General features: G+C 48.7%; 57 protein-coding genes and 1 riboswitch (2 of these 58 cut by a window edge). Of the genes, 36 read left to right on the top strand and 21 right to left on the bottom strand.

What is annotated here, in order from left to right; genetic code table 11:
- A protein-coding gene (gene thiS, locus JHJ32_RS14925; RefSeq protein ID WP_200121485.1) for a sulfur carrier protein ThiS crosses the window boundary here: on the bottom strand, positions 1-51 show its start. Its footprint begins 153 nt before the window's first position; 51 of the gene's 204 nt are visible here — the first part of the coding sequence; the start codon lies at positions 49-51; the stop codon falls past the left edge of the window.
- Positions 52-94: 43 nt separating this feature from the next.
- A riboswitch (TPP riboswitch) is annotated at positions 95-199 on the bottom strand.
- A 412-nt stretch (positions 200-611) separates the two neighbouring features.
- Positions 612-1,673 carry an Mrp/NBP35 family ATP-binding protein gene (locus JHJ32_RS14930; protein WP_079718078.1) on the bottom strand — a complete coding sequence of 354 codons (1,062 nt, stop codon included), beginning with the start codon at positions 1,671-1,673 and terminating at the stop codon, positions 612-614.
- 205 nt (positions 1,674-1,878) lie between these two features.
- Between JHJ32_RS14930 and JHJ32_RS14935 the strand changes: the two genes are divergently transcribed.
- A complete protein-coding gene (locus JHJ32_RS14935; protein ID WP_200121486.1) occupies positions 1,879-3,960 on the top strand; it encodes a biosynthetic peptidoglycan transglycosylase in 2,082 nt (693 codons plus the stop codon).
- Positions 3,957-4,496, top strand: a complete 540-nt coding sequence (gene hpt / locus JHJ32_RS14940) for a hypoxanthine phosphoribosyltransferase (RefSeq protein ID WP_200121487.1) — start codon at positions 3,957-3,959, stop codon at positions 4,494-4,496. Before JHJ32_RS14935 ends, hpt begins: the two co-directional genes overlap by 4 nt.
- On the opposite strand, the gene JHJ32_RS14945 is transcribed toward hpt, so the two are convergent.
- Positions 4,475-4,819 carry an MGMT family protein gene (locus JHJ32_RS14945; RefSeq protein WP_200121488.1) on the bottom strand — a complete coding sequence of 115 codons (345 nt, stop codon included), beginning with the start codon at positions 4,817-4,819 and terminating at the stop codon, positions 4,475-4,477. The genes hpt and JHJ32_RS14945 overlap by 22 nt on opposite strands.
- Before the next feature lie 145 nt (positions 4,820-4,964).
- Here JHJ32_RS14945 and JHJ32_RS14950 point away from each other — a divergent pair, with 145 nt between their 5' ends.
- The 12 genes from JHJ32_RS14950 to recG all read left to right on the top strand — a co-directional run bounded on the left by JHJ32_RS14950 (position 4,965) and on the right by recG (position 17,970).
- Entirely contained in the window at positions 4,965-6,356 is a 1,392-nt protein-coding gene (locus tag JHJ32_RS14950; RefSeq protein ID WP_200121489.1) for a DUF1080 domain-containing protein, read from the top strand.
- Positions 6,357-6,404: 48 nt separating this feature from the next.
- Positions 6,405-7,382 (top strand): DUF4271 domain-containing protein, encoded by a 978-nt coding sequence (locus tag JHJ32_RS14955; protein ID WP_200121490.1) that lies wholly within the window; start codon positions 6,405-6,407, stop codon positions 7,380-7,382.
- A gap of 10 nt (positions 7,383-7,392) precedes the next feature.
- Complete coding sequence (locus tag JHJ32_RS14960; RefSeq protein ID WP_079718072.1) at positions 7,393-8,166, top strand: uroporphyrinogen-III synthase; 774 nt, start codon at positions 7,393-7,395, stop codon at positions 8,164-8,166.
- Between the two features lie 341 nt (positions 8,167-8,507).
- Positions 8,508-9,812, top strand: coding sequence for an SUMF1/EgtB/PvdO family nonheme iron enzyme (locus JHJ32_RS14965; protein ID WP_079718071.1), 1,305 nt, complete (start codon positions 8,508-8,510; stop codon positions 9,810-9,812).
- A 49-nt stretch (positions 9,813-9,861) separates the two neighbouring features.
- Positions 9,862-10,665, top strand: coding sequence for a gliding motility protein GldL (gldL, locus tag JHJ32_RS14970; protein WP_079718070.1), 804 nt, complete (start codon positions 9,862-9,864; stop codon positions 10,663-10,665).
- Between the two features lie 51 nt (positions 10,666-10,716).
- Positions 10,717-12,243 carry a gliding motility protein GldM gene (gene gldM, locus JHJ32_RS14975; RefSeq protein WP_079718069.1) on the top strand — a complete coding sequence of 509 codons (1,527 nt, stop codon included), beginning with the start codon at positions 10,717-10,719 and terminating at the stop codon, positions 12,241-12,243.
- 53 nt (positions 12,244-12,296) lie between these two features.
- Positions 12,297-13,226: a gliding motility protein GldN gene (locus JHJ32_RS14980; protein ID WP_233632681.1), complete on the top strand. Its 930-nt coding sequence runs from the start codon at positions 12,297-12,299 to the stop codon at positions 13,224-13,226.
- Between the two features lie 187 nt (positions 13,227-13,413).
- Positions 13,414-14,280 carry a cupin-like domain-containing protein gene (locus JHJ32_RS14985; protein WP_079718067.1) on the top strand — a complete coding sequence of 289 codons (867 nt, stop codon included), beginning with the start codon at positions 13,414-13,416 and terminating at the stop codon, positions 14,278-14,280.
- Between the two features lie 88 nt (positions 14,281-14,368).
- Positions 14,369-14,509 (top strand): DUF6728 family protein, encoded by a 141-nt coding sequence (locus JHJ32_RS23225; protein WP_317043121.1) that lies wholly within the window; start codon positions 14,369-14,371, stop codon positions 14,507-14,509.
- 46 nt (positions 14,510-14,555) lie between these two features.
- Positions 14,556-14,939: a RidA family protein gene (locus JHJ32_RS14990; RefSeq protein ID WP_079718066.1), complete on the top strand. Its 384-nt coding sequence runs from the start codon at positions 14,556-14,558 to the stop codon at positions 14,937-14,939.
- Positions 14,940-15,839, top strand: coding sequence for an EamA family transporter (locus JHJ32_RS14995; protein WP_079718065.1), 900 nt, complete (start codon positions 14,940-14,942; stop codon positions 15,837-15,839).
- Positions 15,840-15,864: 25 nt separating this feature from the next.
- Positions 15,865-17,970, top strand: a complete 2,106-nt coding sequence (gene recG / locus JHJ32_RS15000) for an ATP-dependent DNA helicase RecG (RefSeq protein ID WP_200121491.1) — start codon at positions 15,865-15,867, stop codon at positions 17,968-17,970.
- A gap of 2 nt (positions 17,971-17,972) precedes the next feature.
- Here recG and JHJ32_RS15005 read toward each other — a convergent pair whose 3' ends face one another.
- Positions 17,973-18,386, bottom strand: a complete 414-nt coding sequence (locus tag JHJ32_RS15005; RefSeq protein ID WP_200121492.1) for a hypothetical protein — start codon at positions 18,384-18,386, stop codon at positions 17,973-17,975.
- 231 nt (positions 18,387-18,617) lie between these two features.
- Between JHJ32_RS15005 and JHJ32_RS15010 the strand changes: the two genes are divergently transcribed.
- Both JHJ32_RS15010 and JHJ32_RS15015 read left to right on the top strand, forming a co-directional pair.
- The gene (locus JHJ32_RS15010; RefSeq protein WP_200121493.1) at positions 18,618-19,199 is read left to right on the top strand and encodes a hypothetical protein; all 582 of its coding nucleotides are present in this window, start codon (positions 18,618-18,620) and stop codon (positions 19,197-19,199) included.
- A gap of 97 nt (positions 19,200-19,296) precedes the next feature.
- Positions 19,297-19,878 (top strand): tRNA-(ms[2]io[6]A)-hydroxylase, encoded by a 582-nt coding sequence (locus tag JHJ32_RS15015; protein WP_200121494.1) that lies wholly within the window; start codon positions 19,297-19,299, stop codon positions 19,876-19,878.
- A gap of 8 nt (positions 19,879-19,886) precedes the next feature.
- Here the strand turns inward: JHJ32_RS15015 and adhP are convergent, their stop codons facing one another.
- The 10 genes from adhP to JHJ32_RS15065 form a co-directional block, all read right to left on the bottom strand.
- Complete coding sequence (gene adhP / locus JHJ32_RS15020; protein ID WP_200121495.1) at positions 19,887-20,930, bottom strand: alcohol dehydrogenase AdhP; 1,044 nt, start codon at positions 20,928-20,930, stop codon at positions 19,887-19,889.
- A gap of 131 nt (positions 20,931-21,061) precedes the next feature.
- Positions 21,062-22,543, bottom strand: coding sequence for a SusD/RagB family nutrient-binding outer membrane lipoprotein (locus tag JHJ32_RS15025; protein WP_200121496.1), 1,482 nt, complete (start codon positions 22,541-22,543; stop codon positions 21,062-21,064).
- A gap of 27 nt (positions 22,544-22,570) precedes the next feature.
- On the bottom strand, positions 22,571-26,050 hold the full coding sequence (locus tag JHJ32_RS15030; RefSeq protein ID WP_233632683.1) for a SusC/RagA family TonB-linked outer membrane protein: 3,480 nt from the start codon (positions 26,048-26,050) through the stop codon (positions 22,571-22,573).
- 32 nt (positions 26,051-26,082) lie between these two features.
- Entirely contained in the window at positions 26,083-27,042 is a 960-nt protein-coding gene (locus JHJ32_RS15035) for a FecR family protein (protein WP_079718057.1), read from the bottom strand.
- Between the two features lie 67 nt (positions 27,043-27,109).
- Positions 27,110-27,739 (bottom strand): RNA polymerase sigma factor, encoded by a 630-nt coding sequence (locus tag JHJ32_RS15040; protein ID WP_200121497.1) that lies wholly within the window; start codon positions 27,737-27,739, stop codon positions 27,110-27,112.
- A 61-nt stretch (positions 27,740-27,800) separates the two neighbouring features.
- The gene (locus JHJ32_RS22890; RefSeq protein ID WP_079718055.1) at positions 27,801-28,277 is read right to left on the bottom strand and encodes a hypothetical protein; all 477 of its coding nucleotides are present in this window, start codon (positions 28,275-28,277) and stop codon (positions 27,801-27,803) included.
- 27 nt (positions 28,278-28,304) lie between these two features.
- Positions 28,305-29,192, bottom strand: a complete 888-nt coding sequence (locus tag JHJ32_RS15050; protein ID WP_176146252.1) for a lysophospholipid acyltransferase family protein — start codon at positions 29,190-29,192, stop codon at positions 28,305-28,307.
- A 100-nt stretch (positions 29,193-29,292) separates the two neighbouring features.
- Positions 29,293-30,933 (bottom strand): carboxypeptidase-like regulatory domain-containing protein, encoded by a 1,641-nt coding sequence (locus JHJ32_RS15055; RefSeq protein ID WP_200121498.1) that lies wholly within the window; start codon positions 30,931-30,933, stop codon positions 29,293-29,295.
- A gap of 19 nt (positions 30,934-30,952) precedes the next feature.
- A complete protein-coding gene (locus JHJ32_RS15060; protein WP_200121499.1) occupies positions 30,953-31,888 on the bottom strand; it encodes a FecR family protein in 936 nt (311 codons plus the stop codon).
- Positions 31,889-31,892: 4 nt separating this feature from the next.
- Positions 31,893-32,459: an RNA polymerase sigma-70 factor gene (locus JHJ32_RS15065; RefSeq protein ID WP_079718051.1), complete on the bottom strand. Its 567-nt coding sequence runs from the start codon at positions 32,457-32,459 to the stop codon at positions 31,893-31,895.
- 240 nt (positions 32,460-32,699) lie between these two features.
- Between JHJ32_RS15065 and JHJ32_RS15070 the strand changes: the two genes are divergently transcribed.
- Positions 32,700-32,909 carry a hypothetical protein gene (locus tag JHJ32_RS15070; RefSeq protein WP_200121500.1) on the top strand — a complete coding sequence of 70 codons (210 nt, stop codon included), beginning with the start codon at positions 32,700-32,702 and terminating at the stop codon, positions 32,907-32,909.
- Between the two features lie 48 nt (positions 32,910-32,957).
- Complete coding sequence (locus JHJ32_RS15075; RefSeq protein WP_200121501.1) at positions 32,958-33,812, top strand: transglutaminase-like domain-containing protein; 855 nt, start codon at positions 32,958-32,960, stop codon at positions 33,810-33,812.
- A gap of 41 nt (positions 33,813-33,853) precedes the next feature.
- On the opposite strand, the gene JHJ32_RS15080 is transcribed toward JHJ32_RS15075, so the two are convergent.
- Together JHJ32_RS15080 and JHJ32_RS15085 are read right to left on the bottom strand one after the other, a co-directional pair.
- A complete protein-coding gene (locus JHJ32_RS15080) occupies positions 33,854-34,930 on the bottom strand; it encodes a hypothetical protein (protein ID WP_200121502.1) in 1,077 nt (358 codons plus the stop codon).
- Between the two features lie 47 nt (positions 34,931-34,977).
- Entirely contained in the window at positions 34,978-35,883 is a 906-nt protein-coding gene (locus JHJ32_RS15085) for a pirin family protein (protein ID WP_200121503.1), read from the bottom strand.
- A 150-nt stretch (positions 35,884-36,033) separates the two neighbouring features.
- Here JHJ32_RS15085 and JHJ32_RS15090 point away from each other — a divergent pair, with 150 nt between their 5' ends.
- Positions 36,034-36,711: an epoxyqueuosine reductase QueH gene (locus tag JHJ32_RS15090; RefSeq protein ID WP_200121504.1), complete on the top strand. Its 678-nt coding sequence runs from the start codon at positions 36,034-36,036 to the stop codon at positions 36,709-36,711.
- Here JHJ32_RS15090 and JHJ32_RS15095 read toward each other — a convergent pair.
- Entirely contained in the window at positions 36,692-37,543 is an 852-nt protein-coding gene (locus tag JHJ32_RS15095) for a dienelactone hydrolase family protein (RefSeq protein ID WP_200121505.1), read from the bottom strand. The genes JHJ32_RS15090 and JHJ32_RS15095 overlap by 20 nt on opposite strands.
- A gap of 14 nt (positions 37,544-37,557) precedes the next feature.
- Positions 37,558-38,154 (bottom strand): thiol peroxidase, encoded by a 597-nt coding sequence (gene tpx, locus JHJ32_RS15100; protein WP_233632684.1) that lies wholly within the window; start codon positions 38,152-38,154, stop codon positions 37,558-37,560.
- A 241-nt stretch (positions 38,155-38,395) separates the two neighbouring features.
- Here tpx and JHJ32_RS15105 point away from each other — a divergent pair, with 241 nt between their 5' ends.
- The 9 genes from JHJ32_RS15105 to JHJ32_RS15145 all read left to right on the top strand — a co-directional run bounded on the left by JHJ32_RS15105 (position 38,396) and on the right by JHJ32_RS15145 (position 46,235).
- The gene (locus JHJ32_RS15105) at positions 38,396-38,926 is read left to right on the top strand and encodes a DUF177 domain-containing protein (RefSeq protein WP_200121506.1); all 531 of its coding nucleotides are present in this window, start codon (positions 38,396-38,398) and stop codon (positions 38,924-38,926) included.
- A 14-nt stretch (positions 38,927-38,940) separates the two neighbouring features.
- Positions 38,941-39,132 carry a 50S ribosomal protein L32 gene (gene rpmF / locus JHJ32_RS15110; protein ID WP_079718042.1) on the top strand — a complete coding sequence of 64 codons (192 nt, stop codon included), beginning with the start codon at positions 38,941-38,943 and terminating at the stop codon, positions 39,130-39,132.
- Between the two features lie 177 nt (positions 39,133-39,309).
- Positions 39,310-40,248, top strand: coding sequence for a phosphate acyltransferase PlsX (plsX, locus tag JHJ32_RS15115; RefSeq protein ID WP_200121507.1), 939 nt, complete (start codon positions 39,310-39,312; stop codon positions 40,246-40,248).
- Positions 40,249-40,254: 6 nt separating this feature from the next.
- Positions 40,255-41,250 (top strand): beta-ketoacyl-ACP synthase III, encoded by a 996-nt coding sequence (locus tag JHJ32_RS15120; protein WP_079718040.1) that lies wholly within the window; start codon positions 40,255-40,257, stop codon positions 41,248-41,250.
- Positions 41,251-41,320: 70 nt separating this feature from the next.
- Complete coding sequence (accB, locus tag JHJ32_RS15125) at positions 41,321-41,797, top strand: acetyl-CoA carboxylase biotin carboxyl carrier protein (protein ID WP_200121508.1); 477 nt, start codon at positions 41,321-41,323, stop codon at positions 41,795-41,797.
- Positions 41,798-41,872: 75 nt separating this feature from the next.
- Positions 41,873-43,213, top strand: a complete 1,341-nt coding sequence (gene accC, locus JHJ32_RS15130) for an acetyl-CoA carboxylase biotin carboxylase subunit (protein WP_079718038.1) — start codon at positions 41,873-41,875, stop codon at positions 43,211-43,213.
- Between the two features lie 67 nt (positions 43,214-43,280).
- On the top strand, positions 43,281-44,162 hold the full coding sequence (gene tatC, locus JHJ32_RS15135) for a twin-arginine translocase subunit TatC (protein WP_079718037.1): 882 nt from the start codon (positions 43,281-43,283) through the stop codon (positions 44,160-44,162).
- Positions 44,163-44,178: 16 nt separating this feature from the next.
- Positions 44,179-44,619, top strand: a complete 441-nt coding sequence (rpiB, locus tag JHJ32_RS15140) for a ribose 5-phosphate isomerase B (protein ID WP_200121509.1) — start codon at positions 44,179-44,181, stop codon at positions 44,617-44,619.
- A 44-nt stretch (positions 44,620-44,663) separates the two neighbouring features.
- Positions 44,664-46,235: a M28 family peptidase gene (locus JHJ32_RS15145; protein WP_200121510.1), complete on the top strand. Its 1,572-nt coding sequence runs from the start codon at positions 44,664-44,666 to the stop codon at positions 46,233-46,235.
- A gap of 24 nt (positions 46,236-46,259) precedes the next feature.
- Here the strand turns inward: JHJ32_RS15145 and JHJ32_RS15150 are convergent, their stop codons facing one another.
- The 3 genes from JHJ32_RS15150 to JHJ32_RS15160 form a co-directional block, all read right to left on the bottom strand.
- The gene (locus tag JHJ32_RS15150) at positions 46,260-47,507 is read right to left on the bottom strand and encodes a DUF819 domain-containing protein (protein WP_200121511.1); all 1,248 of its coding nucleotides are present in this window, start codon (positions 47,505-47,507) and stop codon (positions 46,260-46,262) included.
- A gap of 99 nt (positions 47,508-47,606) precedes the next feature.
- Entirely contained in the window at positions 47,607-49,322 is a 1,716-nt protein-coding gene (locus JHJ32_RS15155; RefSeq protein WP_200121512.1) for a TonB family protein, read from the bottom strand.
- Positions 49,319-49,705 (bottom strand): BlaI/MecI/CopY family transcriptional regulator, encoded by a 387-nt coding sequence (locus tag JHJ32_RS15160; RefSeq protein ID WP_079718032.1) that lies wholly within the window; start codon positions 49,703-49,705, stop codon positions 49,319-49,321. Before JHJ32_RS15160 ends, JHJ32_RS15155 begins: the two co-directional genes overlap by 4 nt.
- A gap of 253 nt (positions 49,706-49,958) precedes the next feature.
- Between JHJ32_RS15160 and bshA the strand changes: the two genes are divergently transcribed.
- The 8 genes from bshA to JHJ32_RS15200 form a co-directional block, all read left to right on the top strand.
- Positions 49,959-51,098, top strand: a complete 1,140-nt coding sequence (bshA, locus tag JHJ32_RS15165; RefSeq protein ID WP_200121513.1) for an N-acetyl-alpha-D-glucosaminyl L-malate synthase BshA — start codon at positions 49,959-49,961, stop codon at positions 51,096-51,098.
- 82 nt (positions 51,099-51,180) lie between these two features.
- Entirely contained in the window at positions 51,181-51,888 is a 708-nt protein-coding gene (gene pyrH, locus JHJ32_RS15170; protein ID WP_079718030.1) for a UMP kinase, read from the top strand.
- 33 nt (positions 51,889-51,921) lie between these two features.
- Positions 51,922-52,485 (top strand): ribosome recycling factor, encoded by a 564-nt coding sequence (frr, locus tag JHJ32_RS15175; RefSeq protein ID WP_079718029.1) that lies wholly within the window; start codon positions 51,922-51,924, stop codon positions 52,483-52,485.
- Positions 52,486-53,711: 1,226 nt separating this feature from the next.
- Positions 53,712-54,398 carry a zinc metallopeptidase gene (locus JHJ32_RS15180; RefSeq protein ID WP_079718138.1) on the top strand — a complete coding sequence of 229 codons (687 nt, stop codon included), beginning with the start codon at positions 53,712-53,714 and terminating at the stop codon, positions 54,396-54,398.
- 106 nt (positions 54,399-54,504) lie between these two features.
- Positions 54,505-55,845: a signal recognition particle protein gene (ffh, locus tag JHJ32_RS15185; RefSeq protein ID WP_200121514.1), complete on the top strand. Its 1,341-nt coding sequence runs from the start codon at positions 54,505-54,507 to the stop codon at positions 55,843-55,845.
- Positions 55,846-55,883: 38 nt separating this feature from the next.
- Complete coding sequence (locus JHJ32_RS15190; protein WP_079718026.1) at positions 55,884-56,486, top strand: NADH-quinone oxidoreductase subunit A; 603 nt, start codon at positions 55,884-55,886, stop codon at positions 56,484-56,486.
- The gene (locus tag JHJ32_RS15195; protein ID WP_079718025.1) at positions 56,483-56,986 is read left to right on the top strand and encodes an NADH-quinone oxidoreductase subunit B; all 504 of its coding nucleotides are present in this window, start codon (positions 56,483-56,485) and stop codon (positions 56,984-56,986) included. Before JHJ32_RS15190 ends, JHJ32_RS15195 begins: the two co-directional genes overlap by 4 nt.
- Positions 56,987-57,016: 30 nt before the next feature.
- Positions 57,017-57,671 carry the 5' portion of a 5-(carboxyamino)imidazole ribonucleotide synthase gene (locus JHJ32_RS15200; protein WP_200121515.1) on the top strand. Its footprint extends 488 nt past the window's final position, so the window shows 655 of its 1,143 coding nt (coding positions 1-655); it begins with the start codon at positions 57,017-57,019; its stop codon lies beyond the right edge, outside the window.

Raw genomic sequence — 57,671 nt, forward strand, 5'->3', positions numbered from 1 at the left:
TGGCGCCTCGGGTTTTGTAACAACTGTTTGGTGGTTAATAATGACTTCCATAGTGAGCATGTGTTAACATGCTTTAGGAAGCCACCAAAGGTGTGAGGAATCCGTTACTTTTCCCTTCGCAGGCATTATCCTGAGCAGGTTATGAGGGTTATTCTCAGCCTCCCGCGTATTACCGCGGGAAACACCCCTAAAGCATTGGTGCCAAAGATAAGTTTTTTTTGGATAATGGCAACTGTTTTTCGGTCCAGGTATATCGTCCCTCATGGTCAGCGCGACAGCATGCTGGGCACTGCTTGGGTTCGGTAGCCGCGCCTGCATAGGTTACCCCTGCTGTACTTCTTCGCTACTTCTTATTTACACATACCTTACCTTTTATTCGATATTTATTCGGTGTTTATTCGGATCATGTTCGGAGTTTACTCGGTTGTTAACCGAATAAACTAAAAAGAAAATGCAACTGATGTTCATACCATTATCCTGTTTCATGTAAATTTGGGGTAAGGTTGGTTTAAGTCATTAGTATGGAGAATCTGCCTGAAGTCAGGCCGCAAACGGGACATCGCATCGGGGCCTTACACCATTTACACTATTAAGCGTACCGAAGGAGAGCGTTACCGGGCAGCTTGTACAATCGCCAGCCGCTGTGCTACTTTGCCGGCAATTTCAAGAAAAGCGGCACGTGCTGAACTGTTTTCGTCCAACATCACTGGCAAGCCATTGTCTCCGGAGTCACTGATGCTCTTCACCAACGGGATTTCGCCCAGAAACGGCGCTTCAAATCGTTCAGCCAAGCGTTTACCGCCGTCTTTTCCAAAGATGTAGTATTTATGATTAGGCAATTCTGCCGGCGTGAAGTAAGCCATGTTTTCGACAACGCCCAGCAGCGGAATATTGATGGCATCCATCAAGAACATGCCGATGCCACGAACGGCGTCTGCCAAAGCAACATGCTGCGGCGTAGTGACTATCACCGCTCCGGCGATGGGGAAACCCTGGGCTACGGTAATATGTACGTCGCCCGTGCCCGGAGGAAGATCAACTATCAGATAATCCAACTCGCCCCAGTCCGCATCATTAAACAATTGCTTGACGGCCGTACTGACCATTGGGCCGCGCCAAGGAACGGGCTGATTCGGATCGGTAAAGAACCCGATAGACAGTAATTTCAAGCCGTATTTTTCAATGGGCTCAATCTTCGTCTTGCCATCGGCTGTTTTGGAAGCCTTGGGATGCGCACCCTCCAGCCCAAACATGATGGGCAGCGATGGCCCGTATATATCTGCATCCAGGAGTCCCGTGCTGGCGCCGGTAGCTTGCAGGGCCAGCGCCAGATTAGCAGCGACGGTAGATTTACCTACCCCCCCCTTGCCAGATGCGACCAAAATAATATTTTTGATGTTGGCCAACTGGCTGTGCCTGGAGCCAACCACATTGGACGTCATATTGATGTCTACGGCAATATCTTTATCCACGAAGAGCGCGATGGCATTGCGGCAAGCATGTTCGATATGCCCTTTCAATGGGCATGCCGGGGTGGTAAGCACCACATCGAACCGAATTTTCGACGGCGTGATTTCCACATTCCGAATCATATTCAGCGTGACCAGATCCTTCTTCAGATCCGGATCATCTACATGGCTCAACGCATGCAACACTTGTTCTTTCGTAATCATCTCGTTTCTATCGCTGTTTGCAAGTACAAACCGAGCAAAAATAGTCATTTAAAACTAAATTTGGGCGTTCCCGCCGGCCTTAAAAGGAAAATTATCATACGAGGAAACTGCCAAACGCCAAACACAAACTTGCCATATCTTTGTTTTTAATGATATTTATCCCGTATTTAGGCACACAGAATAGACCGGTATTGTTACGAATTGTATGTTTAGGGAACTGTTAAATAAAATAACCAAACGGCAGCTTGTCATTGGAGGTATCATATTGGGCGTCGTCGTCGTGAGTGGCATCGTCGCTTTTGCGGTTGCATACCATAAGCGGGAGGCACTACTGGCATCTACCATTGCTCGGATACAATCTACATTAACCGACGAACATCAAATCGACCTCACGATAGGAAGGGCCTATTTTTCTGGGCTGACCACCGTCACACTTGAAGATGTAAAAGCTATCCCGCAAGGCAAGGACCAGCTGGCTGGCGTGAAATCAATTGCCGTAAGCGTAAAATTATTTCCCTTGATCACAGGTGACGTCAGGTTCGGCCGTCTACGTGTACACGACGCCCGCATCCAACTCGTCAAAAGAGACAGCATCGGGAATTACGATTTCCTTTTTAGGGAAGCGGATACCACGGCAACCTATACCTCCGAACTTACGGGGGATACGGAGGAGGGCAATCTTAATATGGCTAACACAGCCAACCGGATGCTCAACAACATACTTTATAAAATTCCTGAAGACATGGAGTTGCGTAACTTACTGCTGACCTATCGCGACGACAGTATTCAGCAACGAATCAGCATTCCAAAGGCCGACATTGACAATGGTAGTCTCACCTCTGCCGTCTTCCTCAATGACAACGAAGCGGCGTGGCAGGTTTCGGGGAAACTTAATCCGGGCAGACGACAGCTTTATGTAAAGGTACACGCCAACGGCCAGCAAATCGCACTGCCTTTGCTCGAGCAGAAGCTCGGCTTAAAATTGAGTTTTGACACGATCGAGACCCGCCTGCGGGAAGTGTACTGGACCAACAACGAATTCTTGCATATTAAAGGTGAGTGGGCGGTTAAAAACCTAACGGTCAACCATTGGCGTATCGCCCAAGAAGATGTTATCCTGCCCGATGCCCACGTCGATGCCGAGATCATCGTTGGTGATAGCGAAGTGGAGCTTTCCAAGGAATCAACCATAACCGTCAAGAAATTGCAAATCCACCCGTTTATCCGCTATACGGCGTTCCCAGACACCACTTACGCCATTGCGCTGGAAACTCCCGAGATGGACGCACAGGATCTATTTGATGCATTTCCGGATGGGCTTTTTGAATCATTAGAAGGCATACGCGTATCCGGCAAAATCCAATACAAGCTGGAAACGTTTCTTGACACCAGCAATCCAGATAGTGTCCAGTTTAGTTCAAAAATGGAGCAGGAAGGATTTAACGTCAATGCATGGGGCAAGGCTAATATTCCGAAAATCAACACAACGTTTGTGTATACGCCCTATGAAGAGGGAAAGCCCGTGCGCGAGATTATTGTTGGCCCCGAAAATCCGAATTTTATTCCGCTTGCGGAGATTTCGCCAAACCTCAAGAACGCCATCCTGACTACGGAAGATCCTTCATTCTTTAGCCACAACGGCTTTGTTGAGGAGGCCATCCGGTCTTCCATTGCTATAAACTACAAGGAAAAAGCGTTTAGACGTGGCGGCAGCACCATCTCCATGCAACTGGTCAAAAATGTATTCCTCAACCGCAATAAAACGATAGTACGCAAACTGGAAGAGATACTCATCGTATGGCTGATGGAAAGCACCCATGCAGTAAGCAAAGAACGGATGTACGAAGTCTACCTCAATATTATTGAATGGGGGCGCAATGTCTATGGCATCAGCGAAGCGTCGCGGTATTACTTCGGCAAACATCCCTCCCAGCTCTCCCTTGGGGAGAGTATTTATTTGGCGAGCATCGTCCCCAGACCTAAGACGGGCTTATATTCCTTCGCTTATGATGGCAGTCTTAAGTCATATATTTCTCCGTATTTCAGTTATATCGGCAATATTATGGCAAGGCGCGGTTTGGCACCTGCCGATTCCTCGACGAGCTATGGCTTTTATACCGTGCGCTTACGCGAAGCCCTGCGTCCGGAAAGACCGGCGGTAGACACCTTGCAGCTTCAGATGCCTGCTACCGACTTTGACGCTGAGTTGGAGGAAGTACGTGGCCTGTTGGATCGCATATTTAGCAAGGATAAAAAACAGGAAGAAAATCCGGAGGACCCGCAATGAAAGTAACCATCAATCAAAAAGAGTTCGAGCGCATCATTGACTACAACCAAATCAAGAAGCGGATCCGGCTTATCGGCATACAGCTCAATGTGGCATACGAGCATCAACACCCGATTTTTGTCGGCGTGCTCAACGGCTGTTTTATGTTCATGGCCGACCTGATGAAACAAATCCATATCGCCTGCGAGGTGTCATTCGTCAAACTTTCATCCTATGACGGTTCGGCCCGGCGGGATCAAGTAACGGAACTGATCGGCTTGGACGTCGACCTGGAGGGCCGGGATATCGTTATCGTTGAGGACATTGTCGATACAGGCAACTCCCTCAAGCATACCCTTGATTTGGTAAACAAACAAAACCCTGCCTCAGTAGCGGTGTGTACGCTGCTGCTAAAACCCAGTGCGGTGACCCATACTTTTGACAATATCGCTTATGTAGGATTTGAGATCGACAACGATTTTGTGGTCGGATATGGGCTAGACTACCGAGGCCTCGGGCGGACGCTGCCCGATATTTACAAGGAAATCACTTCCTGAGGATCCCAGAAAACCGCACGGAAATTCACTATTCGGTCATCCACCACCTCTACCCCTTCGTTCTCGAGCAACTGTTGCATTAACGATGAGCTTCCAAACGCCATTTTGCCACTCAGGACACCTATGCGATTGACCACGCGGTGAGCGGGCACGGGTGGATTGGCCCGGTGAGCAGCGCGCATTGCGTACCCCACCATCCGTGAAGACCCAGCAGCGCCCAATGAACGCGCAATGGCCCCATAGGAGGTCACCCGCCCTTCCGGAATTTGCCGGACAATTTCATACACCCGTTCAAAAAAGTTTGCCGTGCCTTTTATCTCCATACCTTGCCTACGACATCGTTTTCGTAAAAAAATCAACGTCATCCGTGCTGCAGCTCAAAAATTTGAGCTATAATTGAAAAAAAATCAATTATAATCAGCAGCAACAAAGCTAAACTATTTATTTGATTAACTTATCAATAGCATTATGAACACTTCATCATATGGCAAAAGCCGGCGGTTAAATGGTTTGTTTGCCGTCGTTTTGGCGAGCGCCGTGTCCGCCTCATGTACCACCTCAGCAACAAGTGATGGCTGGCAATCCTTGTTTAACGGTGAAACGTTGGAGGGATGGCGATCAGTGGGAGGCGAGGCCCCTTACGCGGTTGAAGACGGTGCTATCGTCGGAACAATGACTGCGGGCACACCCAATTCGTTCCTGATTACAGAACAGGAGTATGGCGATTTTATCCTTGAGTTGGACGTAAAACTGGAAGGGGAAACAACCAATTCCGGCGTTCAGACGCGCAGCCATATCAGCGAAAGCGGCAACGGACGCGTTTATGGCAGGCAGGTTGAAATAGACCCTACGCCTCGGGCATGGACAGGCGGCATTTATGACGAAGCACGCCGCGGTTGGCTTTATCCGCTTGACTTGAATGAAGAAGCCAAAACCGCTTATAAAAAGGACGCCTACAATCATATTCGTATCGAGGCTATTGGCAATGAAACAAAAACATGGATAAACGACATCCCGGTAGCCCATGTGGTCGACACCATCGATGCCACCGGCTTCATTGGGTTACAGGTGCATAGCATTAACGACTCCTCGTTGGCTGGGAAAAAGGTCTATTTCAAAAATATCCGGATTCAAACTGAAAACCTGCAACCGAAGGATTTTCCGTCCGGCATCTACACCGTAAATTTGACACCAAATAGCCTCACAGCCTATGAAGAACAAAGTGGATACAAGCTGCTCTTCGACGGAACCAGCAATGCCGGCTGGGTAGGTGCATATAAAGATACGTTCCCCGCCAAGGGATGGGATATCAAGGATGGCAGCATTACGGTATTGCCCGCTGATGGCGGAGAGTCTACCAATGGGGGTGATATCGTGACCACCGAGCAGTTTAGTGCTTTTGACCTGTCGTTTGAGTTTAAGCTCACCGAAGGTGCCAATAGCGGCGTAAAATATTTCGTCACACTCGCCGAAAAGAATACAGGGTCGGCTATTGGGCTGGAGTACCAAGTACTGGATGACGAGCGGCATCCGGATGCTAAAATGGGTAAAGACGGAAACCGTACACTGGCCTCGCTATATGACTTGATCAAGGCTAACAAAAGCAGCCGTTCGACACGTAATATCGGCGAATGGAACAAAGGCCGGATTGTGGTAGCACCGGACAACACCGTCACCCACTATCTCAACGGCGAAAAGGTCGTGCAATATGTACGCGGTTCGGACGAATATAAAAGATTGGTCAGCGAAAGCAAGTACAAAAACTGGGAGAATTTCGGCCAGGCAGACAAGGGGCATATTTTGCTACAGGATCACGGCGACCGGGTAAGTTTCCGCAGCATAAAAATCAAGAGCCTTTAAAACCATTGATTTTTGCCTAACTTTACTGCCTTTAATTTGATTATGGCAATGAAGTGGTTTGTATTGGTAGTCAGTTTTTGGTTTGTCCATGCCTATGCTGTTTTTGCCCATGCGCCAAATGCCTTACCGCAAGAGCCGCTAATCTTATCCGCACGTGATTCGATAAAGCAAGCGCAAATCGCTGAAAAAAAACGACTGGCTGATTCCATTGCACGTATGCAGGACTCATTGCGTATGCAGTACATCGGTATGCCAGATCCTGAACGGCCCAACCAATTCGCTGATAGTTTGCGGGAGCTTTTGGTCGTGGAAAAAGGCGACTTCATAAGCTGGCTGGCATTTGCCCGTTCATTGGAAGAAGACATCAAGATAGACGACGAGAAGCCCCGTCGCGAGCCGTGGATTATCATGGCCATCGGCATACTCTTGCTTTTCCTCGGAATTGTGCGGGCTGCGTTTCCCAATGAAGTGGCATCCATCGTCCAAGCATTTTACAGCGATCGCATGTTATTACAAATCAACAAGGAAGACACCTTGTACAGTTCCTGGCCTTTTGTCTTTTTATATGTATTGTTTGGTTTTGCGCTGGGGCTGTTCCTCTACTTATGCAGTTTGTATTATAGCACGCATACCGGTTCCAACGGCATTGAGACCTTTTTCGGGATTTCCGTTTTTGTCATGGTATTGTTTATACTCAAAATTATCGCCACGCGATTTTTGGGATTTGTTTTTGATATGCAACGCCTCGTGCGTGAATATGTATCGATATTATATTTAAGTTATTTTAATGCTGCGCTGGTATTTCTGCCCGTTATATTAGTATTAAGTTTAGCTCCACAGAACCAAATGGTTTGGGTCATTCCCATGACGTTGATTGTCGTATCCTGTTTGTTCATTTTCCGGTTTGCAAAGACGGCTACCAACTTGCTAACCAATCACCGATTTTCAAAGTTTTATTTATTTATGTATCTTTGCTGCCTCGAAATCGCTCCAGTACTTATTTTGATAAAAGTACTCAGTAATTAAGGAAAAAAACATGCAAGTGTCAGAAGCAGATAGAGCAAAGAAAGTAAAAAGCATTTTAGTGACGTTGCCTAAGCCCGAGAACGAGAAATCACCATATTTCGCTTTGGCACAAAAGTATAACCTAAAGCTTGATTTCAGAGCCTTTATTCATGTGGAAGGTGTCCCCGCACGCGATGTCCGTAAAGAGCAGCGGATTAATCCCGCGGATTTCACTGCAGTCATCTTCACCAGTCGCAACGCTGCTGACCATTTCTTCCGCATTTGCGAAGAAATGCGCTACGACGTACCTGCAGACCTGAAATACTTCTGTCTTTCGGAAACCATCGCTTTGTACCTGCAAAAGTACATCCAGTACCGCAAACGCAAGATTTTCTTTGGCAAGCAAACAGCTAAGGATTTGGCCGATGTATTAAAGAAACATGCCAAAGAAAAGTTTTTATATCCATGCTCTGACGTAGCCAATGAAGAAACCTATAATTGGCTGCAGGAAAACGGTTATCAGGTCACACCCGCCGTGCTTTTCCGTACGGTGGTAAGCGATTTGTCCGATTTAAAAGACGTATTTTACGATATTATCGTCTTTTTCAGCCCGTCCAGCGTGCAATCCCTATTTGAAAACTTCCCCGACTTCAAGCAAAACAACACACGTCTCGCCGCCTTCGGATCCAGCACTCATCAAGCCATATTAGACAGGGGTTTGATCCTGGATATAGCAGCCCCAACACCCGAAGCGCCCAGCATGACCATGGCGGTTGAACAATACATCAAAATGGCAAACAAATAGGCCGTTTCTCACGTGCTGCATTGCGCTGGGACGGCTTTTTTTAAAAATATCTTTCTCTTCGGTCGGGAAATATCATTTCTTTTAATAAATTTATGCCGTCGTTCTGATAGCGATTAGCGCAGAATTCCATCTACATAGAAAACGTTATTTTGAGCATGTTAGAAAAGATAATTACATTTGCGCCAATGAAGCAAACAAACGATTTGAAGATATTTTTGGTTTGAAATTTGCTATCATACGGGTTATTAATCATGGACTTTATGGATAAATCACGAAAATTGTTTGTAAAGTTAAAAACCATTAGTGACCATGGCATTCTGCTTATAATCAATAGAATCTAAATGAACAAAAGATATTTACTACTAGTTCCCATCTTCATATTCGTTATTTTCTCAGTTGGTTGTAGTCGTTCGGGCGGAGGTGAGTTGGTTGGCGTAAAACGTGAGCGTTTAAAAACCAACCGCGTTCCTCATGGGATGGTGCTCGTTCCAGGCGGCACATTTATCATGGGCCAATCGGATCAGGATATCACCTTTGCACAGGTTGCTCAAAACAGACAGGTTACCATATCGTCGTTTTACATGGACGATACCGAAATCTCCAACAGCGAATACCGGCAATTCGTCAATTGGGTTCGTGACTCCATTTTGATATACAATTTTTTACAGGATGACAATTACTTTGTACAGGTGGAGGGCACTAATGAACGATACATCGATTGGTCCAAAGTAAACAACGGCAAGCGCTCGTTATGGAATTCGAAGGACCAGGCCGTCCGTGAGCGCACGCGGCAAATGTACTATCAAGGTGAAGACCGCATTTTTGGGAAGGACGAACTTGATGTGCGTTTACTGCGCTATCATTATGAGTGGTATGACTTACGCGCTGCTACCGCTGCAAAAAACGATCCTACGAAAACACGTTCTGACTTTATCCGGCGTGACACCATTCTGGTGTATCCGGACACGACTGTCTGGCTTAATGATTTCAGCTATGCCCAAAATGAGCCCATGGTTGAGGGATATTTTTCACATCCTTCGTTTGACGAGTATCCTGTAGTAGGTGTCACCTGGCGCCAAGCCCAGGCTTTTAATACCTGGCGCTCCCGGCTTTTTGAGAATCACCAGCGGAGCCGGGGCGGAAATCGCGAAATCAGACAACCTTATATGCTGCCTTCTGAGGCAGAATGGGAATATGCGGCTCGAGGAGGCCGCGTCGGCTCACCATATCCTTGGGGAGGCCCTTCCGCACGGAATGCAAAGGGTTGTCTTATGGCCAATTTCAAGCCTGGAAGGGGGAACTACATTGACGACGGCGCTGCATATACCGCTCCCGTCTACTCATATTTCCCCAACGACTTCGGTCTGTACAATATGGCCGGCAATGTGGCGGAGTGGACTTCTTCTTCCTTCAATGAGTCTGCGTCCTCTTTTGTTCATGACATGAATCCCACCTATCGATATGACGCCAAACCAGGAGACCCCCAGTCTCTGCAGCGTAAAGTCATCCGAGGCGGCTCGTGGAAAGATGTTGGGTACTTTTTGCAAAATTCTGCACGTGCCTATGAATATCAAGATACCGCCAAATCTTATATCGGCTTTAGAAGTGTGTCGGCGTATCCGGGTGTAGATCCAATGAATAATTAACAAAACCATAATCAACTTTCAAACAACTTATTTTTATTTCAGTACTACCATGGCAGAAAAACGTAAATTTAAAGTAGGTATTAATAACATCGTATCCTGGGGAGCGACCGTGGTCATTATCGGACTCATGGCAAAACTACAGCATTGGCCGGCGGGGGACTGGTTAATTGTGTTGGGGCTTGGCACCGAAGCCGTGTTATTTTTTCTGTTAGGGTTTCAAACGGAAGAGAAAGATGTGGACTGGACACGGGTGTACCCGGAACTGGCCGAAGATTATAAAGGCGAACTACCTAAAGCTTCCGTTGCCGCATCACCCGTGTCAAATGTAGGCACTACCGCAGCACTTGACAAGATGTTACAAGATGCCCGAATAAGCCCCGATTTAATCGGAAACCTTGGCGATGGTCTGCGTACATTCGGCGAAAAGGTGGCTGCCATCTCCAATGTATCCGATGCATCGCTGGCAACCAGCCAGTTTACTGAAAAAATAAAAGGCGCAACCAATAGCTTTGATAAACTGAACGTCGCTTTTGAAAAGGCTTCCAGTGATTTGGCAAATATCGGCAGCGCCAGCACCGATGCCAAGACTTATCAAGAACAGGTAAATAAGCTTGCAACCAATCTGCAACAACTTAACGCGGTGTACGAGCTTGAGCTCAAAGAGTCAGGCAGTAAGCTGAAGAGCATCACCCAACATTATGACAGCATTGCACAAACACTGAAAAACTTCGGCGAATCGGCTACCGATGCGCAACAGCTCAAAGAGCAGGTGAGCCATTTGAATAAGAGCCTCGCCTCGCTAAATGCCATTTACGGCAATATGCTGGCCGCCATGAATCAACCACGCGTGTAATTTATTAGGTAAATAGCAACAACCCACAAACCGTAAACAGTAAATTACAACATGGCAGCAGGAAAACAGACCCCCAGGCAACGAATGATGGGCATTTTATACCTTGTCCTATTGGGATTGGTGGCGTTGAACGTAAGTGATTCTGTGCTCGATGCCTTCAAAAACCTTGAAATAAGCTTGGGTACTTCCACCAAAAACACACAGGAAGGTATAGACAATATGTTTAACGCCTTTAGGGCCACTAAATTGAAAGATGAGCCGGATCGGGCACAACCCATCTTAAACAAAGCAGAACAAGCTACCCAATTGGCCAATAACTTGTCCAATTATATCGATTCCTTAAAAACACTACTCGAGTTGGAAGGGGGCGGACAAAATGAAGCAACGGGAGATGTCAGAAAGCGCGACAACCTAAGCATCAGCCCCCGAATTATGATCAAACAAAAGGAAAAACGTGCAGAAAAGCTACGTAACCTCATCAATGAGACCCGCGAACAGCTACTTGCATTATCCAACAATGAGGTGACATTTTCATTGGATGCCCAGGATCCACCTTCACGCGGCGGCATTCAAAAATCGTGGGAACAGGCAAATTTTGGCGATGGTATCCCGCTGACGGCGGCTATCACCGCTTTGGAAAAAATCAAAGCCGATGTTAAAAATGCGGAAGCGGCAGTTGTAAAACATATCTTTGGTGAGATGGACATGGCCGTGGTAAACTTAGACAGGTTTGCAGCCGTAGCGGTGGCGCCATCATCTTACATCATTCAGGGGCAGCCCTATACAGCCAAGGTGTTCTTGACTGCTTATGACTCGAAATCCAATCCTGAAATATTTGTAGGGAACAATGCGCTGCCGGTCACTGACGGTCAAGCCACATATTCGGTCAACACCTCCAGTGAGGGTGTCTTCAATTGGACGGGCACCATCCGCGTGAAGCAGACCGATGGTACCGTGAAGGAATACGTCACGGAGCCGCAAACATACCAAGTGGCTCGCCCGTCGGCCGTCGTGTCGCCGGATGCCATGAATGTGCTATACATTGGCGTTGACAACCCGATATCTGTCTCGGCTCCGGGAATTCCCAAAGAGAGCTTAGCGGTGAGCGGAGAAGGGGTCAGCGTATCCGGTTCAGGCGGTAAATACGTCGCCCGCGTGACTCAGCCTGGTACGGCAAGCATCAATGTATCGGCGAGGATAGGTGATCAAACACAATCCCTTGGTTCGACAAATTTCCGTGTAAAGCGCATACCCAAACCACAAGCTCGTGTAGCCGGTCGGTCAGGTGGGGCGGTGGCCGCCGCCCAAATCAAAGGGCAAAACCGAATTTTTGCCGCGCTTGATGACTTTGAGTTTGATGCCAAATTCAATATTTCGCGGTTTTCCATGTTGATACAAAAACCACGGGTCGATCCAATGGGTCCATACCAAGGCACCGACGGAACATTTTCCGGGCCAATGCAGAATGCATTGAGTTCGGTTTCGCCGGGTTCTTTTGTGTTCTTTTACAACATCATTGCGGTAGGACCTGACGGTATACAGCAAGAATTAGATCCAATTTCGTTCAGAATTAATTAACTTAGCGATTCAAGGAGGTTGTGATAATGAAAGTGTATGGTTTTTTGGTCTCAATGTTCGTTGCCGTTACGGCATCAGCACAACAGGGTAATCTTTCCAACAGTACTACCCCCATCCCAGCTGAAGAACCACCGGTAGACGGCTATTACGTCAAATCGGACATTTTGGGCAGGGAGGTTATACCCTATCCCATCATACGCCCCACGGACGTAGCTTATGTGAAACGGATATGGCGTGAATTCGATGTGCGTGAAAAGATGAATAGCCTCTATGCCTCTCCTAAATCCAGGCTTATCGATGTGATTATGGAAGCCGTACTGGCGGGCGAGCTGACGGCCTATGATCCTACGCCTACGGAGGACGACCCCACTGGTGACAGTTTCAAGACCCGCCTTGCTCCTGATCAAGTATTGGGCAGATTCGGTTCGGACAGCACGTTGGTTGAAGAGTTCGATGAAAATGGCAACGTAATTGCCTCCCACTTCGAGGCGGCATCATTTAATCCGGACGATATCGTTCGCTTCCGCATCAAGGAGGATTGGATTTTCGACAAACAACGTTCCGTATTCGAGCCCCGGATCATCGGTATTGCTCCGCTAATCACGCCAAAAGTTGATGAAATAACGGGGGGAGCCACCGGCGATTTCGGTGCAGGGGCGCCTGAGGATATTCCGGGTATGGGTAGCGCAGCAGCAAGCCCTTCGATAACGGCCGATGCTTATCCCGCTTTTTGGATTTATTTCCCGGAAGCCAGACACATTTTTATCAATAAAGAAGTGACATCGCGCCATAATGACGCAACCGGATTAAGTTACGACGATGTGTTCATCAAACGACTGTTTGCAAGTTATATTGTCAAACAATCCAATCCGGAGGATTTGCGTATCCGCGACTACATTGACAACGGCCTAGAACGCTTGTATGAGGCCGAACGCATCAAAAAGAGCCTCGTTGATTTTGAACAAGACTTGTGGTCTTATTGATTGTTGGCATGACAGAAAAGTGATCTTCGTCACACGGCACGGGCTTTTTTTATTTTTGGCACGTAAATCGTTATTAATCTTTTATAATGCGAATGTAAAATTGGTGTACACCATATTGGAGCATATGAAGATTTTCTAAGTTTGCATTCAAGCGTTTAACAGTAAGCTTTCAAACAGATATTAAGTCGTGCAACTAAAAAAAGTAGAAAAAATCTCCGGGATAAGCTCGGCTGACTTTATCAAAAACTACATGAACAAAGGCGTTCCTGTCATTTTGGACGACTTTGTCAGTAAAGATAGCCCCGCTTGGACAAAGTGGAGTTATGACTATTTCAAGGAAATAGCCGGAGATGCCCAGATTTCCCTTCATGGGCGGGAAGATGCTTCCAACGACCGGGCCGCCAGCGCGCCAGTCGCGAAGATGAAGTTTGGTGAATATTTGGATTTGATTGAACGGGAGCCAACCGATTTGCGTATTTTTCTGTTCAACCTGATGAAGTTGAAACCCGAGCTCAACCACGATCTGATTTACAACGATGTGACGGGAGGGAAAGTGTTAAAATGGCTGCCTTATCTTTTTTTTGGTGGCGAAGGTTCCAGCACACGCAATCACTTTGACATTGACATGTCCCATGTTTTCCTTACCCAGTACAAGGGTATTAAGAAAATTTGGCTATTCCCGTTGGAGCAATCCGATCTGATGTACAAACTGCCCTATAACTTTCACAGCATCGCTAACCTCAAAACCCCCAATTACGAAAAATTCCCGGCATTGAGGTTTTTGAACGGGTACGAAGCCGAGATACATCCCGGCGAAACATTATTTATGCCTTCCGGATGGTGGCATTACATCCAATACGTCACGGAAGGCTATTCCATTAGCGTAAGGGCACTACCGTCAAAAGTATATGATAGGTGGCGTGGATTCCGCAACCTGGTCATCACCCGTAACTTTGACAATACCATGCGGAAAATTTTTAAAGATCGCTGGTTTAATTACAAAATCAGCACGGCCAACAAACGTGCGGAAAAGGCCCTCCGAAGAGTAAAATAAGCGCTGACCGCTATCAAGGAAAAACAACCACTTTGGCGCTTCCAAAGTGGTTGTTTTTTTCCTCCCGCTGCCGTAACTTCGTAGCACCATGTATTTTTTCAGAAAAAAAGATCCAAATCGGCCCGATAGCTTCAATCTCCGGGTCATGCATGCGATAAATGCAACAGCCATCATCCTGTTTTTGCTGGCTATTCTATACAAAATTATATCGCATTTTTTTTTTCGTTGAAGATGAGCCAAAAAATTCATCTCATATATCTTATACAGCTATGTCTATGCACAAGGAAATAATCAACACCACGCAAGCACCGGCACCTATTGGCCCCTACAATCAAGCCGTTAAGGCCGGCAACACCCTGTATGTCTCTGGTCAAATTGCCCTTTCGCCCGATACGGGATTGTTGGTCCAAGGTACGGTGTCCGATGAAGCACATCAGGTGCTCAAAAACATCAATGCGGTGCTCAATGCGGCGGGCTATAGCTTCGCCGATGTTGTAAAAACCACCATCTTCCTCCGCGACATGGATGATTTTGCCGCAGTTAATAGTGTTTATGGGGAATATTTTACCGAGGAGGCCCCGGCACGCGAAACGGTGGCCGTAGCAGGATTACCCAAAAATGTCAATGTAGAAATTTCCGTAATTGCCTATAAAGAGTAGATGCAAGGCCGTATAAAGTATTTTTCGGCGGCATTTTTTGCTGCCGCGCTCTGGGGCTTCATGTCCATTCCCTTGCGTGCTATCAAAGCATGGCCAGCGGGCGATATCCTGTATTACCGCATTTTTGTTTCGGTGTTCTTTATTTGGCTATTCATCTTCGCGTTCCGAAGACGTCAGCTACGAGCAGACGTCAAGCATATCAGACAGCTATCGCCGGCAAAGCGGAAACAACTGGGATGGCTCATGTTTATCGCTTCGTTACTCATCATGGGCAACTGGTTTGCGTTTATCTATGCGGTCAATCACGTGAGTATCCAATCGGCGGCCTTTGCCTACCTGGTATGCCCTTTGATCACCACCTTAGCCGGATTCCTCATTCTCAAGGAGGGCCTGTCTACGATTAAAAAAGTGAGTATCGGTATCGCCTTTATCAGTGTTGCGATGTTGGCTCGGGGTTCTTTTTATGAAGTTTCGTGGTCTGTTGGTATCGCTTCCTTTTATGCCTTGTACTTGGTTGCCCAACGGATCATCCAACAGGTAGACAAATTGAACGTTTTGGCGGCCCAACTGACGATATGCAGCTTGCTTATCGTGCCGCTGTTGCTTTGGCAGCAACATCCTGTGCCGCTTGATCCAAAATTTTGGTTGAATATTATCATCATTGCCATCATATTTACCATTATTCCGCTGTACATGAGCATGTATGCGCTTAACGGGCTATCCTCATCTACGGTAGGTATTATGATCTACATCAATCCGATTATTGCGTTTGTCGTGGCCGTCGTCTATTTTCATGAACATATCAATACGCATCAATTATTGGCTTACTGTGTGCTGTTGATGGCGGTATTCTTATTTAATTGGGGTGCACTTCGAAAGGTTTTTCATAAATTCGCATAAAAACCGTTGAAAACTTAAGACCGTTGTGGCATCATTCAGCACCATAACTCCCATCGAATACTTAAAAGGCGTCGGCCCCAACCGCGCCGAAGTACTTAAAAGCGAATTGGGTATCCATACATTTGGTGAATTGCTCCAGCATTACCCTTTCCGCTACATCGATCGCACACAGTTCCACAAAATCCAGCAACTGCAGCCCGATATGCCGGCGGCACAGGTTATCGGTCGCTTGATCCATCTTGAAGAAGTGGGCGAACGCCGGGGAAAACGCCTAATCGGGCACTTTAAGGATGATACCGGCGCCATGGAATTGGTCTGGTTTCAAAGCATTGGCTGGCTCAAAAAATCACTCAAAGTCGGTGCAGCCTATATCATTTATGGGAAACCAAACGTATTCAACAACCAGCTATCCATAACCCATCCGGAAATGGAACTTTACCATCCGGGTGCCAAGCAGGCTGGCAATATGAGCTTACAGCCGGTCTACAGTTCGACCGAGAAGCTCAAAAAATTTATGCTTGACAGCCGGGGTATCCAAAAGCTACAAGCGGCGTTATTGGAGAGCATTGCCCACCACCTGCAAGAAGTATTGCCCGATTATGTACTGCAAAAACATCGACTTATGCCGTTGCCCAACGCACTGGTGGCCATCCATTTCCCCCGTGATCGACAGGCACTCGCCCAAGCCACCCGTCGGCTCAAGTTTGACGAACTGTTTTTCATTCAATTGAAGCTCCTAAAAAATAAGCTGCTCAATACCCAAAAATTCAGGGGACACCGGTTCGACGTAGTGGGCCGCCGCTTTAACACGTTTTACAGCAAACACCTCCCCTTTTCGCTTACCAATGCTCAAAAACGCGTAATCAAGGAAATTCGGAAGGATACCGCTTCAGGCGCACAGCTCAACCGCCTCGTGCAGGGCGACGTAGGCAGCGGCAAAACAGTGGTTGCATTGATGAGCATGCTGCTGGCGGTAGACAACGGTTTCCAGGCATGTCTAATGGCCCCAACCGAGATACTTGCCCAGCAACACTACAACAGTATCAAAAAACTATTGGGCGATAGCATTGCTTCCGTACAACTGCTTACCGGTTCGGTTGCTAAAAAAGACCGTAAGACTATCCACGCGCAATTGGAGGATGGCTCACTGGATATCCTTGTGGGCACCCATGCCCTGATTGAAGATTCCGTGCGTTTCAAAAATCTGGGGTTTGTTGTAATTGACGAACAGCATCGTTTCGGTGTGGAGCAACGGGCCAAGCTCTGGCGTAAAAACCATACCCCTCCCCATATGCTTGTGATGACAGCTACCCCTATCCCCCGTACTTTAGCCATGACCTTGTACGGTGATCTGGACCTATCGGTCATCGACGAGCTGCCTGCAGGGCGCAAGCCCATCAAAACCTTGCATCTTTATGAAAGCAGCCGCTTGCGCATGTTTGGTCTCATGAAAGACGAGATTGCAAAGGGAAGACAGGTCTATATCGTCTATCCACTCATCAAGGAAAGCGAAAAAATGGATTTACTGTACCTCGAAGCGGGGCTGGAAACCCTCATGAAAGAATTTCCACTACCCCAATACCGCATCAGCATTGTGCATGGCAAAATGCCGGTAAAGGATAAAGAATTCGAGATGCAACGATTTATCAAAGGTGAAACCCAAATCATGGTTGCAACAACGGTGATCGAGGTAGGCGTGGATGTCCCAAATGCATCCGTGATGATCATTGAAAATGCTGAGCGCTTCGGACTATCACAATTGCATCAACTACGGGGGCGTGTAGGGCGCGGTGCCGAGCAATCCTATTGCATCCTGATGTCCGGCCAGAAGCTCAGTAAAGACAGCAGACTTCGTCTGGAAACCATGGTACGCACCAATGACGGGTTTGAGATTGCCGAAGTTGACCTCCAGCTACGCGGCCCCGGCGACATTACGGGTACGCAGCAAAGCGGAATATTGGATTTGAAACTGGCGGACCTTACCACCGATCAAGCACTATTGAATGAAGTACGCAACAGCGTCATCCACATTTTAGAAAATGACCCCAAACTAACCAAACCGGAAAATATCTTGCTACGGGAATACCTCACGGAAAGCGAACCAACCATTGCTTGGGAAAAGATATCTTGAAATCAGCTATCACCAAGCGATTCATCCCACACCAATTTTGGCTTGCCGTCTTCGCAGTCGATACGGCTCGGCGGCAACAGCAACATGCAATCCGAGACCACATCCCACTTACTGTTATACGCCTTTTGTAACTCCGTATAGGTCGCTACCTTTTCCAGAAACGCGACCGTGTCCATTTCGGTTGTATAAGCAATATAGCCCGCAGGGCCACCGCAAGCCTTTTCACCGATTGCGGTAAAACGCCATTCCGTCACATCCTCGCAAGGATATTGGGCTGCCAGCGAGTCGATTTCCTGACGCGCCGCTTCCAACTGTAAGCTTTCTGCTTCAGGACTACCCATGATGGTCTGCTTTTCACATGCGAATACCATCAACACGGCAACCAGACCTACCAAAAACGTCACCTTTCTCTCCATATCAGCTATCTTTTCTTGTAGACGAATATACAAAATTTTCGCTACAGCCCCGTTACCTTGTTGAATCCTTCGTCTACGAATATCCCCCTTTCGTCTAATACATTATCCATTCGTCGACAATTACGTGCCGTTTGTCTATTCAGCCCGTTTTCCGTGCAACGTTTTTGGCCATCTGTCGTCTTATCGATAAAGAATAAAGAAACAGAAGTAAAAACATAAAACAGTATAGTTATGAAATCAATTGTATTAAGCGCCATGATTTGCGCAGCAGTAGCAAGCAACGGCATTGCAAGTACTAACACCTCCTATGATGCCTCCAATGATAAGGAGTTAGTAAACGATCAAAAAAGCGTCGCCGCGTTTAAACAGGCCATTACTTTCCACCAGCGCAATGTGGATGTGCTCTGGGAACAGTACGGACTGGCGGAAGCACGTATCAAAGAAAGCCGTGGCAACCACGCAGAATTAGAACGTGATAAAAACTTTTTTATCGGCGTATACCAACAAGACATAGACAATGGAGTCCGTGTGAATGAAAGCAAGAAAGCCATTGAAGCAATCAACGTGACATACGCTGAAAAACATGCTCAGCGGGACGCCTACGAAAAAAAGCAGATCGCCAAGCTGCAAGCACAATTAAAGGCTGAGCTGAACAACGAGAAAAAGCAGTTTGAAAAAGCCAAGAAAAAATATGCCAGTCTGATCAATGAAGAAACCCTACCGCTATTGCGCGAAGCAGAGCAACATTTTGCAAAGGCTATCGAACGTGCCAATAGCTTTCCTTCTTCAGGCACCGCTATTGCGGCACGTTAAGCAGTAAACTACAATAAATGAATGGCAGCCCCTTATCAAGGATGGCTGCCATTCATTTTGGAAAATATGTGTAAGTTTGCCTAAACACAATTAGCATATGCTTGGACTTCGATTGTTGACCGACCCGCGCTGGGCTAATATTGCAGAAACCAACCTGGAGGAAATCCTGACGGACCACGCGTGGTGCGAACAGAAGGCAGCCTCCAATGCCATTTCATTGATTACGCAAAATTCGGAGCATCAGGATTTGGTGCATGAGTTGACGGCCATCGCTATTGAAGAGATGCAGCACTTCCAGCTTGTCATTGACATCATCAAGCAACGCGGCTATACACTCGGTCGCGAACGCAAGGACGACTATGTAAACCAGCTGATGAAATTCACCAAGAAGGACGGCAGCCGCAATACGGCCTTCATTGACCGGTTGCTCTTTGCTGCCATGATAGAAGCCCGTAGTTGTGAGCGGTTTCGTGTGCTCTCCCAAAACATCAAAGATAAAGAGCTGGCCAAGTTTTACCATGACCTGATGGTATCCGAGGCCAGCCATTATACAACCTTCTTGAATTTCGCCCGCCGTTACACCATCGATGTTGATGTAGACCGGCGTTGGAAAGAATGGCTCATTTTCGAAGGGGAGCTTATCAAATCATACGGCAAGAAGGAACATATTCATGGGTAAAAAAGCGATTACGCTGCTGATTCGCCCGCGATATCGAGCACCATCCGACCCTCGATCTCCCCTGCTTTCATTTTGTCGAACACGTCATTGATGTTTTCCAGCTTTACGGCCGTTACGTTGGCCTTGACTTTCCCTTCATTGGCGAACTGGATAGCCTCCTGCAAATCCTTCCGAGTACCCACGATTGATCCCCTCACCGTAATGCGCTTGAGGACGGTTTCGAAGATAGGAAGATCAAAGCTACCCGGTGGCAATCCGTTCAACGCAATAGTGCCTTTACGGCGCAGCATGCTTAATCCTTGCCGGAATGCGATGGGCGATACCGCTGTGATGAGCGCACCATGTACTCCTCCCACTTCCTGTTGCAAATAAGCACCCGGATCCTGCTGTCGGGCATTGACCACCAAATCGGCGCCCAGTCGTTTCGCAAGCGCGAGTTTGTCATCGCCTACATCTATTGCTGCGACATGCATGCCCATTGCTTTTGCGTACTGAACGGCCACATGCCCCAGCCCGCCGATGCCCGATATAGCCACCCATTCGCCAGGTTTGGTTTCCGTTTCCTTCAATCCCTTATAGACCGTGACCCCAGCGCAAAGGATGGGTGCCATCTCGATGAAGTTGACATTGCTGGGCAGATGCCCCACATACCGGGCATCTGCCAGCACATATTCAGCGAAACCACCATCGACGCTATAACCGCCGTTTTGCTGCGACTCACACAACGTTTCCCAGCCCGTGATACAATGCTCGCAATGCCCACATGCACTATACAGCCAGGGTACTCCTACGGCATCCCCTTCCTTGATATCGACTACGCCTTCGCCTACAGCGACTACGTAGCCGACCGCCTCATGGCCCGGTATCAAAGGCATCTTGGGTTTAACAGGCCAATCGCCTTCTACAGCGTGCAGGTCGGTATGGCATACACCGCTGGCCACCACCTTCACTAATAATTGGTTGCGGCCTGGAGGCCTCACATCTACTTCTTCGATTTGCAGCGGAGCTCCAAACTGACGAACCACTGCAGCTTTCATCGTTTTAGGAATCATAATCTTGCATTTTATAGACAGGTAAATTATTCATTATCCCTTTTTTGATGCTGCAAGATAGAAGGATCCCGAGAACCGATAGATGTTGCGCCGCAGATTAAAAGATGACAGTGATTACTTTTTGCCTTCCATTACCGCTCCCACCATACTTTAGTATGGAAATCATCCGCCCCCATGCGCTGTACAGCCTCTTGGTAGTTTTCCCGGTTGAACCGGCGCACATCGGTATGATACATAAAACGCGTAGGCATCTGCCCTTGATGCAGCATGTGAGGCGTCTTGGGCAGCTCGGGATATCCGGTCCGGCGATATTCAAACCACTGCTGGTAATCATTGAAAAATAATGCCAAGTATTTTTGATTCATGATACGCTCAAACGTGCCGTCAAACCGTGCTGCTTCATTTTCAAAATAATCATCCGGCATTACGCCACCTTTCCACTGTGTGATGGCTGCCTCCACCCCGCGCCGGTACGCTGCTTCTGCCGCCGCCATATCGCCGCGGAAAAACGCAACCTCGGATTTGATAAATTCCACTTCGGCATAGCTCATCATCACCTCGATGATTTCAGTGCCCAATGTGGTGTATACCATCAAATCACCGTTAGGTGTGCTGGGATCATAATTAAACTGCGAAGCATCCCCCGAGTGGGCGCTGGGAATACCGCGATAGCCCAAATCGACATATTCGCCATTCTCTAAGCGCCTTGCACGGGTCATAAACAACGGTCGGCGGGGATCCGCTAACTCGTTGAGCATATCCACGAAAAACTCAGCCATTGCTTCGAAATTGACATAATCCTGCCTTCTGCCCCACGCATAGTCATAGGGGGTCAACCCTGATATTTTGACCAGCGCAGCTTCTGCATTTGATGTAAACACCGGATACTCATCAGGGTTGTCAATCATCGCTTGCAAACGCTGGTAGCTGTTCTGCTCGGTGCGCTTAGACATACGCAATATCATCCGCATCAACAATGAGTTGTTGAACCTGCGCCAGTTTCGCTCCTGATCGCCCGCCGTTGCTTCCTCGCCGTAAAGCAGATCGTTGCCCACCATATCCCCTCCGGCTGCATAGATGCGGTTTGCCTCTTCCAGCTGTTCGATGAGGCTGTGGTAGATTTCTTCTTGCGTATCAAATCGGGGCTGGTTAATTCCTTCTTCGGCTTGCATAGCCTCGCTAAACGGGACATCCCCAAAGCTATCGGTCAGTATCCCAACGATATAGGCACGTAAGGTTGCAGCAACTGCTTTAAAGATGGGCTGGTCGTATTCATCAGCCGCTTCATCCATCTCGCGGAGGTTGCGCAGCAGGCGGTAGCAGGTATTCCATGTACCGTTGCCAGAATTTTCCTGCAGGTAATACCAGTGTGCCGCGTTGCCCGAACTGGGATGCGGCAACCCTACCTGCATCAGCTGCCATGTAAAATCATAGCTCCGTACCGTAAAATAAGTACTCATCCCATAAATTGTCGGTGTGAGCATGCTACCTGGCGTCACTTTTTCAATCTTATTGGGGTCGGTATTGACTTCGTCAAAATCCCGCGTACATGATGTGGCCAACAATACGGTTATTAAACTCCCCGTTATCGTATTTCGATTTAACATATTCATGATCAAAAGCGTTAAAAAATCCCTTAATTAAAATTGAAACCTCAGGTTTACGCCCCATGTTCTTGGCGTGGGCAATTGCCCCATTTCTACCCCCGGCACGATAGTGGCGCCATTAAGACTCGCCGTCTCGGGGTCAAAAATCGGAAAGTCCGAAATCATCGCCAGATCACGGCCATACACGGCAATGCTGGCACCCGCGAGGCGCCAACGTGACACCACTGAAACCGGCAGGTTGTATTCCAACCGGACTTCCCGCAGTTTCAGGTATGAAGCGTCAAAGCTATTCGTCTCAATATTCGCCCGCCGGTAGTAATCACCGTACCACGTCTGGATCGGCACCGGCGTTGTATTGGGCGAATAGCTGCCGTCGTCGTTCAAGACCACACCTTCGCCGATGACCGTCATGGTTTCACGACCCAGCAACGTATGGCGAAGTTTGCCTTGTTCGGTCATCTTATGATGGCTCTGCGAATACAGTAAACCACCATATTGACCGTCGATGGTTGCGCTGAATCGCCAGTTTTTGTATTGAAACTCATTGACCAAGCCTGCCCTCCAATCGGCATATGCGTTACCGATTTTACTAATATCATTGGGCGGGAGGGCCAATCCTGTTTCACCATTAAACACCACTTGCCCCTCAGGATTGCGCACCAGCCCAAATCCCCATATGTCGCCGATGCTACCGCCTACGGTGGCCAGCAAGGTAGCTGTACCGCTCGTAGCGATAATTTGCTCCTCGCCTTCCACATCCTCGCTTAATGACAGAATCCTGTTGTTATTGGTAGACCAAGTCGCCGTGGCCGTCCACGAAAAATTGTCGTTTTTCACAGGGCTTCCGCTCAACATTACCTCAATGCCGCGATTACGGATTTCACCGGCATTGATGAACGCACTGCTATAACCCGTGGTAATATCCAAAGGCACGGAAAGCACTTGATTTTCAGTGGTGATGGTATACACATTTACATCCGTATTGATGCGATTGTTAAACAGTGCTACATTGACGCCAGCTTCCCATGAGCGGGATATTTCGGGCTTTAGGTCAGCATTATGAAGCACCGATGGTGCTTCCGCAGAGCCAGGGAAATCTGTCTTGCTGTAGTATTTGGCCGTACGATACGGGTAAGTGTCATTGCCCACCATGGCCCATGAAAGGCGTGCCTTTGCAAAGGTGAAAGCATCCGGCAGGGAGAAAATATCGCTAAGGATATAGCTGCTGCTTACCGAAGGATAAAAATATGAGTTATTGCCATCGGGCAACGTGGATGACCAGTCGTTTCTTCCGGTTATATCCAAGAACACCAAATCACGGTATGAAAAGTTGACGAATCCATAGACGCTGTTGGTACGGCGCCGCTGCAAATCATTATCTGCCAGTGCTTGCTCCAAGGCGTTCGACAATTTGTAGATGCCGGGCAGCAGCAGCCCCCGCGCTATCGCATTGTTCGTTTTTGACTCGTACCGCATTGCGTTCGCACCTAAAGAAGCACGCAGGTCAATGGCGGGTGTAAGTTTGTTCTGGTAGGTGAGCAACATATCCGTGTTCGACTCAAAGAAGTACACATCTTGCTCCTTGTAGTACCCCTGCGGAAAATTAGCCGTGTTATACGGTCTACGGTTGTCCCTTTTATCCTGTCGCATATTCAAGCCTGAACGCACCATGAGGCTCCACCGGTCGTCGAAGGTATAAATGCCCTGCAAATTGCCCTCCACGGTATTGCTCTTCAGGCCATTAGTCATCTCATAGGCAATGAGGTAAGGATTTTCGATATAGGAGCTAAACGGATGAATTTGCTCCAACTGCTCTTTGCCCTGTTTCCAAATCGGACGATACCACTCCAAGTCGACATTTGGATTCTGGAATATCATGAAATAGCCGATCGACTGGTTGTTATACCCGGTACCGGGCAGGTTATCACTGCTTTTTGCCGTATAGCTCATCTTGGCATTGACCTGAAGATTTTTTGAAAGGTGTGCACTGCTGTTCAGGGATGCCACGATACGCTCGAATCCGGTATTGGGCATAATCCATTCATTTTTGGTATGGGTCAGTGATGCACGCGCCGAAAACCGATCAGTGGCCCCATCCAGTGCAACGCTATTGGTAAAGTTCAGTCCTGTGCGCCAAAAACCTTTGATATTGTCTGTGTATGGTCGCCATAGCCGTCGGTCCACGGACTGTCCTTCTATTTCCGGATCATATTGGAAATAATATTGACCGTCGAATCTCGGACCAAATGCGCTGGAAGTTGACCCGGTATTGGCGCCGTCTTCGGAAAGGTGGTAGGAGTAATAGAGATCGCCGTTTGCATTGCGGTTGTTATTGCCCTGTCCGTATTCATACTGCCAGTCCGGCCAACGTAGCACATCCTGAATACTGGTATTGGAATTGACAGTAATGCCGATACCTCCCTCACGCCTACGGCCGCTTTTGGTGGTAATAATTAATGCCCCATTGGCAGCACGGCTGCCATAAAGAGCCGATGCAGCGGCTCCTTTCAGCACGGTCACGGATTCAATATCATCCGGGTTGATATCGGAAAGCCCGTTGCCAAAGTCGATAGGAATATCTTTGTCTACCCCACTTGCGCCAGCTCCATAGGCCTGATCTACGCCAGAACTGATTTTGCCATTGATCATGGGGATACCATCTATTACAACCAGCGCCTCATTGCCATTGATGTCCAACGAACGGTCGCCCCGCAGGTTGATGCGGGTAGAGTTTAATGGTCCGGAACCTGTCTGGGTGAGGTTGAGGCCGGCCACTTTACCCTTCAATGCGTCCGACCAGTTGTTTGAAATGGCATCCGTCAGATCTTCGCCTTTCACAACCGATACGCCATAACCAAGCGCCTTCTCTTCGCGTTTGATACCCAGTGCAGTTACAACCACTTCGGACAATGCTTGGTTGTCTTCCTCCAACAGGACATCCACCTGCGTACGGCCCGCGACCGCTTGCTCCTGCTTTACGAATCCGATAAGCGCAAACACCAGGGTAGCATCTTCCGGAGCTGTGATGCTATATTGGCCGCTGATTCCCGTTGACACCGTGGTGGTCGTACCTTTGATACTGACCGAAACACCGACCAATGGCTCACCATCCGCCGATTTGACGTGCCCGCGCACGGTCAGCTGCTGGCGGATGCTGCGGTTGCTGCTCGCGCCGTCGGTCACATCTCCCGGAAAAATCACCAGCAAATCCCCTTCAACCCGATAAGTAAGCCCCGTGTTGGTCAAGATCTCTTCCAACAACCGATCTGCAGGCAATCCGGCGCTTACTGTATGTGCCTGCTTACCCGCCAGCTGCCTGGTGTCATACACCAATTTCTTATTGATGCGCGAAGCAACCGCTTTCAATGCCTGCTCCAATGAGACTCGTGTGTGCTGTACCGGCGCATGGCTGGCATGCGCGTATTGCTGAGCAGTTACGGGGCCCCAGCATAGCGATAGAAAAGCTCCGTACATCAACGCCCGTTTTGTTAAGTACTGTCGATTTGATTCCATACAATGTATTATTATGTCATAAAAAAACCTGATTAAAACGCTCGCTCGCGCAACACGATCAACCCGTCTTGATCTACCCGGATAAGTTTATTGACCAGACAGACGGAAGACAACACCTCATCTAATGAGGTCTGTGGGGTAATGGTAGCGGTGAAGCGGTAATCCCGGCGTTCATCTACCTCAAGCACAATGGTCGTGGCATATTTATCTTCCAAGGCGCGCACCACGTCTTTCAGCGAACGCTGTGCGAAGCTGAGCCCACCTGAACGCCATATTCCCGGCGTTTCCGAACCCGTTGTATAGCTCATGGCTTTGGCTTCCTTGTTGTATAACACACCTTGTCCACGCGTCAGCCTAAAGACCTGCTGCGCGCTAGCCGTATCCGTAGGTCTGACCTCTACCTTACCGGTTTCCACAGCAACCCCCACTTCAGCCGTCTCTGGATGTACCTGCACATTGAAAGATGTACCGAGCACTCGCGTATCAAACCAATCAGTCCTGACGGTAAAAGGCTTGGATGTGTCGGGCGTCACTTCGAAAAAAGCTTCTCCCTGTACCAAGTGCACGGTGCGTTCGCCCGAGCTAAAATTTTCCGGATATTCCACGCGTGAGTTTGCATTAAGCCAGATGACCGAATGGTCAGGCAGCACGATTTGCTTGCGCTCGCCAGCACCGGTCTGTGTGATCCGTAACGTAGGGAGCGTTTCTTGAGACGGCCACAGGTACCACCCGAATAGCGCAAGTCCGGCGATCAATACCGCTGCAGCCCCCGCGCGGACCAACCTGCGCAATTTCCCCATGCGCGCTGAGCGCAATTGTCTACGTATCGCGAAGAGCATCTCCGTCTTTATCCGTCGCTCGTCTACTTCATGAAGCGGCAGTGGCCTTTGCTCTTGTTCTTTCAACCAGCCTTCAACGAGCTCTTTTTCGAACGAGGTAGCCGTTCCGTTTCGGTATCGATCAATGAGTGCTTTGAATAGTGATGGCTCCATATGTTCATCTTTGCCATACTATCCAAAAAAGGGGGGTGCTGTACTACCCGGCCCGATTAAGAAATCATTAAAAAAACATAAAGAAAAGCACTGGAAAGACCATATCGCGGCATAAAATGCGCATACGTTTACGTGCCGCCGTCAGTTGATTTTTGATGGTCTGCTCAGATAATCCCAAGTGGCGGGCAATCTCTGCGGTACTTAGTTGCTCTTCGACGCTCATCCGAAGTACATTTTCCATAGCAGGAGGCAATTTCGCCATTTGACGGCTTAGGGTGTCTTCCAGCTCCTTTAAAGCAATCGGATCGATTTGCATCGCAAAAGCATTAGCCATCTCATAAGAAAGCGGTAGATGCGTCCGGCTGCCTTCCAAAAGCCGGGAAGCGCTGTTTAGTACTTTATAGTGGACAGCTTTATGCAGGTAAGCCGCAAGTGTTGTCGTGATTTCGATTTGATCGCGCCGCATCCAAAAACTGACGAAGACCTCCTGCACCGCATCTTTCGCATCGGCTTCAGACCGTAACACGTTCCATGCAAACCGGTAAAGTTCGTGCCAATACCGATCATACAGCACCTCGAAAGCCTGTTCATGCCCACGCTGTATATAAGCCATCAATTGTTCGTCCGAACAACCCGCATAGCGCCTGGTTTGCATATTCTTCTCCTCGTCCACTTGGTACACTGTAGACGGTGCCAAGTTATCCGTGTCATATTAACTGGAGATTAAGCTGCTGTAAAAACTCGGTTCATGTAAGGAGCTAAGCATATCGGATCTTAAAATTTTCCTTGGCCTGCCCATGATGGAAGAACACCAATCCTACATGGAATAAGTCGACCGTCACGGTTACTTCCGGCTTGGCTTTGAGGGACAGCCACAATCGCCTCATTCCCTCGTTGCGATAGATTCCTTCGAGTACCGCTACGCTCCCCGGATGAAGCGCAGTCCAAAGCTTGTGTAGTTGGTAGCTTATCCGGTCGGCATCAGTGCCTTCGGCGATGACAAAATCCAGCGGCTCATCCGGCAGCCTATCGCCCACCCTATATACCCGCTTGGGTTTAAATCGATCAATAAGCCGAACGGTCAATCGCTTGATTTTGTCAGGTGGTTCGTCAGCCTGCGGCCTGGCATAAAAGACTTCATCCACCAACCTGTATACAAAAGGCGAATGCGTGCCGTGCCTGGACTTGGCAGACAGCAAATGAATGAGGTAATCGATATAAAAGCGAACGTACACCGCGGCAAAGATAACAGAAATCGGTTTTCACTTCCATCGCTTGTGTGACCAAAGCCAATATGCGGGCGCCCTACGGATAGTTTCTTGCAGGCGTTCGCCGAAGCACCGGGTAATCTGACCGTCCATGGTTTCCCTGGCCTGGTCTGTGATTAACGAGAAATGCACGTTCCACCCGTTGCTACCATCTCGCTGGAGCTCCGCGTAAAAAACGACCGCATCAATGGCCTTCGCCAGTTTTTCCGCACCTGCAAACAAGGTCGTTGGCTGATGCAGCAACTCCATGGGATGCCCCTTGTGCCATCCCGGAAATTGATCGGCGATAAACAGGCTCAACGCAGCTTCGCCTTCTGCCTTCATCAATAACCGCGCAGCCTTCTCCGCTGGTATGAGCTGCATCCCAAATCGCGATCGGATATGCCTTACCATACGGCATAGTAGCCTATTTGATAACGGTTTATACAAGGCGTTTACAGGCAAGGACAGTTTAGTAGGGAGAATATGAAGGCTTTCCCAGTTGCCATAATGTCCCAGTATGGCAATCATGGGCTTTGCTTGGCTATGGTAGTGTTTCAATAAATCGGCATTGGCGACGTGTATCCGGCCAGCCAATTGCTGTTTACTGATGGAAACCGATTGGATAATCTCTACCATAAGACACGCGAAATGCCAATAGAAATCCTTTGCCAGTGCATCGATCGCTGCGTAAGGTTTCTCCGGGAATGCGCGAGACAGGTTTTGGAGCACCACCTGGTAGCGATAGCGGATTATCGAGTATGTAAAGAAATAACAGCAGCGGCCAACGGTGGCCAAAAGTAGCCAATGGGGCAGGCGGCTAAGCAAGATAAAGGGAAACAGGGCAACAATATACGCCGCTCTCACCAGGAACTCGGCGGCTCCCCATCGTGTTACTTTCATGCTTTGCATATTAATAAGTATTGTAAACGATTTGGCATTTAAGTAAAGACAAGCTCAATCACGTTTACCCTTATGCAGAAACAGACGGAATTGCAATAAGCTACCACCGGTAAGATACCCCACCCATCATCCCGATGTGTAACGCCCGGCCAGCGTCTTTATTGTGGTACCATTTCCATCCACTTATGGGATTTAAAGAGCCATTTTCCTTATCACGATAGGTATAAGTGATGGTAGGGCCCGCTATAAAGCCCCAATGTTGGTTGAAGCTGACTCGGGGAAGCAGACGTAAAGACAGCCGTTGTTCGATATCCGCTTTGAAATCCGTACTGGCCCTGCTGACCACTTCCGCCTGCAGTATGAAAGCGCCTGTCCGCAACGCGGTCGCCCCCACTCCCGCTTCGAGCGCATACCTCATGGGACTATCACTCAGGTAATATCCTATCCCCAACAAACCATATAATATCCGCCCACCCGAGCGGAAGGCCAGTTGCGCCATGCTGGATTCGTCCACTGCGGCCGTAACGCTTTTTTCACCATTTTTGACCAAATTAATCATTCCGATGGGGTAGTCACTACTGTCAGCCACATTGACCAAGGCAAGCTGGACGCCCTTTACGTTTCCACCGGTGTTCACTACCCCAGCTATTTGCATGCCGTCTACATCTTCCGCCACGTTGAAAACGCCCGAAAATTGCACTCCTTTTGTCTTGCTGGCGTGGCTGCTCACGCCAGCCAACTGCAAACCGGAGGCCTTCTGCATAACGATATTAGAAATTCCAGCCAGCTGTACACCCTCCATGTCATTACCTACGAGGTTAAACAAGCCAGCGGCCTGAAAATAGCGTGTACGCTGCTGGTTGATGTTAAAGCCTCCCGCTATTTCAACACCATTTACGCCGGCGGTATGACCACCAAGGACATTCAGCGACACTTGATTGACCACTTGGCTATTGAACAGTCCTTGTGAGCTTAACCCCGGAGTCAATGAAACTTGATAGGAACTATACGCGAAAAATCCCCCTAAATTGATACGCTGGATACGCTGTTTCGAACTGGTGAAAAACCGCCCGAATGCCGAGCCTTCCAAACCGCCTCCGCTTCCGTCACCCAAGAACAACCAATACCGTCGTCCTTTGTGTTTTGACCCGACTTGAACGGGCGGCAGCAAAGCCAATGTGGTATCGCGGTACTTTTCCTTGCTCACCGTAAGCCATATAGTCTCTCCCGGCCGTTTGATACTCAATTTAAAATCTCCCGTGGGCCCAGATAGCGTAGATACCAGCGCTTGGCGATCATAGATGCTGGCGAAGGGCACCCCCATGCCATTGCTGGCATCGCTGACTTGCCCCTCGATGACCAATGGCCTGCCCCTTTCTTTTTCTACGCGAAAGGCCAATTTCATCGTACCCGGTGCGTAACGAATAATGACATAGCCGGGCGTCTCTTTAAATTCGTAGCTGCGGCCGAGCATACGTCCAAGAAAATTAATCAGTGGACCACGATAGTTCGGTACATTGACCAGGCTATCGGCGGCGATAGCGTTACTATTATAGGAAAAGTAAAACCCCTGATCTTGACTTACCGCCGACAACAGATCTCCGATTCGTTGATTAGGCCCTCCTTTGATGGAGATATCCCGTGTGAGGTAGCTTTGAGCTTGGCACACCGACGCTATGGCGATGGCCCAACCAATTGAAAGTAGTTTCAGAAGGGGTTGGTGGTTCGGGTAATTTATCATTATGCCGGGGCAGAAACAGCTATTTGAATACAATCGTGTCGCCCTGTTGTGCGACGGTCACTCCCAATGTTTCGGCAATAATATTCAACCGCTCATCCAACGTTCCATCACGTAGCGTAGTCGTCATGGGCAAGTCGCGCAGTTGATCACGGGCTATCACAATAGTTACTCCATGGATCTCCTCCAATAATTCGGCAATTCGCCAAAGCGGTGTGTGATCCAGTATTAAACCACTATTCACGTCCTGTTCAAACTGCCGTGTCAGCGTATTGATGGTTACCTGCTGACGGGCTGTAAGTTCTACCACACGGCCGAGTCCATCCACCTTCACTTTTCCACTTTCGACGGCAACGGTTGTCTCATCACCACTCCGCCTCACATGGAAAGCTGTGCCAAGTACCGTTACTGTTACTTCTCCGGATTGGATGACAAACGGTCTATCCCCATCCGGGGCAACTCTGAAAAACACATTGCCTCCATGCAGTTTCACCTGCCGCTGACGTTGAAATGGTCCGTTTGAAAATCGCAATGATGCCTGTACATCCAATGTGATGATAGAGCCGTCGGTCAATGTATCGGTGCTCGGCCCGTCGGTGGCGCTGTAGTCAGCACCCAGCAATTGGCGTTCTCCAGACAACAGGAAATAGTAAGCCACGATCGATACCAAGATAAGACCGGCAGCGATCCGCAACCAGCCCAAACGGCGAGATACCCCCTGGCGCGACCGTTGCAAGGCACCACCGGCGCGTTCACGCCGTTGTAAAAAGCGTTGCCAAGCGGCTTCTTCGTCTACACGGTGCTCAGGAGCGAGCCGCTGACTGGCCTCCCAAACGAACCGGAACTGCAAATAATACTTTTCGTTGTCGGGATGAGCGGCAATCCATTTGCGCACGTTCGCAGCCTCCATCTCATTTGCTTCATTCAGCACGTATTTTGTGAGCAATACATCATCCATAGCATCATATATTAGGTAATACGATAATCAACAACGGCAGAAAATCGGCTAATCGGAGCCTCAATAGTCGCAGCGCCTTTGCCATGTGAGCTTCTACGGTCTTTTGCGAAATCCCTAATCTATCAGCGATCTCCTGATATTTCAGTTCTTCAAAGCGACTAAGCTGGAACACGGTCCGGCATTTTTCAGGCAACTGCCGGAGTGCCTCATGCAATTGCAGATATAGCTCCTTATCTGCCGCCGCGACTGTGGATTCCTCTTGTTTGTAGCTCATCATTGCTTCCGCGATATATTTGCGTTGAACCTTTTTATGCTTTAAGTGATTCAGGCTGTCGTGATAGACGGATTTATACAGATAAGCCCTTAGCGACGTGTGGATTGTTAGCCGTTCCCGGTTTTCCCACAGCTTCAAGAAAACGGTCTGTACAATTTCTTCAGCTACACTTTCATCCTGTAGCACCGTATAGGCGTAAGCGTGCAATGCTTTAAAGTTTGCTTTAAATACCTCTTCAAAGGCACGCTCATGACGGGGATGTATCAATGTTTCTGTTTTGGCCAAAGTTACTTCCATTTACTTATGCAGACAACTTAAGTTTGTTTTACCCTTATTCAACATTTTTTTATTACAACATCCCCACCAATCACCGCTTAACACATCAGTTAAAATTTATTAACAAAAACAAAACACGGCGCAAAATACTGTATATCAATACGTTAAAGCAAAAGCACATCACAACGATGTATGTCCCAATTGGCTCGGTCGCTCGCTTCGTTTAGCGATCCGTGTTTTGCAGCAATCAATTTTTTCACCATGAATCAAAAAATTACTTACCAAAACATTTGCATGTTGCTGTGGTGCCTCATCGCAACAGTCGGTAGGATGCCTGCCGCACATGCGCAACCGATGACCGTACGCGGTATAGTGGTGGATGCAGACCACCTGCCTCTAACGGGAGCAAGTATCCGCCTGCCGGCTTGCGAATTGTTCAACACCTTGGATTTGTCGTTCTGTTCTGGCTAATGGCACGTGTTGCAGCTGATATCAAATAGTTTTTTTAACTTTGTATTAATGAACGAGAAAGAGTTAGATTCACTGATCAAACTGCTCGATGATCCGGATGCGGAGGTATTCCGGCATGTAGAACAAAAACTGATCACGATGGGGCCGGAGGTCATCACCCGGTTGGAATCCGTGTGGGAGCAATCTTTCGATGTGGTGCTGCAAACTCGCATCGAAAACCTTATTCATAAAATACAGTTTGAAGATGTGCTGCAAGAACTGGAACTTTGGAAAGTCAGCGGTTCTTTTGATTTGTTGCAGGGGCTGATTATTATCAACAAATACCAGTACCCCGACATGGACGAGCAGAAAATCATCAACCAGATAGAAGCCATTAAACGCGACGCTTGGTTGGAAATGATTTACAGCATGAGCGCAGTGGAGAAAGTGCGCCTACTCAATAACATCATTTACAATGCTTACGGATTCTCTGGTAATACAAGCAACTACCATGATCCGCAAAATTCCTATATCGGCCAGGTGCTGGAAAGCCGCAGGGGCAACCCCATTCTCCTTGCCTGTGTTTACAGCATTGTCGCCCAAAAGCTCGACATCCCCATTTATGGAGTAAACCTTCCAAAGCATTTTATCCTTGCTTACACGGAAGACCACGCCCCAGTGGAAAACAGGCACGGCGTCCTGTTCTATATCAATGCCTTTAATCGAGGCCAGATATTCGGAAGGCATGACGTGATCGCTTTCCTTAAACAGCTTAACCTCAGTCCGAGCGACAATTTCGTGCTGCCCTGCAGCAACCTCGACATCATCACGCGCGTACTACGCAACTTGGTCACATCCTACTCCCAAGCCGGCAACGTGGCCAAAACGGAAGAGATCAACCGTATGCTTGCAGTACTTGAATAAGCATCGGTGAGTTCGTGTGCTAGGCAACTTACGTTGACAAGCTATTGCGGGATCCCCCTTGCGTCCAGGAAGATGCTGAAGGGCGTGCGGCTTGGCGAGCTGAATGTGATCGTCGTTTCGGGCGCGACATTCCCATTATCTGACAGCTTAAAGCGGGAAATGGTCCGCCGATTCTGATCGGCCACAAAAATGCTGCGGCTCTCGCCCGAACGCGGATCGATGGCAACATCTATCGGGCCAGATAACCCCGTCAGTGATCCGCTGATGGTTCGCGTCGGTGTCACCGTTGCAGATGCCTGCTCAAAATAAGCTTTTATGCCTTCGATGATATAGATCCGCCCGTCGTGCACTTGCCCCCCATCCAGTTGCGTACCGGTACCATAGTCTGCCGCCACCAACACGTCCAGTGAATCGACAAACGCGATACCCCGGATGCTGGTAGCGCCCTCAATCCGGACCGTCGAAACAGGCTGGAAGTCGGCTTCCAGCGAGTCGCCCTGTCCGAGATTGCTGTACAGCGCCACGCCGCCGTTTGTTCCTGAGTTGGCTACCAAAAGGCTGTCGTTCCATAGCTGTATTGCCCATGGGCGCATTGCTGCACCAAGCTGGAACACGCGGTTAGGCCTTGTAAAACCCGCTCTGTTTGCCGGTTGATAGAATCCGTAAATGGCGGTTGGGGTCATATTGTTCGCAACATATAACATCTCACGGGGTTGGTGATAGGCGACACCCCGCATTGCACGCAGCTCGTGATGCCCAAAATTCCCTGAACTTCCCAGTATCCCCAAATTACTTACACTCATCACCCGGATGATGGTATCAGCATACCCAGTCTGAAACACACGGCCCGCATTGGGACTGAAATGAATAGCTCCTCCGCCAAGTGCACCCGAATTGTAATTTAGTGTAATGGCCATGGGCGTAGCATCCGCGGGATCAATAACCACGACGTTGTCTATGGGATCTTCAGACTCACTTTGCTGATAGGTTTCAAATGAAACGTACAACCGTGATATCGGGGTTGTGGGTAATGCGGGCTCATCGTCATTGCGCATGCAACCTCCAAAAGCCAGCAGTATACCGGCTGCCAGGGCAAAAAAAACAACTGACTTTTTCATCCAAAGGGATTTTGGACAAAGGTATGAATTTTTGCGCATGTCCGCACTTATTCGGTAGGCCCGGTCTGGCGTGGGCGCTGAGCCTGCTCGGGAAGTGGCACAAATTCGGTTTCTCCCGGCACTGGATCGAACCGCTGTTCGAGCCAACGCTGCTTTGCCGCTTCTATCGTCTCACGCTTGGTCGACACGAAATTCCAATAAATATGACGTTCCTCCGGAAAAGGATCCCCGCCAAAAATATAAATACTGGTATCCGCGTGGATAGTAAATGTACACAGCGTAGCCTCTTTGGCCACCAAAATCTGCCTCGGGGAGTAGGTATGCCCGTCACTTGCTATGCTGCCTTTAAGAATGTACAGGCCCGATTCTCCAAACAACTCGCGGCCAATATCCAGCTGCTGGTCGGCGGTGCTGTGTATTTCCAGAAAAAACTGCCTACTGTGTACAGGTACCGGCGAACGACGGCCGAAAGCTTCGCCAGCAATGAGCCTAAACGTGACATGGCCCTCTTCCCAATAGGGGATATCCTTGGCTTCCACATGATGAAAGGAAGGTTCCGAATTTTCGAGCTCTTTGGGCATAGCAACCCAGATCTGCAAGCCATGCAGGCTTTTGTCAGAATGGCGAAGGTATTCCGGAGTCCGCTCGGAGTGCACCACTCCACGCCCAGCCGTCATCCAATTGACCGCCCCGGGTTGTATCTCCATCGCTGTACCCAAGCTATCGCGGTGCATCATACTTCCTTCAAAGAGGTAGGTAAGCGTAGACAGGCCAATGTGCGGATGGGGCGGTACATCCACGTTTTGCGTGTCGCTCAGTTTAGCCGGCCCCATGTGATCAATGAAAATGTAAGGACCAACCATGCGCTTGCCCCGGAAAGGCAGTAATCTTCCCACCATGAAGTTGCCAATATCTGCTGGCCGCTCCTCGATGATCATTCCTACGTTTGACATGATATAAAAATGTTATTACGTGACAGGACTAAACAAACATACGAATAAAAAAATGAATTACCCGTCCGTTTACGGAAACACCTCCACCAATCACTTGCAACAATGTCCTTTTATCACTAATATTGCACATTCAAACAAGTGGGTACGAAGATGAAAACTACGGGATTTACACGCGAGAAACTGGAATTACCGAATGGTGAAAACAAACTGCTGCTCCATTCTTGCTGCGCACCCTGTTCGGGAGAAGTGATGGAAGCGCTGATTGCGTCGGATATTGACTTCACGATTTACTTCTACAACCCTAACATCCACCCTCGCAAGGAATACGACCTGCGCAAAGATGAAAATATCCGGTTTGCCGAAAAGCATGGTATTCCTTTCGTGGATGCCGACTATGACGTGGACAATTGGTTTGTCCGTGCAAAAGGCATGGAACATGAGCCTGAGCGCGGCATCCGTTGTACAATGTGCTTTGATATGCGCTTTGAGCGAACGGCACTGTATGCCTATGAACATGGATTTCCGGTCATCACCAGCTCACTGGGCATCTCCCGTTGGAAGAATTTCGAACAGATCAACGATTGCGGCGAGCGTGCTGCCAGCCATTATCCCGGTATTACGTATTGGACATATAATTGGCGCAAGAAGGGAGGCTCTTCCCGTATGCTTGAAATCAGCAAACGCGAACGTTTCTATATGCAAGAATACTGTGGTTGTGCATATTCCCTGCGCGACACAAACCACTGGCGCTTGCAGAATGGCCGTGAGCGGATCGAGCTCGGCAAGAATTATTACGGCGATGAGGGGGCTACCCCAGCTTGCTTTTAAAAAAGCCTATCGTCCGCTGCCATGCCAGCTTGGCCGCCGCCTCATCGTACCGCGTGGGTGAGGTGTCGTTATTGAAGGCATGATTTACGCCGTCGTACACAAACAGTTGATAGTCTACACCGCTTGCCTTTAATGCTTCTTCATACGCTGGGATACCCGCGTTTATCCGCTCGTCGAGCCCGGCATAGTGCAGCAGCACGCTGGCTTTAATCTTAGGCACATCGGCTATGTCCGGCTGGCTACCATAGTATGCCACGGAAGCTTGTAATCGCGGGTCGTTCACGGCAAGTCGTCCAGCCATCGCCCCTCCCCAGCAAAAACCTACACAGCCCACTTTACCATTGTTCCCGTCGAGCGTACGCAGGTAATCAAGCCCCTTTAAGTAATTTTGGACCGTCTGGTCCATATCCAGCTTACCGATGAGTTCACGCCCCTTATCTTCATCGGCGGGCGTACCGCCGAACGGAGACAATGCATCCACCCCCAAAGCAACGAACCCTTCGGCTGCGATCCGCTTGGTAACGTCAATGATGTGCGGATTCAGCCCCCGGTTTTCATGGATAACGACCACACCGCCGACACCTGTTTTATTTTTGGGCTTAGCTAACACGGCTTTTACGTCGCCCGCCACGCCAGGGTAGGTGATGTGTTCAGACGTGATATCTTCGCTATGAAACGGCGTAGCCGCAGCATAATTGTTTTGCAGCAATGGCAATAAGGCAGTCGCCGCAGCCGTGCTGCCTGCAAGCATAGCCAACCGTTTCATAAACTCCTTGCGGGTGAGTTGACTGTGTGTGTACTGGTCGTAGAGGTTAATGATTTTCTGATCCATAGTTGTCGATTTTATTAGGGATTCACGGCCGCCAAAGCGGCTTCATAATTGGGTTCTTGTGACAATTCCGGCACCTGTTCTTCATATACGATTTTTCCCTCTGGATCAATGACAACCACCGCCCTGCTCAAAAGGCCCCGCATTGGGCCATCGGCCAGCTGTACCCCGTATCGCACGCCGAAGTCAGACCGGAAATCAGATAACATGACGACACGATCGATGCCCTCTGCCCCGCAAAATTGCTTTTGCGCAAACGGCAGATCTTTGGAAATGCAAAGTACAGTAGTGTTGGGCAGGTTCGCCGCGTCCTCATTGAACCTGCGCACAGACAATGCGCATACGCCGGTGTTCACGCTTGGAAAAATATTAAGGATGACATATTTGCCGGCAAAATCCTTAAGCGTTTTATCGATTAAATTCACGTCGGTCAACGTAAAATCTATCGCCGATGCCCCGACCACCGGCAAGGTGCCAACCGTACGCACCGGTGTACCACGCATCGTGATCGTAGTAGACGAAGTTGTTTTTTGCTGAGCGGAAACAGGCGACCACACAGGCGGCACCGTAATGCCTAAGCAGCACAACAGTGCAACTATTTGATGATATTTCATGGCCTTATACTGAAGTCATTACTGTATTAACGTTTTAACGCCTATTTATTATACGGTGCGTTGAAAATGATACAAAGCTCCTTCACCATATACAAAATATCTCCATGACCTCACTGTGGGTGACCCAACGAGGTGAAAAAGTTCGCTATCATAAACGGCACGGCGGCGCAACACATTATCCTAACAAAAACTTTCATATCTTATAATTTATATTTACCTTTGCAGGCTCAATTGTGGGACGGTGAATTATTTGAAGCAATATCGGATACCTTTTACAGGGTTGAGTTTGGGTGCGCATGACTTCGAATTTGATGTAGATAAGGCGTTCTTTGATTGTTATGACTATTCCATTGTGAAAGACGGCAATCTCAAGGTGTCGGTCAACCTACACAAACAAGAAAGCATGATGATACTCCAGTTTCATATTGTAGGCACCATCAACCTGACATGCGACGTTTGCCTTTCCTCATTTCCTTCCAAAACCGTTATTGACGAACGGCTAATCGTCAAATTTACGGACGAGGATATGACGGAAAGCACGGAGGAAATCCTGGTGTTGGCCAAGCATGAGCATGAATTGGACATCGCAGGGCTATTATATGAATACATTAATGTCGCTGTGCCACATTATATCAAGTGCAGCGAACAGGGAGACGATATTACTTGTGATAAGGCTGTGCTGGAAAAACTGAACGGCCTTGCACCGGAACAACACGAAGAAAAACAGACAGATCCCCGTTGGGATGCATTAAAAAACATAAAATATAACTAAAATAACAGTACGAGATGGCACATCCAAAACGTAAGACCTCCAAAGCTCGGAGAGACAAAAGAAGGACACACTATAAGGCAGAACGGCCTACCTTGGCGACTTGCAAGGAAACAGGCGCTGTGCACCTGCCCCACCGCGCATACTTGGTCGACGGCAACCTTTATTATAACGGCAAACTGATCATCGAAAACGCTGCCACCGTCTAAATTGATCTTTCAAAAAATTGAACATCCCATAACGTGTAACCAATTTTTATACGTTACTTTGGGGTGTTTTTGCGTATTATTGGATCGAAACTGCCACATAGCGACAAACGAAAAATCGACACGGCGGTTCCTTCCGGCCTTAAAAAGTAAACTTTTACGGAAGAAAAACAATAACGGATGAAGATTGGGTTAGACATATTGGGTGGTGATTTTGCGCCGAAAGCAACCATAGAAGGGGCCCTTCTGGCTTTGAAGCTGCTTTCGGAAGATCAGAAAATCGTACTCATAGGCGACCAAGACATTGCTAAGCAATACATCGAGCAAGCAGGAGAAGACCCTGCTTTTTTTGAATACGTACATGCCCCAGACAATATCGGCATGGGCGAACATCCGACCAAGGCAATCGCACAAAAACCAGATTCGAGCATCAGTCGCGGATTCCAGCTGCTTAAAGATGGCGCCATCGACTCCTTTGCCTCCGCTGGCAACACCGGTGCTATGCTGGTAGGTGCCGTATTCAGCGTGAAGACCATTCCCGGCATCATCCGCCCTGCGATAGCGACCAACGTTCCCAAAATCAAAAGCGGTTTTGGCATTTTGCTTGACGTGGGTGCCAATGCGGATTGTAAACCCGAGATGCTTCCTCAATTCGGCCTGTTGGGCAGCCTCTTTGCCGAACACATTTACGGTATTCAAGAGCCCACCGTAGGTTTGCTCAATATTGGTGAAGAGGAAGAAAAAGGCAACATGCTGACGCTCGGTGCTCATCCGCTCATGCGAGAAAATAATCGCATCCGTTTTGTAGGCAATATTGAAGGGCGTGAGTTGTTTGACGACAAGGCCGATGTAATCGTATGCGACGGCTTCGTAGGCAATGTAGTACTCAAGCTCGCCGAATCTTTTTATGTGCTTACACGAAAGAAAGGATTCAATGATGCATTTTTCGACCGCTTTAACTATGAGCAGTATGGCGGAAGCCCCATTTTGGGGGTGAATGCTCCCGTTATCATCGGCCACGGTATTTCCAGCCCCGAAGCCATAAAAAACATGATACTGCTCTCCAGAAGCATGATTGAATCCAATATTATTGAAAAAATCAAATCCGCTTTCAACTAAAACTATATGTCAAAAATACATGCTGCCATCACGGCTGTAAACGGATACGTACCAGACTATATCTTGACTAACCAAGAGCTCGAAACCATGGTCGAAACCAACGATGAGTGGATCACCACACGTACGGGCATCAAAGAACGCAGGATATTAAAGGGTGAGGGCAAAGCGACATCTGATATGGCTGTGCCTGCTGTGAAAGGCTTGCTTGAAAAACGAGGTATCGGCGCCGAAGAAATCGAGTTGATTATTTTTTGCACCGTGACGCCCGATATGCCATTTCCCGCTACGGCAAACATCCTTGCCGACAAAATAGGTGCCGTAAATGCTTGGGGATACGACTTACAGGCGGCTTGTTCTGGCTTTATTTACGGCCTGACTACCGGCGCCAAATTCATTGAATCCGGCATGCACAAAAAAGTACTCGTGGTGGGCGGCGACAAAATGTCGTCTGTGATTAATTACAAAGATCGCACAACCTGCATCATCTTTGGCGACGGGTGCGGCGCCGTACTGCTGGAACCCAATGAAGAAGGCCTGGGCGTAATGGACTCCATCCTCAAGAGCGATGGCTCAGGATGTCCCTATCTTAATATCAAAGCTGGCGGCTCACTTCATCCTGCTTCGCATGCTACAGTGGATGCCGATATGCACTATGCTTACCAAGAAGGTCGCGCAGTGTTTAAGTTTGCGGTAACGAACATGGCCGATGTCGCCGCGGAGATCATGGAACGCAACCACCTCACCGCCGATGATGTTACCTGGTTGGTTCCCCATCAGGCCAATAAACGTATTATCGATGCCACCGCCGACCGCATGGGGCTTCCGGAAGAGAAAGTGATGGTGAACATCCAGCGCTATGGCAACACGACGGCTGCTACCATCCCCTTGTGCCTATGGGAATGGGAAAGCCAATTGAAAAAGGGTGACACCCTCATTCTCGCTGCCTTCGGTGGCGGATTTACCTGGGGCTCTGTATACCTGAAATGGGCATATGGGCAATAATATTCCTTTTTAATTGTTAATTAACAGACTAGATTATATTTTTGATTCTTATTATCAAACCTACTAAGCAATGAGCATGGATATCAAACAGATTCAAGACCTGATTAAGTTTGTGGCTAAATCGGGCGTGAATGAAGTATCTATTGAAGAACAAGATTTCAAAATCACAATAAAAACAAACCAAGCCCCCACTTATGTGACGGCAACGGTACCTGCTCCCGCAGCAGTTCCTGTTCCGGCGGCTCCTGCGCCCGCGCCCACAGAGACACCTCAGCCGTCTGCTCCGAAATCAGAAGATACGTCCAACTATGTGACCATCAAATCACCGATGATCGGAACATTCTATCGCTCACCTTCACCAGACAAACCGGTCTTTGTAAACGTAGGTGATGAAATCGCCGCTGGAAAAGTTGTCTGCATCGTGGAAGCGATGAAACTATTCAATGAGATTGAATCTGAAGTTTCCGGAAAAATCGTAAAAGTACTGGTAGATGACGCACAGCCTGTGGAATATGATCAGCCATTATTCTTGGTTGAACCCAAATAATCCTACTGTGCCACCCGTTTTAATAGTAAGATTATACAGTAAGCATACACTACCCATAGAAGATAGCTAACATTCATGTTCAAAAAGATATTAATAGCCAACCGTGGGGAAATCGCATTGCGTATTATCCGCACATGTCGTGAAATGGGCATTAAAAGCGTGGCTGTATATTCAACTGCCGATCGCGATAGCCTTCATGTGCGCTTTGCCGATGAGGCCGTTTGTATAGGCCCGCCCCCCAGTAAAGAATCATACCTCAATATACCAAACATTATATCCGCCGCCGAACTGACCAACGCGGATGCGATACATCCCGGATACGGATTTCTTTCTGAAAACGCTCGGTTTTCGTCGATATGCAAGCAGTATGGCATCAAGTTTATCGGTGCTACTGCCGAGCAGATCCAGCAGATGGGGGATAAGTCTTCAGCCAAGGACACCATGAAACGTGCCGGCGTACCGACTATTCCCGGATCGGATGGACTGGTTAAAAACGTTAAAGAAGGCATCACAATAGCCAATGAGATAGGCTATCCCGTGATCCTTAAAGCTACTGCCGGTGGGGGCGGCCGCGGTATGCGTATTGTATGGAAAGACGAAGAGTTTGAACCCGCATGGGACTCTGCGCGCCAGGAAGCCGGCGCTGCCTTTGGCAATGACGGAATCTACCTCGAAAAATATGTTGAGGATCCCCGGCATATCGAAATTCAGGTAGTCGGCGATCAGTACGGCACGGTATGTCATCTGTCTGAGCGCGACTGCTCTATCCAACGGCGTCACCAAAAACTCATCGAAGAGGCACCTTCTCCTTTCATTACCCCAGAGCTCCGCAAGGCCATGGGAGAGGCGGCTATTAAAGGTGCCAAAGCCGTTAACTACGAAGGAGCCGGCACCATTGAGTTCCTTGTCGATAAGCACCGCAACTTTTATTTCATGGAAATGAATACGCGGATTCAAGTGGAACACCCGGTCACCGAGGAGGTCATTAACTTCGACCTCATAAAAGAGCAGATAAAGGTGGCGGCAGGTATCCCGATTTCGGGCAATAACTACGAGCCGACGATGCATGCCATCGAATGCCGTATTAATGCGGAAGATCCGTTCAACGGATTCAGGCCATCGCCGGGCCGGATTACCAACTTCCATTCGCCCGGTGGCCACGGGGTGCGGGTAGATACCCACGCCTACTCCGGCTACGTCATACCGCCGAACTACGATTCGATGATTGCCAAGCTCATCTGTGTAGCCCAAACCCGTGAAGAAGCCATCTGCACCATGGAGCGTGCGTTAAGCGAATTTGTCATCGAAGGAATCAAAACGACCATCCCCCTGCATTTAAGGCTCATGCGAGACCCCAACTTCAGGGCTGGCAACTTCACTACGAAGTTTATGGAAACGTTTGATTTGAGCGAATAAATGCAAGATCCATAAAGTAAATACCATTCTTATCAAATAGAATGGTATTTTTGTTTTTTATATCACCATGAGCAAGTTATCCGGAAAGAAACTGATCGATGCCATCAAAAGTAAAGGCAAGAACCTGGAAGCCGAAATGTCGTTTTTTGACCATCTTGAAGTGCTTCGCTGGCACCTTATCCGATCGGCCATCGCTGTGACCGTCTTCATGATTCTGGCCTTTTCGTTTTACGATTTTATCTTTGATGACATTATCATGGGGCCTAAAAGCCCCGAATTCTGGACTTATCGGATGATGTGCAAAATCGGAGCGTGGATCAATGCACCTGATTTCTGCGTGACCGAAGTACCGGGCACAATCATCAACACGCAGATGGCAGGTCAATTTATCCTGCAAATCAATTCGTCGCTTATCATTGCCGTTGTACTGGGCTTTCCGTACCTGCTGTATGAAATATGGCTGTTTGTAAAACCGGCGCTAACCGATATTGAGCGCAAATCTGCCAGCGGATTTGTTTTTTATGCCAGCTTGTTGTTCGCGGTAGGGATTTTATTCGGCTACTTCATTGTGGTGCCCCTTGCCATGAATTTTTTGGCCAACTATTCCATCAGCGAGGATATCGCCAATACCATCACCATTAATAATTATTTGTCATTTGTCGCGACGCTCACACTTGGATGCGGCATCGTGTTCGAGTTGCCGATCATCATCTTCATCTTATCAAAGCTGGGCATCATGACGCCCCAGTTTATGCGGAAATCGCGCCAGTATGCCGTTGTCATTATCCTCATCATCGCAGCGATCATCACCCCTACGCCTGACGTCATCACCATGCTTACCGTGAGCTTCCCCATGTTTTTGCTCTACGAAGTAAGTATCATCGTTGCAAGCCGGGTGGAAAAAAGGCGAATGAAAGCCGAACTGGATTTTTATAACGACGAAAAATAACGGACTACAATACACCATGACAGCAAAAAAAACAATTGCCATTGGCGGTGACCATGCAGGATTTGACTACAAGGAAGCATTGGTAAGCTTTTTGGAGAGTGCAGGATATACCGTTAAAAACTTCGGGGCCTTCACTGCCGATTCGGTGGATTATCCCGATTTTGCTCACCCGGTAGCATCTGCGGTGGAGCGTGGCGAATTCGAATGTGGGATTCTCGTTTGCGGCAGTGCAAACGGCGTGGCCATCACCGCGAACAAGCACCAAGGAATTCGGGCTGCCATCTGCTGGCAGGAGCAGCTTGCCTCCCTGGCACGCCAGCATAACGACGCCAATGTATTATGCATTCCGGCACGATTTATCGATGTCGAATTGGCGAAAGCCATTACTGATACGTTCCTGACGACCGAGTTTGAGGGTGGACGCCATGCCAATCGCGTAGGTAAAATTTCGTGTTGAGCCGGAAGCCGAAAATCTAATATTAACTATCAAAACATAGCACAATGAAGCAGTTTTTAGCCTTACTTTTCTTTATACCAGTTTTATGCGGATGCATTGTAGCGCAGGATCCGGTACAACAAAAATACGCTGCTGAAATTAACCCTGAAACGGCTAAGGCACATCTTTCCATACTGGCTTCCGCCGAATTCGAAGGCCGCGGCACCGGTGAGGCCGGAGGCGAGCGAGCAGCTGCCTATATCGCCGGAGAATTTGAAAAACTGGGACTGGCCGCTCCTGTGAACGGCTCTTATTTCCAGCCTGTAAAACTGACACGGACGCGCTTTGACGTCAAGGATTTTACCATCAATGGTAAACCATTCGCCAATGGCGAAGATTTTTACTTCGTGGGCAGTGGCCCTGTAAGCCGTATCGATGCTAAAGAAATTGTTTTTATCGGCTATGGCATCAGCGAGACGCAATACGATGACCTTAAAGGTATCGACATCAAGGGCAAGGTCGTATTGCTATTGAGCGAGGGTGAACCCAAGAACGCACAAGGCAACTCCCTGATTAGCGGCAGTAGTGAACCATCTGAATGGGTAACATCTCGTACCAAACGGTTGCAAAACATTACATCCAGGGAACCTAAGCTCATCATCGCCGTATCAAGCACCATCAAAGAGTCTCTCGAACGCTTCGGCGGCCGGCTTGTACAGCCCCGAATTTCGCTCGAGGGAGGGGCTGGCCAACCTTCGCCCAATACGACACCGGTAGCCAATATCAGCACCGAAATGGCCGATCTGCTCTTAGCCAGGGCAAAGACCTCTGTTGCAGCATTGGAACAAAAAATCAACAATACACAACAACCGCAAAGTACGACCTACAAGGCGAGGCTTAGCACGACCTTTGGCTCGGTCAGCGAGCCATTTACATCGCCCAATGTATTGGGTTACCTCGAAGGCACCGACCTGAAAAATGAATTGGTGGTCATCTCCGCGCACTACGATCATGAAGGCAACCAAAATGGCACCATTTTCTTCGGGGCAGATGACAACGGCTCGGGCACCACGGGTGTGTTGACACTGGCACGCGCATACGCTAAAGCCAAGGCGGAGGGCCATGGCCCCCGGCGAAGTATCCTTTTCATCGCCTTTACGGCTGAAGAGAAAGGATTGCTGGGCTCAAATTATTATTCGCGGAACCCAGTCTTCCCGCTGGAAAATACCGTAGTAAACCTTAATATGGACATGATTGGCCGCATCGATGACAAGCACCTCCGTGGCAACCACAACTATGTACATGCAATCGGATCAGATAAACTCAGCTCCGAATTGAAGGTCATCAACGAAAATGCAAACGCCGAATACACGCATATGGAATTGGATTACATGTATGATGATCCGAAAGACCCTATGCGTATCTACTATCGGTCAGACCAGTATAACTTTGCCAAGCATGGCATCCCCGTCGTATTTTATTTCAGCGGATTGCACCCGGACTACCATACCCCTGCCGACACTGTGGATAAGATCAATTTTGAGATGTTGGCAAAACGGGCCCGTCTGGCGTTCCATACGGCATGGGAGATCGCCAATCGCGATAAGCGCCTGGTGGTCGATTCGAACAAGGAGTGAGTGTATATCCTGCCTTGGCAAGCATTACGGTGCTACCCACTGCATCAGTATTCCGCACAGGTATCCGGCATAAGTACCAATCGCATAGCTGAAGACGGCGATGAATACGCCCACGGGTACCAATGAGGGATGAAAAGCCCCAGCAGTCACCGAAGCAGATGCGACCCCGCCGATATTGCCCATGCTGCCGATGGCCAAGAAAAAAAATGGCGCCTTGATCAGTTTGGCTACGACGAACAATAACGACGCGTGGAATAATAACCATGTTAAGCCTACCAGAAACAGCGCAGGATTGTCCATAACCTTGAAAATATCCATCTGCATGCCAATGGTGGCAACAAGGATATACAGGAAAACCGTGGCTAAGCGCGATGCACCCATCGTCTCAAGTGTTCTGGCTTTAGTGAATGATAACCCCACCCCCATCAAGGTAGCAAGTATAATAAGCCAAAAGAAACTGGAAGTGAGGCTAAACTTATCGAGCTGCGGCGCATGGACGCTGATGTAGTCTGCAATAACACCGGACAGCAAGTGAGCGATGCCGGTTACGCCAAAGGCGACACCCAGCATGACCATGTAATCCTTCGTGCTGGCAGCTTCGGTACGTTGCCTGCTATATTCCTCCATACGCGCTGTAAGCTCTTCCACTTCATTGGCCGATGCTTTAAAGTAACGGTCGAGCTGTTGGCGCTTGCCCGCACCGTAAAGCAATACGGCCATCCAGCCATAGGCTACAAAAACATCCACCGCCACCGTAGCCGCAAAAATCTCGGGTGACGGTTCAAAAATCCGGAATAAAGCCGCTTGATTGGCCCCACCACCTATCCACGATCCCGCCAATGTGGCCAATCCTCTCCAGACCTCACCTGATACTGCTGCCGGAGCTATCAGCGAAAACAGCCAAACGGCAAAAGGCCCGCCCAGGACAATACCGATCATGCCGGTAAAGAAGAGCAAACCTGCTTTTTTACGCAGCCGCCACACCTCGCGGAAATTGATATTCAAGGTAAAGAGCACCAGGCACGCCGGCAGCAGATAGTTTGAGCTCATGCTGTAAAGCTGGGAATCGCTCCCCGATATCACACCGAACGAATTAAACAAACCCGGCACAAAATAACAAAGTAACAGCGGTGGCAGGATCGCGTAAAACTTGCGAAGGCCCGGGTGTTTGCTGTTGGATGTATAGAAAACCACGGCCAGGATGACCATCAGCAGGCCGAATACGGCCACGTCGTCGGTAATCCAGGCTGATGCACTTGATGTGTTATCCATGATCGGTGATTGGGTAGTAAACAACTATTTCAGCACGGAGCCAAAGGTAATAAAAAAAGCCCGGAGCCGGGCTTACCTTAAACCTCAACATCATCCCAATCACGTTTGCAGGTTAAAGCGGATGGGCAGGGTGTATGCCACCCGCACAGGTCTGCCGTTCTGTATACCCGGAGACCAATTGCTGCTGCTTTGTAATACGCGCACGGCGGCTTCACCTGTGCCATACCCTAAATCCCTTACCACCCGGATATCCGCAAGGCTACCGTCTTTTTCGATGATAAATGCAATTTGCACTTGCCCATTCACCCCGGCCTCAATAGCTTCCTGCGGATAATCATAGTTTCTTGCAATATATTCCATGAAGGCCCGGAATCCACCCGGTGGCTCCGGCTGGATTTCGACGGACTGAAATATCACGTCCGTCGCTTCTTCTACCGGTTTTTCTTCCGGTACGGCGATGGCCAGGGTAGGGTTCGGTTCCGCTTCAACAAGATCGGGGGCTAACTCGGGCATGGGGCGCTGGCCAGATGTATGGGCTTCCTGTTTTGCTGGCGCCCGCTCTACCGCCGGCGGTGGCGGGCTGTCCGGCGAATAGCCGATGATCACAATAGTGCCCAACGGCGTGTAGCCGTTTGATACGGGGACCGGCGGTGGCGGCTCCTGGCTCAACTCCTGCCCGCTGATTCGGAAATCTATGGCGACAAGGTACTTACCGGCAGGCGCCAGGCGTCCTGTTTGCTCACGTTGCAGCACATTCAGGATGTCGGCCTGTTGACCGCTCCACAGCTCATTGAGAAATGTCACCCGTTCGATACTTCCCGTCTCGGCTTTTTCGTAAGTAAAGGCTATTGTCCCCTGTTTATTTTCGCGTATGGCCTCCGCCGCATAATCGATATTCCCGCCCAGGTACGCTTTAAAACGTTTCGCATCATCCTGAATCGCCGATGTGACCGTATCAGCCTCATCATAGACCACTACATTGCCCTGTTGCTGTTCCAGTTGTTGGTTGCACGCAAATGAAACCACCATCATTCCGCAGATGATCGGCAGCAACAAGGCGTAGGAAAGCAGCCCCCACCTGGGCGACTTGTCGCGCAACAGCATGGCAATGCGGTTTTTAAGCAGCCGTTTACTTGAAAACGTGTGTGCCAATACCTGAGGCTCGACACCTATCGCACGGGCCACCAGCAATTCGGCATAGCCCATTTCATTGCCTGCAGCCGATTTCCCGTCGGCGATGTATTCGTGCTGCAGCCGGAGTGCCCGCTCGTAAGCATATACGATGGGATTGAACCAATTGAATATCTTCGCCAGCTGGATCAGCACGATGTCGACGCTGTGCCATTCCCTGGCATGAATCTCCTCATGCAGGCGTATCTGGTCATGTCCGGTAAGCGTGCGGTCGATCCGTACAGCGCTGAAAAACGAAAAGGCCTCGCCTTCCGGGTGTCTGCGCAGCATAAGCAAGGTCAAGGTCAGGCTGCGCAGAAACAGAAGAAAAGTCAATATGCAACCGCCGATATAACCATAAGTCAATACATTGCGCAGCGAAAACGGCGACGGCTGTACCGCCACTGCCGCGCCAGCCTCCACGATAACCGGCTCGCTCGCCTGTATACCGATCAGGTATTCCGGATAACTGCCCGCATAGGTATTCCACTCGGGGTATTCGAGCAGCGGTAGTGTAAAGGCGAGCAACAGCCCTGCGAGCAGGTAAAACCGGTTCCACTGGAAAAAAGTCCGTTTGCACAATAGGACGCGGTAAAAGGCGTAGAAAATGCAAAGGTAAAGGTTGGCTAGCACCAGATAAATCATGGCTTTCCCCCTTTCTTTTTTGCCTCTTCAAGCAGTTGCAGAAGCTCGTCCGCATCCTTGAGATCCAATTTCTGCTCTTCCAGAAAAAACGACAACATGTTCCGCGCCGAATTGTTGAAGTAACCATGCAGCAGTTTGCCGGTTGCAAACGTGCGGTACTCTTCCTTTGAAACCAACGGAAAATACCGGTGGCTCTTTCCAAAAGCTTCATGCGAAACAAAACCCTTGGTCTCCAGAATCCGCACAATGGTAGACACCGTGTTATAAGCCGGCTTGGGATCGGGCAGCCTGTCAATGATTTCCTTGACAAATGCCTTGTCAAGATCCCACAATTCCTGCATAATTTGTTCTTCCGCACGTGTCAATTCTTTTAGTTCTTTCATCGATTGTTTATTTTGCTTTGTGAAATATTGCCAGACCACACTTCATGTTACCGGACGCCTGCCCTCAAGGCAGGCGCCAGCGGAATACTGACACCCTATATAAAGCAAATATAAAACTAACGGCTTAGTTTCTAAATAATTTATTCAGTTTTCTCCCAGTTGCTTTGATGATTATACCAATCTTTTTACGTTTATGTGAACATCCTATCGGAAAATTTATCCGTATTTTGTGGCAAGCAATTGAAGGGAGCCAATGAAAATAGGTATCGTATGCTATCCCACCTTCGGCGGAAGCGGTGTGGTGGCCACAGAACTCGGTAAAGCTTTGGCGGCCAACGGCCATCAAATCCATTTTATCACGTACAGCCAACCGGCCCGCTTGGATTTTTTTTCGGAGAACCTTTACTATCACGAGGTTACGATATCCAAATATCCGTTGTTTGATTTCCCCCCGTATGAGCTGGCTTTAGCCAGCAAGCTGGTGGATGTGGTACGGTTTGAAAAACTTGATTTGCTGCATGTTCATTATGCAATACCCCATGCATCGGCTGCGTTCATGGCTAAGCAGATTTTGGCCACTTATGGCATCCACATCCCCGTGGTGACTACCTTGCACGGTACAGATATCACGCTCGTGGGCAAAGACGCCAGCTATAGCCCGGTGGTAACCTTCTCGATTAACCAATCGGACGGCGTCACTGCGGTGTCCCAAAATTTGAAAGAAGAGACCCTGAGTTATTTTGACGTGCAGCGGGAAATACGTGTTATCCCCAATTTTGTGGATCTAGATCGTTTCAGTCTCAAGCCTCGCCAGCATTTCAAGCAGGCCATCGCTCCGGGAGATGAGCGCATCTTGGTGCATACGTCCAATTTCAGGAAAGTGAAGCGCACCACCGATGTTATTCGAATCTTCAAGAAAGTACAGCAAGAAGTACCCAGCAAGCTGCTCATGGTGGGCGACGGACCGGAGCGAACCGCTGCGGAGCAATTGTCGCGCGAACTGGGCGTAGCAAACGACATCCGGTTTCTCGGCAAGCAGGATGCTATCGAGGAAATTCTGTCGGTGTCCGATCTGTTTATTATTCCTTCGGGCTCCGAGAGTTTCGGACTGGCTGCCCTGGAAGCCATGGCCTGCAAAGTACCGGTCATATCGTCCAACACCGGGGGGCTGCCGGAATTGAATATCGATGGCGTGACAGGCTTCCTCAGCGACGTGGGCGATGTGGATACCATGGCGGCAAATGCGATCCATATCCTGGAAGACAATGCCCGCTTAGCGCAATTTAAGGAAGCTGCATTAGAACGAGCCAAAGACTTTAAACTGGCCAACATCATGCCTTTATATGAGCAATATTACCAAGAGGTTATCGACAGTGTGCAGCAAAATGCCTAATCACATGCCAGTGAAAACGGGCAGTTAAAAAAAATCTCTTATCTTTGCCGCTTGGAAGTCCCTGTCCAAGACAGCAAGTTATATGAAATACAAACGCATCCTACTCAAACTCAGTGGAGAAGCCCTTATGGGCGACCAAAATTACGGTATTGACATCAACCGCGTAGCCCAATACGCTAAGGATATCAAAGAAATTCATGACAAGGGCATGGAAGTAGCCATCGTCATCGGAGGTGGCAACATCTATCGCGGGCTCAGTGCCGAAAAGGCAGGGATGGACCGCGTGCAGGCCGATTACATGGGCATGCTGGCTACCGTCATCAACAGCATGGCCTTGCAGGATGCGTTGGAGAAGCAGGACATCAAAACACGTCTGCTTACGGCCATCAAGATGGAGCAAATCTGCGAACCTTTCATCCGGCGTCGTGCGGTACGTCACCTCGAAAAAGGACGGGTGGTCATCTTCGGTGCGGGCACGGGAAACCCTTATTTTACCACGGATACCGCCGCATCGCTCCGTGCAATTGAAATCAATGCCGATGTCGTACTCAAAGGCACCCGTGTAGATGGCATTTACACGGCCGACCCGTTGAAAGATCCCACGGCAACCCGTTTTGACGAGATTACGTTTCAAGACGTATACAATCGCGGACTCAGCGTGATGGATATGACCGCATTCACCCTCTGCCAGGAAAATAAGCTGCCCATCATCGTGTTTGACATGAACAAACCAGGCAATCTTGCTCGACTCGCCGAGGGCGAACCCATTGGAACTTTAGTACGAGAATAACTATCTTTGACCAAAACCATAACGCGAATTACCATGGACGAATTGATATCCTTACAATTAGACGATAGTGCCGAGCAGATGAAAAAAGCCGTGGCACATACCGAATCCGAACTCACCAAAATCCGGGCAGGCAAGGCAATGCCTTCCATGCTTGACGGTATTTACATAGACTACTACGGAACCGCCACGCCTCTCGCCCAGGTCAGCAACATCAATACGCCCGATGCACGCACGTTAGTGATTCAGCCTTGGGAAAAAAACCTGTTGTCTACCATTGAAAAAGCCATCTTGGATGCCAACATCGGACTAACCCCACAAAATGACGGGACGGTCATCCGGCTCAACATCCCTCCCCTCACAGAGGAGCGGCGGCGTGATTTGGTTCGAAAGGTAAAGGAAGAAGCCGAAAAAGGCCGTGTGGCGGTGCGCAATATCCGCAAGGAAGCCAATGATGGTATTAAGAAGCTGAAAAGCGAAGGCGTATCAGAGGATGAAATCAAAGCGGGAGAAGCTGAGGTACAAAAACTGACCGACAAGTACATCACCGATGTAGATAAACTTGCGGAAGCAAAGGAAAAGGATATTATGACCGTGTAAGTCCCATTATTGGACATACCACAGTATACCATAGTCGTAAAGCCACGCTAAAAAGTGGCTTTATCATTTTTATCCAGAGGCATGCCGACGGTTGCCCCGTGTCCCAGTACATATACCTGATCTGCCAAACGGGCTGGGCGCTGGCGATGCGTCACCATCAAAATCCTCATTCGATAGTTGAAGCTTTTCTGAGATAGAAACAAACGGAATAGCCACAAAAAAAGGGCAATAACCAAGTTATAAAAGGGCTCCCTGCCGAAATACCTCCCCATTGCAATTGCAATCTCACCAACTCCACCCCTACTTGGTTCAAAACTACTGTGCCTCCAAGTTGCTTTAAAGATTCCTTTTACGGAAGACGATATTATTTATCTCTTTTTTAAAGAAAATGATACTCCAAACCACTAAACAACAGGAGAAACTGACAACAAGGAATATCTTATTATCGAAATCTGAAAAAAATGTTACATGCACCAATGCATAAACAAAAAAACCGAGTACTACAAACTTTAAAACAGTCATATCAATGCTTAAAAAACATAGAAGCGCACCAGCCAACGGCAGCTATACAAGAGCGGCCCAACCCACAGGACCCGAAACAGTCGCGGCAGTAATTATAGCACCCCATCCTGAGGCTAATGCCCCCACTGGGCTCCAAGTACATGCGTCGCCATCATTTAAATTTTCCATTTGTTCAAACCTTAATGCTTTCATCTTTAAACGTTTAAATTTAAAAAATTCAGCTAATTACTCACCCTTTGCGCACTGGGTATTTCAAATTTCGACATTAACGCGCGACGTTGCAAAAAACCTATGGCGCGTTTAAAACTTGTGGTTTGTGGATTACGCTCACTACCAGTATCGTAGGGTTACAATAAGCGCTTTTTCCACTGGTGTAAAACTAGCTGGCATTTTCGAAGTACCCGTGATCGGATTTCTGCCCCAACCGAAAGCCAGTGTTGGCATCAATACTGGAGGCCTACCTGAATTTTTACGTAAGGTCCAAGGTTTATTTTCAAAGGCACTGAAGGGAAATTAAGCACCTGACAACAATGTCACCAAACCATCAGGAAGACAAGACGGATTTGCAGAGCCGTGCCATATTGATTATATTCGTCACGTCAAGATACGGTCATATCGTCAGCAAACGGCACGCGGTATGCTTTTTGCAGTAAATAATTCGACAAAATAGTAATAAAAAAAACAAACAGCGAAAAGAAATTATGATGGCAGGATATTGGATTATTTTTATCGGAATCATGTTGGTCAGCATGATTGTACAGTGGCGTTTCAAAAGCAAGTTTAAGCGCTATTCTGAAATGCCACTTAGCAGCGGGATGACGGGACGGGATGTCGCCGAAAAGATGCTGCATGACTATGGCATCTACGATGTACAGATTATTTCTGCGCAGGGGCAGTTGAGCGATCACTACAATCCGGCAAATAAAACAGTCAACCTAAGTCCGGAGGTATATAGTGGGCGTAGCGTGGCTGCGGCGGCAGTGGCTGCCCACGAATGCGGACACGCGGTGCAACATGCCAAGGCCTATTCGTGGCTGCAATTCCGCTCGGCAATGGTGCCTGCTGTGAGCGTGGCGTCTAAACTTGTCACCTGGGTATTGATGATCGGTGTAATCATGGCTTTTTCGGGCAACCTATGGTTATTGGCTATCGGCGTAGCCGCATTGGCTATCACAACGCTGTTCAGCTTCGTAACCTTACCGGTAGAGTTTGACGCCTCAAAACGCGCTTTGGCCTGGCTGGATAATAAGGGCATTACCCATAGCAGCGTAGAGCATGACGGAGCCAAGGATGCCCTTTGGTGGGCTGCCATGACCTATGTGGTCGCAGCATTGTCGTCCCTGGTAACGTTGCTTTATTACGCCAGCATGTTGCTTGGAAGAAGAGACTAAGCATTGTTTTTCATAGTTAGGTGGTCCGTCCCGGGATTCGGGGCGGGCTTTTTTATTACAGATTTTGTACCTTTGCATTTCGTTCATATCTATATAGCAACTGACGATGTTTCAGAATCTACAGGACAAACTTGACAGAGCCTTTAAGGTATTAAAAGGCCAGGGAAATATTACCGAAATCAACGTAGCGGAGACCATGAAGGAAATCCGCAAAGCGTTGCTCGATGCTGACGTAAACTACAAAACCGCCAAAGCATTTACCGATGAGGTGAAGCAGAAGGCACTCGGCCAGAACGTACTCACCAGCATCTCTCCGGGGCAGTTGCTCACCAAAATCATGAACGATGAGCTGACCGCACTGATGGGTGGGTCAGCTACTGAACTGGACTTATCCAAAAGTCCTACGGTCATCCTCATTGCAGGCCTCAACGGTGCCGGGAAGACCACGTTTTCGGGCAAACTGGCAAAATTTCTTAAAGAAAAGAAAGGAAAGAAGCCTTTGCTGGTGGCTGGCGACGTGTACCGTCCTGCGGCCATAGACCAACTACAGGTGCTTGGCCAACAGGTGGATGTACCTGTGTACGCCGACACGGAATCAAAAGACCCCATCGGCATTGCCAAGGCCGGTGTCGCTGAAGCCAAGCAGAAAGGCTACAATGTCGTTATCGTGGACACCGCCGGCCGCTTGGCTATCGACGAAGCACTGATGAACGAGATATCGGCCGTGAAAGATGCCACGCAGCCCCATGAAATCCTTTTTGTGGTCGATGCGATGACCGGCCAGGATGCAGTGAATACAGCCAAGACTTTCAACGACCGGCTGGACTTCACCGGTGCCGTGCTTACTAAATTGGATGGCGATACCCGTGGAGGTGCTGCACTCTCCATTAAATCGGTGGTCAATAAACCCATCAAATTTATCGGCACAGGCGAGAAGATGGAGGCGCTTGACGTCTTTCACCCGGACCGGATGGCATCTCGTATCCTGGGCATGGGCGACGTTGTGTCACTCGTTGAACGTGCTCAGCAGCAATTTGATGAAAAAGAAGCCGCTGAACTGCAACGGAAGATCCGCAAGAATAAGTTTGACTTCAACGATTTCCGCAGCCAAATCCAGCAAATCAAAAAGATGGGCAACATGAAGGACCTCATGGGCATGATTCCCGGTGTTGGCAAAGCCCTTAAAGATGTGGATATCGACGACGATGCCTTCAAGCCCATTGAAGCGATTATCAACTCCATGACGCCCTATGAACGGGAAAATCCGGATATCATCGATCAAAAGCGTCGTGCACGTATCGCCAAAGGGTCAGGTACGGACTTGGTGGAAGTCAATAAGCTGATGAAGCAATTCAATGACATGCGCAAGGTGATGAAGCAGATGTCCAACCCCGCGGCCATGGCCCGGATGATGCGTGGCATGCCCAAGATGCCGATGGGAAGGTAGGAAGACGGGAAAATTAATAATTTATTTATCTTTGTGTCATGGACGACCCGAGTCAGATAACCGAATTTGGCAAAATACTCCTCATAGGGGTAACGGGTATCGTATTGGTGTTATTCACGTTGTTCTTGGGTAAGCTGGTTTCTCCCCAAAAACCGAACCCAGAGAAGCTGAGTACTTATGAATGCGGTGAAGAAACCGTCGGCAACTCCTGGATACCATTCAATTCGCGTTTTTATGTCATTGCATTGGTGTTTTTGCTATTTGATGTGGAATTGGTGTTTGTCTTTCCGTGGGCAACGGTCTTCGGCCGTCCTGAACTAATAAGCGCTGATACGCGCTGGGGCTGGTTTACCTTGGCGGAGATGGCAGTTTTCATAGGCATCTTGATCATTGGATTGGTATATGTATGGCGAAAGGGCGACCTCGAGTGGGTGAAACCGCGGACCATACTGCCGCAGGTAAAGGTCAATATACCGCCATCAGCCTACGACAAACTGAAGCGCGATCCGTATCGTGTACGGCCATTCGAGGCGGCATTGCAGACGGCGGACAAGCCTCAAATCCCCGGTACGGTTCCTGCGGTAAAGAAACCAGCTTTCAAACCCTTATTCAGAAAACCCGGAGCTCCCCCATCGTCATGAGTATCGACAAACAATTGGAACGTAACGGTGTGGTCGTCGCTAAGCTGGATGACCTACTAAATTGGGCACGGCTGTCGTCCATGTGGCCAATGAGCTTCGGCATTGCGTGCTGTGCCATTGAGATGATGGGTGCCATGGCCGCTACCTATGATTTGGATCGCTTCGGCGTGTTTCCCCGACCTTCACCGCGCCAATCCGATGTGATGATCATTGCGGGTACGGTGACCTTCAAGATGGCCGACCGCATACGGCGGCTTTATGAGCAAATGCCGGACCCGAAGTATGTCATCTCCATGGGCTCATGCGCGAACTGCGGTGGTCCCTATTGGCAGCATGGCTACCATGTAGTCAAAGGGGTGGATCGGATTATTCCGGTTGATATTTATGTACAGGGATGCCCTCCCCGGCCTGAAGCACTCATCGGAGCCTTTCTAGAACTGCAGAAAAAGATAGCGGACGAGCATATCGTCGCTGACAAACTGCAACCGACACAAGCATAACCTTTAGCAATCATACAACCTTATACGATTATGGCAAAAGATTTTTATGGCGAATTACAATTGGGTATCCTCGGTGGTGGACAACTGGGCCGTATGCTTATCCAAGAAGCCATCAATTTCAATGTGACTATCCATATTCTCGATCCGGATAAACATGCACCTTGCCGCGACCTGTGCAACCGCTTTGTCCAGGGTGCGCTGGATGATTTTGACACCGTATATGCATTTGGCAAGGGCTTGGACATGATAACCATCGAAATCGAGAAGGTTAATGTCGATGCACTCGAAAAACTGGAAGAGGAGGGCGTGATGGTATATCCTCAGTCACGCATCATCCGGTTGATTCAGGATAAGGGGCTACAAAAGCAATTTTTCAAGCAAAATGATATCCCTACAGCGCCTTTCCAGCTGATCTCGTCCAAAGAGAGCCTGAACAATGCATCTATTCCGCTACCTTATATCCAAAAGCTCCGCAGAGACGGCTACGATGGCCGCGGAGTGAAGAAAATTATCAGCGAAGCGGATATAGAAGATGCTTTCGAGGCACCCAGTCTCATTGAGCAGTGGATAGATTTTGACAAGGAGCTGGCCATCATCGTATCGCGCAATGATGATGGTGATGTGGCTACCTTTCCCTGTGTAGAAATGGAGTTCAATCCTGAGGCAAATTTGGTGGAATTTCTGA

Source organism: Parapedobacter sp. ISTM3, assembly GCF_016533505.1.
Classification (GTDB): domain Bacteria; phylum Bacteroidota; class Bacteroidia; order Sphingobacteriales; family Sphingobacteriaceae; genus Parapedobacter; species Parapedobacter luteus.

Bases quoted from the DNA above. Each gene is read 5' to 3' on its own strand.
- JHJ32_RS14980 (WP_233632681.1), top strand. From the start codon at position 12,297: ATGTTCGTTGCCGTTACGGCATCAGCACAACAGGGTAATCTTTCCAAC.
- JHJ32_RS14965 (WP_079718071.1), top strand. From the start codon at position 8,508: ATGAACAAAAGATATTTACTACTAGTTCCCATCTTCATATTCGTTATT.
- JHJ32_RS15155 (WP_200121512.1), bottom strand. From the start codon at position 49,322: ATGATTTATCTGGTGCTAGCCAACCTTTACCTTTGCATTTTCTACGCC.
- JHJ32_RS15160 (WP_079718032.1), bottom strand. From the start codon at position 49,705: ATGAAAGAACTAAAAGAATTGACACGTGCGGAAGAACAAATTATGCAG.
- JHJ32_RS15030 (WP_233632683.1), bottom strand. From the start codon at position 26,050: ATGGAATCAAATCGACAGTACTTAACAAAACGGGCGTTGATGTACGGA.
- JHJ32_RS15060 (WP_200121499.1), bottom strand. From the start codon at position 31,888: ATGGATGATGTATTGCTCACAAAATACGTGCTGAATGAAGCAAATGAG.
- JHJ32_RS15190 (WP_079718026.1), top strand. From the start codon at position 55,884: ATGGACGACCCGAGTCAGATAACCGAATTTGGCAAAATACTCCTCATA.
- JHJ32_RS15075 (WP_200121501.1), top strand. From the start codon at position 32,958: ATGAACGAGAAAGAGTTAGATTCACTGATCAAACTGCTCGATGATCCG.
- hpt (WP_200121487.1), top strand. From the start codon at position 3,957: ATGAAAGTAACCATCAATCAAAAAGAGTTCGAGCGCATCATTGACTAC.
- JHJ32_RS15145 (WP_200121510.1), top strand. From the start codon at position 44,664: ATGAAGCAGTTTTTAGCCTTACTTTTCTTTATACCAGTTTTATGCGGA.
- JHJ32_RS15090 (WP_200121504.1), top strand. From the start codon at position 36,034: ATGAAAACTACGGGATTTACACGCGAGAAACTGGAATTACCGAATGGT.
- JHJ32_RS15025 (WP_200121496.1), bottom strand. From the start codon at position 22,543: ATGAATATGTTAAATCGAAATACGATAACGGGGAGTTTAATAACCGTA.
- JHJ32_RS15180 (WP_079718138.1), top strand. From the start codon at position 53,712: ATGGCAGGATATTGGATTATTTTTATCGGAATCATGTTGGTCAGCATG.
- JHJ32_RS14995 (WP_079718065.1), top strand. From the start codon at position 14,940: ATGCAAGGCCGTATAAAGTATTTTTCGGCGGCATTTTTTGCTGCCGCG.
- JHJ32_RS15120 (WP_079718040.1), top strand. From the start codon at position 40,255: ATGTCAAAAATACATGCTGCCATCACGGCTGTAAACGGATACGTACCA.
- JHJ32_RS14955 (WP_200121490.1), top strand. From the start codon at position 6,405: ATGAAGTGGTTTGTATTGGTAGTCAGTTTTTGGTTTGTCCATGCCTAT.
- JHJ32_RS15070 (WP_200121500.1), top strand. From the start codon at position 32,700: ATGAATCAAAAAATTACTTACCAAAACATTTGCATGTTGCTGTGGTGC.
- rpiB (WP_200121509.1), top strand. From the start codon at position 44,179: ATGACAGCAAAAAAAACAATTGCCATTGGCGGTGACCATGCAGGATTT.
- JHJ32_RS14990 (WP_079718066.1), top strand. From the start codon at position 14,556: ATGCACAAGGAAATAATCAACACCACGCAAGCACCGGCACCTATTGGC.
- JHJ32_RS14945 (WP_200121488.1), bottom strand. From the start codon at position 4,819: ATGGAGATAAAAGGCACGGCAAACTTTTTTGAACGGGTGTATGAAATT.
- JHJ32_RS15050 (WP_176146252.1), bottom strand. From the start codon at position 29,192: ATGAAAGTAACACGATGGGGAGCCGCCGAGTTCCTGGTGAGAGCGGCG.
- gldL (WP_079718070.1), top strand. From the start codon at position 9,862: ATGGCAGAAAAACGTAAATTTAAAGTAGGTATTAATAACATCGTATCC.
- frr (WP_079718029.1), top strand. From the start codon at position 51,922: ATGGACGAATTGATATCCTTACAATTAGACGATAGTGCCGAGCAGATG.
- JHJ32_RS15080 (WP_200121502.1), bottom strand. From the start codon at position 34,930: ATGAAAAAGTCAGTTGTTTTTTTTGCCCTGGCAGCCGGTATACTGCTG.
- adhP (WP_200121495.1), bottom strand. From the start codon at position 20,930: ATGATTCCTAAAACGATGAAAGCTGCAGTGGTTCGTCAGTTTGGAGCT.
- JHJ32_RS15055 (WP_200121498.1), bottom strand. From the start codon at position 30,933: ATGATAAATTACCCGAACCACCAACCCCTTCTGAAACTACTTTCAATT.
- tatC (WP_079718037.1), top strand. From the start codon at position 43,281: ATGAGCAAGTTATCCGGAAAGAAACTGATCGATGCCATCAAAAGTAAA.
- JHJ32_RS15085 (WP_200121503.1), bottom strand. From the start codon at position 35,883: ATGTCAAACGTAGGAATGATCATCGAGGAGCGGCCAGCAGATATTGGC.
- JHJ32_RS15150 (WP_200121511.1), bottom strand. From the start codon at position 47,507: ATGGATAACACATCAAGTGCATCAGCCTGGATTACCGACGACGTGGCC.
- JHJ32_RS14930 (WP_079718078.1), bottom strand. From the start codon at position 1,673: ATGATTACGAAAGAACAAGTGTTGCATGCGTTGAGCCATGTAGATGAT.
- pyrH (WP_079718030.1), top strand. From the start codon at position 51,181: ATGAAATACAAACGCATCCTACTCAAACTCAGTGGAGAAGCCCTTATG.
- JHJ32_RS15010 (WP_200121493.1), top strand. From the start codon at position 18,618: ATGAAATCAATTGTATTAAGCGCCATGATTTGCGCAGCAGTAGCAAGC.
- ffh (WP_200121514.1), top strand. From the start codon at position 54,505: ATGTTTCAGAATCTACAGGACAAACTTGACAGAGCCTTTAAGGTATTA.
- JHJ32_RS14960 (WP_079718072.1), top strand. From the start codon at position 7,393: ATGCAAGTGTCAGAAGCAGATAGAGCAAAGAAAGTAAAAAGCATTTTA.
- JHJ32_RS15095 (WP_200121505.1), bottom strand. From the start codon at position 37,543: ATGGATCAGAAAATCATTAACCTCTACGACCAGTACACACACAGTCAA.
- accB (WP_200121508.1), top strand. From the start codon at position 41,321: ATGAGCATGGATATCAAACAGATTCAAGACCTGATTAAGTTTGTGGCT.
- JHJ32_RS15005 (WP_200121492.1), bottom strand. From the start codon at position 18,386: ATGGAGAGAAAGGTGACGTTTTTGGTAGGTCTGGTTGCCGTGTTGATG.
- JHJ32_RS15035 (WP_079718057.1), bottom strand. From the start codon at position 27,042: ATGGAGCCATCACTATTCAAAGCACTCATTGATCGATACCGAAACGGA.
- JHJ32_RS23225 (WP_317043121.1), top strand. From the start codon at position 14,369: ATGTATTTTTTCAGAAAAAAAGATCCAAATCGGCCCGATAGCTTCAAT.
- JHJ32_RS14950 (WP_200121489.1), top strand. From the start codon at position 4,965: ATGAACACTTCATCATATGGCAAAAGCCGGCGGTTAAATGGTTTGTTT.
- accC (WP_079718038.1), top strand. From the start codon at position 41,873: ATGTTCAAAAAGATATTAATAGCCAACCGTGGGGAAATCGCATTGCGT.
- JHJ32_RS15195 (WP_079718025.1), top strand. From the start codon at position 56,483: ATGAGTATCGACAAACAATTGGAACGTAACGGTGTGGTCGTCGCTAAG.
- plsX (WP_200121507.1), top strand. From the start codon at position 39,310: ATGAAGATTGGGTTAGACATATTGGGTGGTGATTTTGCGCCGAAAGCA.
- rpmF (WP_079718042.1), top strand. From the start codon at position 38,941: ATGGCACATCCAAAACGTAAGACCTCCAAAGCTCGGAGAGACAAAAGA.
- JHJ32_RS15015 (WP_200121494.1), top strand. From the start codon at position 19,297: ATGCTTGGACTTCGATTGTTGACCGACCCGCGCTGGGCTAATATTGCA.
- JHJ32_RS14935 (WP_200121486.1), top strand. From the start codon at position 1,879: ATGTTTAGGGAACTGTTAAATAAAATAACCAAACGGCAGCTTGTCATT.
- JHJ32_RS15065 (WP_079718051.1), bottom strand. From the start codon at position 32,459: ATGGAAGTAACTTTGGCCAAAACAGAAACATTGATACATCCCCGTCAT.
- bshA (WP_200121513.1), top strand. From the start codon at position 49,959: ATGAAAATAGGTATCGTATGCTATCCCACCTTCGGCGGAAGCGGTGTG.
- gldM (WP_079718069.1), top strand. From the start codon at position 10,717: ATGGCAGCAGGAAAACAGACCCCCAGGCAACGAATGATGGGCATTTTA.
- tpx (WP_233632684.1), bottom strand. From the start codon at position 38,154: ATGAAATATCATCAAATAGTTGCACTGTTGTGCTGCTTAGGCATTACG.